Below are 47,327 nucleotides of genomic sequence, written 5' to 3'. Positions count from 1 at the left end.
CGGAATTGGTAGACGCGCTAGCTTCAGGTGTTAGTGTCTTAACGGACGTGAGGGTTCAAGTCCCTCTCTTCGCACCAACGTTGTCATTCCCACTCTATTATCCCTGCATTTTCCTTTCCCTTGCGTTACCCGTTTCACTCCTCGGACAGACTACAGCCCGCTGAATTTGAAGCCTGTTGCCGCAATGCCGCCTGCCAGCGCGAGACAGGAAGGCAGCAATACATAGTGCCGCATGCGCTGATTAAACAACATAAGCAGGGTGAGCAATAACGCGATTAACATCACGATGCGCCACTGCTCAAAGGTAGGCTGCCATGCTGTTATTACCGGTATTGCCGCACATGCCAGCATACTTCCCCATGCACTATCCAGTTTGATACCGCGCATTGCCTTCCCCCTGACCACCTGTGAGCCGTTTTAGTCAATCCGATATGATAACCATTCCCATTAGCATATGATAATAATTCTCAACTTTCAGCTTGTTTTTTTACAGGCGGGCGGGAAGATGACAGCTAAACAAGAAAATGTTAAATTGCAACTGATTACACTTTTTATAACAGCAATATAATGCCTGTCGACCGGCTGAAATCCTGCGCCGGTTTTTGCTTTGTTATTTCAGGGCCGTCACGAGTATGAATAATGAAAATAGAATCTTATGATGAATTGAAACACAGCAAATACCGCCTCTCGTTGATGCTCTTTTTGTTTTTAAACGCATCCGTTTCGCTATTTTGTCTGCTCCCTTTGGCCGAAAATAATGAAACACAAATCACCGTGCCGGTGATGATGGTGGCGTTCATTAGCCTGACCATGCTGAGCACGTGTTTAATAAAAACTAAACTAAAATTACCGCTGTTAAATCCCATCGCGCTCATCCTGGGCGGGCTATGGGCATGGCATATTCAGTATCGCTATCATTCTGTTTTAATTGACGATGGCGGTTTTTTGATTGTCAGTCTGCTGTGCGTTTTTTTTATCAGCGCCATTGCACTGAGCGATTATTTGGTCGCGTTTTGCCTGCACATTACCCCTTCCATGTTAACAGTGCTCATGCTGGATCACGGGCAACATCTGCCGTTGATTTTATTGACGATTGCCTTACCCTTGATTGGCTTTTCATTGCAACATCTGATGCGACGCCGTTCGGAAGACTTTACGCTGCGCTTAATGTATCAATTGTATGAAGAAAAAGAGTCATTCAGCGACCTCAGTATGCTCGATCCCTTAACAGGCTTATATAACCGACGCGGACTGAAAAATCGCCTTGATAACATTCTGGATAATCATGTCGGCAGTCATTATGTGTTGCTGTTAGATATCGACCACTTTAAGGCTTACAACGATAATTATGGTCATGCTATGGGTGATCAGGCGCTGGCACGCGTTTCGGTTGCCATTCGCGATGCGGTACGCTCACGCGATGTGGTAACACGTTACGGCGGAGAAGAGTTTTTAGTATTAATGACCAACGTCAATGCATCAATCGCTATGAAGCTGGCGGAAAGAATTCGCCAATATGTGGTAAATCTGGAAATTCCCCATTTGTTTAATGAGCGCGTTTCGACGCATGTCACCATTAGTGCAGGTATTGCGCCGATTTACGACAATGAATTTGATCAGGCCGTTGCCAATGCTGATCGCGCATTATACGTCGCAAAAAATCAGGGGCGAAATACGATTCTGGCCTGGGAAGATCTGCCCGGTGTTCCCAGCCCCGCGACGAGTGACGTCATATAAGTGCGTGCCGGATAGCCATGTTATCCGGCGGCACTTAGTGAAAACAGGAAGAGATAAAACCGCGTCAGCCCCTTAGCGCCCTCTCGTTTTGCCTCTGCCCTTCCCCAGCCCTCTCGCCGCTATGCATTCTGTTACCTATTCTTTCTCTCTCTCGTTTACACCGCTGCGGGCTTGTGGCAATTTTTACGCCTTCAATTAGCATGGAGAGAAAAATGAGCCTGGAGTCTGTACGCCAGTTTTTTGCCGAGCGTGCGCCGGAAATCGACATCATTGAGATGCCTTACAGTACGGCAACGGTAGAAATGGCGGCTCGCGTTCACGGTGTGGCGCCGGGACAAATCGCCAAAACCCTTTCCCTCAAGGTCAAGAATGAGGTGATCCTGGTGGTGACCCGTGGCGATGCGCGGCTAGACAACCGCAAACTCAAAGCCGTCCTGGGTGCCAAAGCGCGGATGTTAAGCGTGGACGAAGTGATCAACTGGACCGGGCATCCGGTTGGCGGGGTTTGCCCTTTTGGCCTGGAAAATCCGGTTACGGTATATTGTGATATCTCGTTAAAAAGCTTTGATGAAGTGTTGCCCGCCGCGGGCGCGGTTCACAGTGCCGTACGCATTTCGCCGCAGCAGATGGCTGAACTCACTGCGGCAAAATGGGTAGACGTCTGTGAAACGCGTTAATGTGTCTGCTTTGCCATCGCGCCGGAAATTTTAATTCCGCGCGTTTCGCGGCCAAAGGCGACAAAAACACAAATCAATACGGCCACGGTTCCCGCTACGATGGCCATACCGAGCCCGTAGTTGCCACCGTGCGCTTCAGCAATACGTGACTGCAGCGTCGCGTTGACGGACGCAATGAGATTACCTAACTGATAAACAAAGCCGGGCAATACCGCTCTTGCATTCCCCGGCACCAGTTCGTTCAGGTAAGTCGGTATCACGCCCCATGCGCCCTGCACCATAAACTGCATCAAAAAGGCACCAAGACCAATAGCCCATGAACCGCTGGAAAAGGCCCACAGCGGCAGCACCGGCAGCGTCAGCAATGCGGCGATAATAATGGCTTTCTTGCGGCCAATACGTTCAGACAGCGTGCCGAAGAAGATGCCACCCAGCATAGCGGCAATGTTATAGCTGATGGCAATAATACTCACGGTGTGGGCATCAAACTGGTGCTGCACTTTCAGGAAGGTCGGGTAAAGATCCTGCGTACCATGACTAAAGAAGTTAAAGCAGGCCATTAACAGCACCATGTAGATGCAGATTTTCCAGTGCTGGCGCAGTATCGGCATCAGTGCGCTGCTCTCTTTGCGCTCACGTGCCGCCAGCCACACGGGCGATTCAGGGACGTTGAAATAGATAAAGGGTAACAGCAGAATCGGAACAGCCCCGATGAGGAACATGCCGCGCCAGCCCACCGCATCAAAAAATAAACCAAAGACGATGGATGCAAGCAGGTAACCGCACGGATAGCCGGCCTGGAAAAGTCCCGACATCAGACCGCGGGAGCGATCGGGAATGGTTTCCATTGCCAACGAAGAGGCTACGCCCCAAATGCCGCCCATGGCTATACCATAGAAAATGCGGAAAGCCAGAAATGCAGCGAAGGTCGGTGACCAGGCAGACAGCAGTTCGAACACGGAGAAAAAGACAATGTTCAGCATTAAGATCGGCTTACGGCCATATTTCTCCGCCATCCGCCCAAACAGTAGCGCGCCAATCGGGCGCACCGCCAGCGTTAGCATAATGGCGACGGACACATCGGTGACAGAATTGTGGAAGTACTGAGCAAGGTTACTCAGTACAAACACCAGAATAAAAAAATCGAATGCGTCCAACGTCCAACTGGCAAAACAGGCGAAAGCAACGTTGCGCTGGGTCGATGTCCAGTCAAGCATACACGTCTCCTCTGTGAGACACTCTGGCGCATCGCCCATAACGTTCCTGGCCGCTGTCGGAGAGTGATGTAATTGTTAATCAAATGTATACATCATGTTCTAGAGGAGAGCGTACCGCGCAATTGTCAGGCAGTGGATCAGGCTGTAAGAAAGCGTGTCTGACGGCAGAGAATCCAGGCGACGAATCGCCTGGGTTTTACTCGGGGAGGTGGTTAAAGGCCTGCTCAATGATTGACAGCAGGAGCGCGTTATCCACACTGTGCAACACATGCACCAGCGCGCCGGCGTCAGGCGGAATACCCACGTCCAGACGCAGTGGTTGCCGATAGCGCCAGGTTTTACCGCGCGTCGCGCCCGGACGAAGCTCAATATCAACACGGTAGTCCGTTCCCCATGCCACGCGCTGATTAAGCAGCCAGGCGACGACCAGCGCATCATGGATCCAGCATCCGGCCAGGCGACGGGTTTGCATTGAGTAGTCGATCCAGGGCTGCAAGGTGTCATGCACAAAGCGCGTCAGCGGATGTTCGCGACAGGTCATGCGCGTCAGATCGTCCTGAGTCAGCAGCGTTTGCGTGGTGACATCCATGGGGAGCAGCGTAATGGCGGCGCCGCTGTGTAATACCTGATGAGCAGCTTCCGGATCGATGCCGAAATTGGTGTCTTTGATGTAATCATCCAGCGCAAAAACGCCGCCCATAATCACTATCTCTGCCACCGATTCCGCCATGTCCGGAAAACGCTGCATGGCCAGCGCCACATTGGTGAGTGGGCCAATCGCAATCAGCGTGATTTCGCCGGGGTTATCGCAGATGAGTTGCCCCATCGCCTGCGCGGCATCCGTTGCATCGGCCTCTAACATGGCAGGCTGAGGAACGCCCTGCCAGAGTGACAGCAGATTGAGCTGTTCAACCCGCTTGTCCAGCACAGCGCGCCAGGGGCCGGGATCTTCACACAATGCCTGACGGGCCCCCTGCACGACAGGCACGGCACAGCCCAGCCGTGTCACCAAATCTTTGGCGACCCGCGCACCGACATCACTCGGCGTATTCCCTGCTACGGTGGTAATTAATTCTAACGACAGCCCTGGTGAGGCTAATGCCAGAGAAAGTGCAAGGCCGTCATCCGTGTTCGCCCCTGCAATACCATTCCCCGGATCACAATCAATAATCAGTCTTTTCATTATTTGGTTTATTTACTCTGGCCTGTGATGGCCGACAGCCACAAGATTCACCAATTTCAAGATGGTGTGGAAACGATTCAATGCGTGCCTCGCCATTCCACTGTTTCAACATATGGATAGCGCAGCGTGCCATCTCTTTTACCGGCTGACGCACGGTCGTTAATGCCGGAACGTGATAGGCAGACTGTTCTGTGCCATTAAAGCAGACCAGCGCGACATCTTTCGGCACGCGAATGCCGTGCTGACTCAAGGCGCGGATACAGCCAATGGCCTGGCCTTCGTTACTGGCAAACAGCGCGCGGGGCAGCTTCTGGCTGGCTATCATGCGTAGCGTTGCCTGATAACCGCCCTCACGGGTATAGGTAGTGGGGAAAATCAGTGATTCATCAATCTGTACATTGTGCGCCTGCATCGCGTCACGCCAGCCCTGAATACGATCCTGGGCATTGAGCATATCCAGCGGTCCGCTAATCATGCCGACCTGCTGATAACCATGGCTCAGCAAATGTGCGCACACCTGAAAGGCGGCTTGTCGCTCATCCACCCGTAACATGCTGACCCCGGGCTGCGCTTCAACCCGATCAAGCATAACCAGCGGTGTCCCGCTGGCTGTGATGATATCAATGAAAGGATGGCGATCCACGCTGTTATAAAACAGGCCGTCGACCTGACGATTCAGTAGCCCCTGAATCAGCTCCAGCTCCCGTTTGCGATCGTCGCCTGCATCACCAAGCAGCATTACATGCCCGTGATTGAGCGACTCCTGCAGCAGCATGTGCGCCATCGACGCGACAAAGGGGTTGCTGATATTCGGCACCACCAGCCCAAAGGTTTTGGTATGGCCTGACGCCAGGGCGCGGGCGGCGGCATTCGGGCGATAGCCGGTTTGCTCGATGGCGGCAAGCACCCGCTGACGGGTGGCATCCGCGACCGGGCGTGGTCCGTTATTAATGACGTAACTGACCACGGCAACCGAGGTCCCTGCGGCTTTTGCCACGTCGTTGCGCGTGACCGTCGTTTTTACCGGTTTCGCCACTTCGCCCTCCTCATCTAATGCCGCTTGCCATGTAACTTCATCGTATTCAGATGGCGTCCTCTGGCAGATTAAGATCGCGCCCGCGCGTTTCCGGTGCCACAAAGGTGGTCAGGAAACCAATGGAAGCCATCGCTGAGAAATAGATCGCAATGGACCACCAGTGCCCGGTGTACGACAGCATCGCCGCCGCCACCAAAGGTGCAGTGCCACCTGAAATAATCGAGCCCAGCTCTTTGGCCACGGCCATCTTAGTATAACGGTGGTTCACGCCAAACAGTTCCACGCCCCAGGCCGCCTGAACGCCAAAGATGCCCAGAGAAGCCAGCGCCATGCCCACCACGATAACCGGGATAACAATCGCAGGTTCGCGCGTATCCAGCAGCGTAAAGGCTGGCCAGGCATAAATCATCAGCAACAGGCAAAAAATCCGATAAACGACCCGGCGACCGAAGCGGTCTGACAGCCAGCCGGCCAGGGGAATAATCAGGAAGCCGAGCAGCGAGGCAATAAAGACCGCCGTGGTCGGCACGGATTTATCGACCATCAGGACCTTAGCGACATACCCGACGATAAAACCCTGCGCCAGATAAGAGGGACCGTTTTCGCCAATACGTAAGCCGACCATGGTCCAGAAAGCACGGGTACGCTGAAAGAAGGGGCGCGTATCAACCGTCTGATGCTGCGTGGCGATAAGGTTCGCCCGCTCCGCTTCCAGTTGCGCTTTCTTGCGCTCGAACACCGGGGTTTCCCGCAGGTTGCGGCGGATCCACAGTGCCACAAGGGCAATGACGGCGCTGCTCAGGAAGGGAATACGCCATCCCCATTCCAGCAGGCTTTGTTTATCCATCTGCACCACCAGCAGCCAGACAAGCGATGCCAGCAGCGTGCCGCTGTTAGAGCCGAGGGCGATAACGGAAGACACCAGGCCACGCCGCTTAACCGGCGCATATTCTCCCAGCATCACGGTTCCGCCGGAAAGCTCAGCGCCTGCGCCAAACCCCTGACTGAAACGTAGCAGAACCAGACAGGCAGGCGCCCAGATGCCAATGGAGGCGTAGCTGGGAATCAAGCCGATTAGGGTTGTGGATGCGCCCATCAGAATAATGGTGGTTACCATGACGACTTTGCGACCTTTTCGATCGCCCAGCCAGCCAAAAAATAACGCGCCGATGGGGCGGGCAACAAATCCAACCGACCAGGTTGCAAAGCTGGCAAGCAGCGCCATGGCGGGGGTTTGTTCAGGAAAGAAAACATCACCGAAGATAATACCGGCGGCGAGGCCATAGAGTGCGAAATCCGCGTACTCCATTGCCGTCCCTAACCAGCATGAAACCGTCGCGCGCCAAAAATCTTTGCGGCCGGCTGGGGTAGTAAACCGCTCATCAGCGGCGGAGGTGGAAGGCTGTGCTGCCTGCTGCGTAACGGAGTGCTGTGGCGTCATAAACGCTGTCCCTTGAAAATATGCAGATCGATAAATGCCATTCCGAGAGACGGTTCCCTGACTACGAGCAGAACGCCCCGGTGGCGACATTCAGTTGGCTAACCATGATGAAAGGAAAGTTAAAGATTCCCTGGTGTTGGAATCCGCAGTATCGCGAGCTTCGCCGCTGTATATTTCAGCGGTCGTATTAATCTGGCGAATGTAACTTGATCCTCGATCGGCCTACCGTGCATCGAGCACCGTGAGCAATCACTGGAAGCTAGTGTATCTACGCGCGTAGATAAATCAATAGCCTTTGAGAAAATTTGTTAGATTTCCTTCACTATCAAGCTTCATTAATATGCCATTTTAAGCGCAAAATCAGGCGGTTAATCCCGACCCGGCGCACAAAAAAAACAGCATACACCGGAACCAGAGGCACTTTTCTTTTAACATTAAGCCAAACTGGCTGTCTGACCCTTTCATCGCCTGATGTTGTCGCACATTGGTGTGACTGCCTGATGACAGCACAGGAAGCGATTGCCACATACCGCATCCTCAGATATACCTGACTGGCGCATAAACCGGAGAACGCCGTTAAATCATTATGACCATTATCCTGATGCGACATGGTAAACCTGACCACCCTTTTGCCGGACGTTTAAGCGCACAGGGGCTGGCAGACTGGTGTGAAGCCTATGATCTGTCACTGGTGAGCGATGGCCCGCCCGATCGCAGCATCAGCATCGCCAGAAAAGCGGCGGTTGTGGTCTGCAGTCCTCTGCCCCGCGCCCACTCTTCGCTGGAGCGCCTCGGACTGCATCCCCATCACGTTGATGCGCTGTTCAGTGAAGTCGGTATTCCTTTGCTCCGGGCTGATCGCATTCAGTTACCCACCTTTGTCTGGCAGGCCATCCTGCGCGCCATGTGGTTTTGTGGCTATGCCGGGGAGACCGAGTCGCTGCAGCATGCGCGCGCCCGCGCCTCGCGTGCCGCCGATCGCCTGATCGCCCTGTCGCAGCAGGGTACGGTTTTGCTGCTGGGGCACGGCATTATGAACAAGATGATTGCCCGTGAATTGCGTAAGCGCGGCTGGCAGGCGGAAAAACACGCCAGCAGCCGCCACTGGAGTTCGGCCATCTACCATCGCCCCTTTATTTAACCAATTTGAAAGTAGCTCAGCGTTTCGTAGCCAGCCCCCACCTCGGTTGTCGCAAGAACGGTTTTCTGTACCAGATCAATGACGCTCAGCGTCCGGTTATCATCATGGGTGATCAATAGCCGTTTCTTGTCCGGACTGAAACAGCCATCCAGCGGCTGGTGAGTCAGCGCTATATGCCCCAAAGGATTCAGTAATTCATCAAAAAGCGTGACGATGGGTTCCTGGTGCCCGATCGCCATCAGATACTCGCCATCCGGACTAAAGCGAACCTTCTGACAGGGCTGTTGATGGCCAGGAAGCGCCAGCCGCTGGCGGATTCGATGGCTCTGGCGATCGACGACATAGAGCAGCGGCACATCGGCGGCGCTGGCGATGAGATAGGGATGCCTGGGTGATGCAGTAAGGCCTGAAACCGGGCCGGGCATCAGGATGGTATCAATGACTCGCCCTTCCGCTTCGCACAGGTCAACGACGGTAATGGTGGCATCCTGCTCATTGTCGGTAAAGAGCTTGCGGCCGCTGGGCGAAAGCGTCAGGCGATGGGTATTATCAAGCGGAATGGGAATCGTCTTTTCAACGCGGTGGGTAAGGGGATCGATCACCACCACGACAGTAGGATTTTCGCAGCACAGATACACTTTGCCGTCGCGCCCTAACTGACCGCTGTGCGGCGCTTGTGACGGTGAGAGGTCGATATAGTCATTAATCGCCCGCTGTCGTAAATCAATGACCGCCACTTTATGGCCAGGATGAGGCGCATCGCCTTGCATATCGTCACCGTACAGAGGGAGAAAAGCCTTTTCCCAGGGCGCGAGCATCAAAAGCTCGTGCAGTCGCGTTGGGATAACGTCCACGGCCTGGCTGACGTCAAAGGTGTCAGGATCGAGAAACAGCGCCCGTCTGGTTTGCCTGTCAATCGCCAGTAATCCTCGAGATTCAAACGGCATGTCATCTCCTTTTCGTCTGTATAGCTAAAGCGTAGACAATGACTGTCAGGCTGCGCACATCTGTAAATTCATTAATCATGCTGAATATTTCACTTATCTCGATTCCGCACTGATGCTCATACTCGCGCACTGTTTATCGGTTTCATGACAGAAAAACGCCCCCTCTGTCGATATAAAGATATTGCCATAGCGGAATAAAACATTAGCGTAAATAAATATTTATTTTTATTTCAGGCGAAGGCTTATTTCCGTTTTATCCTAAAGTTTCCATCAGGAATAGCGAATTGTTGAATTGTGTTCTATTAAATAAATGAGTCGCGGCCGCTCACGTCACGCTTGTGCACAGAAACTGTCGTGGCTCGCCATTGAACCATCACCAGGGAAATACAATAAAAATTGCGCAGCGCAGCATGTCTGCGTTTATGGCGGTTTATATACGGGATGACAGCTTAAGCCCTTATTTTGCCGACTGGCATAAACACTATAATCAAAATAACAGGTGAAACATGAATTCACACCGCCGTTCCTTGCATCATCTCTGGCGTCAATGGGAAAAACTTGCTTTCACCAGCCGCATGCTGTGGACGATTAAACAACACCGGGCCGTAAGCGCGCCTGAATACGATCCTACTCTGGAACAGGACGTGCTGCTGGAATCCGTACCTAAGACCCTGCCTGCCATTGCTAAAAAAGTCTGGCTGTACTGGCCCGGCGACCGGCTACCTGCTTCCGTTGCCCTTAACGCCAGTAAAATTTGCCGTGATAATCCGGATCATGAGATCCACCTGCTTACCCCTCAGACGCTGGGACAGTGGCTGCCGGATGTGCAATTTGTCTCTTCCGATCTGACTCCGCAGCTAAAAAGCGACATCATCCGGCTGGAGCTATTATTACGCTACGGTGGCATCAGCATCGACTGCAACACGTTGCTGTTCGAGGATCTTGCCTGGGTCCATCAGGCCCAAAGCGACCGCCCCATGGATGTGCTGGGATATTATCGTCAGCAAAACACGGTTAACCCACTCAGACCGATGATTGAAACCGGCTTTATCGCGGCGCCTGCTCAAAACCCCTTTATTCGTGAATGGCTGAAACAACTGGCCCCGGTAAAATACGTGGGGAGACAAAACTATCTGCTGGAGTTAATGAAACGCAGTGATTTCCCTGCAGTGCAACAGAATCTCAGCAACCCCGGTGACGAACTCACGGCGCTGGCACATCAGTTGGCTATGGATGAGCATCGTCGGGTTAATACCAGGTTACGTAAAGCGGAAGCCAGCGTCGGCTATTATCAGCAGGTGCATGCTGGCAGCAACGATGCCTGTGTGCGCTCTGTTCTGTTTCAGCAGCGTCCGCTCACGCCGCCGCCGGTCATCCGGCTCAGTGACAGTGCGCGCGCGCACCTCGATTTTAACCTGCGGTTACGCTTTTACAATCGTGCCAGCCTGGTCGGAGAAGCGATGCACGACAGCCCATCCTCTCCCGCCAGACTTTCAGCGCCGCAGGAACAACGCGCGTAATCCGCCCCCTGCCCGGCCGTTTCATTAGAAATCGCCGGGCACTTCGCCCCTGTTTAACGTCGAATTGACTGTACTGTGAGTCTGCAGCCAAATCTGCGCAGAGATGTTGCAGCCTGATGACAGCCACTATAGATTGAGTCAAAAATCCATGGAATGTCCCCCTGTTGATAAGAGACATATTCATACGATAAGAGGATTTGACGTTGTCTGAATTCGTGTCAGTGATACTTTTTCTGACCGCGATTGCTGTTTATTCCTGTAAAGCAGGCCGAAGCAGAATCTGGTTTTCCCTCACCTTGTGCTTGTTAATGCTGTTCGTGCTGCTCAACGCCACGCTGTTCGCCAGTAATTATTTTACCGGCGACGGCATTACTGACGCTGTAGTGTATACCTTAACGAACAGCCTCACCGGTGCCGGCCTGAGTAAATACGTTGTGCCCGCCCTTGGGCTGGTCATCGTGCTGTTTTTACTGTTTTGTGCCCTGTCATGGCTGCTGCGCCGCCGTGAGCGGCCCTTTCATTCAGGCTGGAGCCTGGTGGCTTTTGCCTGTGCCGCAGGCGCGGTACAAACAACGCCAGCCTTTCAGCAAGTGAGTTCTCTCATTACCTCGCACTCACTGCGCGAAAACTCCGACTTTGCCACCGTCTATAAAGTCCCGAAAAAGCGCATTGCGCAGCCCGCACTTAACGTGGTGTATATTTATGCTGAAAGCCTGGAGCGGACCTATTTCGACCCGATTGCCTTCCCTGGGCTGGCTCCCGAACTCAGCCGGGAAAAAGAGCAAAGCATCGACTTCACCCAGACCGAGCAGCTTCCCGGCACGGATTACACCATTGCCGGTATGGTCGCATCGATGTGCGGTATCCCGCTTTTTGCCCCTTTCGACGGAAATGCTTCCGCCTCCCTTTCCAGTTTTTACCCACAGAACGTTTGCCTGGGCGATATTTTAAAAAATTCCGGTTATGAAAACTGGTTTATTCAGGGCGCTGACCTGCGCTTTGCGGGTAAAGATGTCTTTTTACGTTCTCACGGCTTTGACCCTGCGCGCCTGTACGGTTCACAGGAACTCAAAGACAAGGTTAGCGATCCCACCTACCGCAACAACTGGGGTTATTACGACGATACCGTGTTGGACGAGGTGTTTGAAACCTATGAGGCACTTTCGCGCCAGCAGAAACGTTTTGCGCTGTTTGCGCTCACGGTGGATACGCATCATCCTGATGGGTTTATTTCCCGAAGTTGCCAGCGCAAAAGTTACAGCTATGCGGGCAAGCCAAATCAGTCGTTCAGCGCCGTATCCTGCTCGCAGGAGCATATCGCACGCCTGATTGCCCGTATTAAGGCTTCTCCCTGGTTTAAGAATACCGTGATTGTGGTGGCATCCGATCATCTGGCCATGAACAACACGGCGCATCCCTTTCTGATCAAGCGTCCTCGTCACGATCTGTTTATGGTGATCCGTGGCGATCAACCGCAGGCAGAAGTGATAGATATGAAACGCAGTACGCTGGATAACGGCGCGACGTTACTGGATATTCTGGGCGGCGACAATGCGATAGGTTTGGGACGTAGCAGCCTGTCTGCAGTGTCGTTGTCGAGCCAGTTTGAGGATATGAAAACCAAAGTGTTGAGCTGGAAAGCCGATATCATTCAGCTGTGGAACTTTCCCAAAAAGATCGACAGCATCACGCTGGATCAGACGAAAAATACGCTCAGCTTTTCCGGGGCCAGCTTTGCCTTGCCCATTCTGCTGCGGGTGACGGAGAAGCATGTAGAGCCACTGCCTGAGGGGGAATATTCGGCGCCTTTACGTTATCAGCTGGCCGACTTTACCTCGGCGGAAAAGTTTGTCTGGGTCGATCGCTGCTTTAAAATTGCCCGTATCTGGCAACCGGCGCTGGCCCTGTCCAGCGACTGGTGCCTGGCAATGGGCCAGCTCGCGGGCCATCCCTCCGTCATGCGTATGGATAGCCCCCTGTGGAAAGGAAAGGTGCAGTTCCCGGCAGGCCCCCAGAACGATGCAAACTATCAACATGCCGTGGCGCAGCTGCGCATCGACGATAATGCGATTCGTTATGATGCCGACAGCTTTCTGTTCGCGGTTCCCGGCGCACCCGCAAGCGTGAAGCAGTTCAGCGGCCTTTCCCGTACGGAAAACTGGGGCCGCTGGTCAAACGCCAATCTTGCCCCGGAAGTGACCATAGAATTCGTTAACCCTTTGCCCGCCAGATTTGATCTGGTGATTACCGCTCGCGCCTATGGCCCAAATGCGCACCGACCCACAAGGGTGCAGGTAGGCGACACAAAACAGCCCCTGATGCTGGGAGAAGAAGCATCAACCCAGACGCTGCGTTTTGATAACACCCGCGGAAGCCATCGGTTAACGTTTACCCCACCAGAGCCGCAACTCAGCAATCTTAACAACATCGCAGGTCAGGACCCACGCAAACTCGGCATCGGTCTGATTACGTTAAAGGTTGTCCCCGTTCCCTGATGTTTATTCACGATGACGGTTAGCCCCCACCTTTTACACTGCCTGGTAAGCGGGCTGTGTAAAAGAGGCTAACTGACAACGTTTTTTTTGCGGCCCACCCCGCAAAAAGATGAAAACTACGCGTTTAACTAATTGATATAATGGAATTTATTTCGCAATATGTTTTTTATCTTCTGTGACCAGACCGGCTCTCCTGACATGATATTCAAATAACGTGATGAATCGGGAAGGCTCTTGAATGACACTCACCATGATGAATACACACAAAGCGTTTAAACGTTTACAGCGCGCAGGCATCAACGATCGCCAGGCAGAAGCGATGGTGGATATTTTTTCGGCATTAAAGCAGGACAATGCGCTGTCCCGTGCTGATGTCATGCAGGCTTTTCAGCGTCAGAATCAGCATATCTTTTCGCTAAGCACGCAACTGAAGAAAACGGAGTCGTGCCTCAGAACCGATGTGGATGAACTCAAGGCAGACGTCAGCGTACTCAAAACGGACGTTGCCGTGCTCAAGACCGATGTCAGCGTACTCAAGACCGACGTCGCCGAGCTCAAAACGGATGTCAGCGTACTCAAGACCGACGTCGGGAGTTTAAAAAACGATATGCGTTGGGTACAGCGTCTGCTGATGATCATGACCACCACGTTGCTTATGGCGACCATTAAATATGTGCTTGCCTGAGCCGTTACCCGCGCTTCAGGCCTTAACCTCGCAGAGTTTCCAGCTTTTCACGCTGTCGCCCGTCGGCTGTAAAGTTAGCCTCTGCCAGCCAGCGTTCCAGCCCATTTTTAACAGCTGGCCATTCACTGTCGATGATTGAGAACCAGCTTGTATCGCGCGTGCGGCCTTTATAAACGCGGGCCTGACGAAATTCACCTTCAAAGCGAAATCCCAGCCGAAGCGCGGCCCGACGCGAAGGCAGATTACAGCTGTCACATTTCCATTCATAACGCCGGTAGCCCAGTTGCTCAAAGGCATAACGCATCAGAAGAAAATGCGCTTCGGTCGCCATTCTTGTTTGCTTTAGCAATCGGGAAAAGGTGACATATCCCACTTCCATCACCCCATTTTGCGCATCAACACGCATCAGCGATAGCGTTCCGACGGCCTTACCGGTTTCAACATCAATGACGCTGAAATGCAACGGATCCTGACTCGCCTCCATCGTAGCAGCATGGGTGAGCCAGGCGGCTTCATCATTAAACGGCCCATCAGAAAGATAGGTCCAGTCACGGCCATCTTCTGCCAGCGACCAGGCCTGCCAGAGTGCTTCAGCATGCGAAGCCACGCTAAAGGGCTCCAGACGGCAAACCTGACCTTGAAGCACCTCACGCTGAGGTAAGGGACGTGGCTGCCAGTCGGGCATGGATTGCCCTACAGGTTGACCATACTGATTGACGTGTTGCGACATCATGCCTTCTCCATTGCAGTGAATAAAAACACGTTGCCATGTTGCAAACACGTTGAGAAGTCATCACTGATAAAAAAGACAGAAATAGAAAACGGCCGCTTAACGCGGCCGTTGAAAGAAGAGATAACTAACAAAGCGCCGCAGGACTATCCGCGGAAGAAGATATCGCCGGATTTACCCATAACGATCTTACCGGTGTCGTTAGTAATCAGAATGTAATTGGCATTGATATAAGCCCAGTGGGTATCTGGCTGAGGCGCAGGCAAATTACGTTTCTGCCACTCTGTGATGGTGTAAGTCTTGCTGCGGTACTTATCAGGCACGGTATCACCGATTTTATGCTCTTTATAATCAATGATAATGGTGCTGAGATCGTAATTTGGCTTACCTGGATTGCCTGCTGACTGCGAAGGCGTTGTTGGGGTAATACCGTCGTTAGAGTCAGAACTCATCGGCGCCTGCGGCTGGGCAGGTGCTGCAGCACCGGGCTGCGCGTTGTTATCGCCAGGTTGAGCGGTTGGATTGGCCGGTTGAATCTGCGGCGGCGGTGGCACATTGTCGGTGGTTTCACCCGCAGCCTGAGCGGCGGGGATCAGGCTCAGCGAGCCGAACAGTAAACCAGCTGAAATAAAAGCAATTTGAGTCCTGCGCATAATAATTTCCACATTGAATTGATTTTAATAACAGTAGACTACTCTGAAGACAATCTAAACAGGGCTGCGGTTCCGTCACTCATAAAGGTAAGTGTAAGGAATCACGACTCATTCTGGACCCAACCTACACCTTACCTGTCTTTCTCTGCCAGGTTAAGCAACAATGTGATACCAAGATAGTTGCTCCAGTTAAACGCGTTTTGCAGTACCACGATGGCATTGCCTGCCTGCTTGTCAAAACCGATAAAAGCGGAATAACCACCAATATAGCCGACCTGATAGGTAATGTTCCTTCCTGCCAGCCTGTCTGTAACCCAGGCGATATTCTGCGTCTGTGCGCCCTGCTGATACACGCCTTTATTGATCTCAGCAAAGGCACGATTACGCGCCGGATCGCTGCCCGCAGTGAGATGTGCACGCAGATAGACGCTCAGATCCCGTGCGTTGCTGTAAAGACTGCCCGCCGCGACCATATTACGCTGGAAACGCCAGTCCGGGGTGAGATCACCGCGCGGGATAAGCTTTGGCTGATCGCCAGCATGCCCTAACGCCCGTGTGGAAAAACCGCTTAAACGCTCAGGCACAAAGCTGGTGTTGTTCATTCCCAGCGGTCGGAAAATCCGTTGGTGGGCAAGCGTTTCAATATCACTATGGCAGCGTTCACGCAAAATATAGCCCAGCAGCGCATAGCCAAGGTTAGAGTATTGCGCTCCCCGCTGACGCGGCGCAGAAAAATCCGCCAGGTATTCCAGAACGTCATCACTATCCAGGTTGCCATAAAAGTTCTGACCGCTGCGCAGATAGCCCATAAACTGCATAAACATCGGCAAATCCATATCCTGACGCGGCAAACCCGAGGTATGGGTCACTAACTGTAATAGCGTGATTTGACGTGCATCTTGGCTCAATCTGACGTCAGAGGGCAACAAATCGGCCAGCGTGTCACTCCAGTGCAGTTGGCCTTCGTTAACCAACTCAATAATCACCTCTGCGGTTACGCCTTTACTCAGTGAGCCGAGCGCAAATAAGGTTTCAGGCGTAATCGGATAGCGATGTACGTCATCGGTGACACCCGCGCTGTAAAACAAGGTGGGATTAAGATGATGGATAATTGCAATACTGATGCCGGACACCTGTTTACGCTGCATATAATGGCGCACCAGATCGTCCAGGTTGTCATGAAAATCGCTGTGCGTCAGATAAAGCTTGTCGCCTGCTGGCGCAGAGGTCTGCGACAGCGTGCCGCAGGCAGCCAATAACAGCGCGCTTATCATCAGAACTGCACTGCGTCTAAACAGGTGCCCGCATCCGCTCAACAGGCGGTGTAACCTCTGGGGTGAATACTCTTTTCTGGTCACGTCCTCGCGCCCATTTTATTGTTGTTATCAGGCACTGACGAACGTTCATATCAGCATCATGCCGGGGGATTATTCCGCTGTGCCTATATCGACACAGATTAGCCAAATCTTTATGCTTCTGGTCATCGTTTCCTACTGAAGGATGTCACCCCTGGCAGGACACACGTAAGGGAAACGAAGCAGGTTGGCGCCTGATATAGCCACGATCGTGCAGGAAAACGTATTGCAGGCCGCGAAGAGTAACATAGCAGGCCTGGTAATGCCTCTGCTGAGTCCGCTGCCGTTCAGGGCAACCCGACGACACTGCCATCAGCGCAATAAGCGTGTACACTGCGCGTTTTTACACGCAGTAAATTTTCTGCTGCACCAGACACGTTCGGAGATATCCCATGAAAGAAGGCCCGTTAAGCGAAAAAGAGCTGCAATGGCTCGAAGATATGCTGGAAAAATACGGTAGTGAAGCGTCGATTCTTGATGTTTCAGAACTGGATGGCCTGCTTACTGCCGTGCTTTCAGGTCCGACGACGGTAGAGCCAAGCCGCTGGCTGGTCGCGCTCTGGGGCGGCGAAAAGCATATTCCCAAATGGAGTAATGAGCGCGAAATGACGCGCTTTATGGAACTCAGTTTCCAGCACATGAATGACATTGCTGACCGCCTGTCTGAGTTTCCAGAACAGTTTGAACCCCTGTTTGGCGTGCGCGAAATGGAAGGTCTGGAATTTACCGTCGTTGAAGAGTGGTGCTACGGCTATATGCGCGGCGTGGCCTTAACCGACTGGTCTGCACTCCCTGCTGAACTCCAGGACTCACTGGACGCCATCGCCCTGCACGGCACAGAAGAGAATCTGGAAAAGGTTGATGCGCTCACGCCTGAAGAAATGGAAAGCAGCATTGATGCTATCCGCCCTGCCGCCCTGGCGCTTCATGATTACTGGATCTCACAGCCCGAAGCGATTCCTCAGGTGCAGCAGCCGGTCACTGCGGAAAAACAGCCGGGCCGCAACGATCCCTGCCCCTGCGGCAGCGGAAGAAAATACAAGCAGTGCTGCCTGCATTGATTGAAGAGGGAGCCCGGTCCACTGGCTCCCTTGTTTATTCTGCCACAGTTAACTTCACCACTCACGTCGGAAGAGCCCTATGGCTAACCTGCCGCTTCGCCCTCATTTCTTACAGAATGCTGGATCGCTACGTGCTCATGACCCAGACCAGCGCGTTACTGGCGATAAAACGGACCAGCAGGGCAATGGCAATAAGAAGCCTGTCACGGTGAATCCTGTTTTCCTCAGCCTGCAGAAGGGGTGGCTTTTTTCGCGTTCCCGCAGCGCGAAACAGCCTATTCCCCCTCTTCTTTTTTAATCATATCGATGGCGACCACGTTATGTTTCATCGCCTCATTCAGCACCTGTACCGCCGAGGACGCATCGCGGTTTTTAATCGCCATAAAGACTTTGATGTGCGCCTCAACACTTTCAAGCGTAATGCCCAGTGAGCGATTCAGTTCTTCAAGATAATAGTAATAAATATCTTTGATTGACTTCATCACGTTGTAAAACACGCTGTTATGAGAGGCGCGGATAATCGCCAGATGAAATTCGTAATCCGCTTCCGAATATTTCTTATAATCGCCTTTATTAATAAGCATGTTATTGAGCGCCTGCTCCAGCAGGCCAATATCCTCTTCTGTGGCATGTTCCACTGCCAGCTCAACACATTTAAACTCGACGGTCTGGCGAAAAACCATCATGTCGTTAAAGGCTTCCCGGCTCAGATGCATTAACGGTCTGGCATTGTGATTAAGCATCTGTGGCGAAAAGTCTTCACACACGTAACTGCCGCTGCCCTGACGGGTAATCACGATACCCAGATCGCGCAGGCGCTGCACCGCGCTGCGTATACTGACCCTGCTGACATTAAAAGAGTGCGTCAGCTCCGCTTCAGAAGGTAAACGCGTGCCTGCGGACCAGCTACCGTCCAGTAGCTTCGCCTTAATTTGCTCGAACACTTCGTTAACGACGTTCTGTTTCTGAATGGATTTTATGCTCACAACACCTTCTCATATGATGTCCTACATGACGCCATTCTATCTTATCCTTTCCAGCAAAGTCCTGCGCTAACGCAGTGACAGACAGGGTTCAACCTTGCCTTACTCGCCGCTTCCTGCCCGGATCGAGGGGGCAACAGGATGACAACCATCCGGCACGCCGCCCGAGGCATCGGCCTCTGCGGTAAGATCCCGATCCACCACCTCTGGCATTATCAGTGAAGCCAGCAGGCCGATACAGGAATAGCCGATCAGCATGATCGCAATCGGATACCAGGTGCCCGTGAGCTGGCAGAAAATACCGGCCAGGAGCGGCCCTAAGCCAGTGGCAAACAGCCCACCGATCTCCTTAGAGATGGCCATTTGCGCGAAACGGTTTCTGGAACCAAACATCTCTGCCATGGTGATCCCTTCAATCGCCGCCTGGCCCAACACTGCGATATTGTGAATGACGATCAGGCAAACCATGATGGTACTCACCGCCTGCGCGTTATCGACGATGAGTGAAATCATCGGATAAGCCAGAATAATCGAGCCCAGCGTCAGAATGCGGTAAGGAATACGGCGCCCTATCCGGTCTGAGAGCCAGCCGATAAGAGGAATTGTCATAAATCCTATTACCGAGCTCACCATGATGGCATCGGTGGGAACCGCCTTATTGAACAACAGCGTCTGAACCATATAACCCGCCAGAAAGGTCTGGATGATGCCCGAGTTACCCGCCTGACCAAATCGCAGCCCGGTAGCAATCCAGAAGGCTTTGCCTTTGATTAACTGGAAAACAGACTGTGCCGGCTGATCGTGGGGCTTGACGGTGGCAGACTCGGCAACGTTTTCAAACACCGGACTTTCTTTCAGGTTGAAACGCAGCCAGATAGCAAATCCCATCACGACGAAACTGGCCAGGAAAGGAATACGCCATGCCCAGGCAATGACTTCGTCATTGGTGAAGAAAAAGAACATAGCCGCCCAGATGGCGGTTGCGCTTAACGTGCCGCAGTTGGTGCCCATGGCAACCAGCGAGGCAATAATGCCCTTTTTCCCTTTGGGCGCATATTCAGCCAGCATAGTGCTGGCACCCGATATTTCTGCACCGGCGCCTAATCCCTGAATAATACGCAGCGCCACCAGCAGCAAGGGCGCTAAAATACCCACCTGCTGGTAAGTGGGTAATACGCCAATTAAGGTGGTACAAACGCCCATTAAGGCGATAGTGATAAACAGGACTTTTTTTCGGCCAACACGGTCGCCCATTTTCCCAAAAAAAACGGCGCCGACGATTCGCGCGATATAACCTGCACCGTAGGTTCCCATTGCCAGAATCAGCGCCATCGCACCCGACTGTTCGGGAAAAAAGACTTCATGAAAAACTAACGCCGCACCAAGAGAATAGAGCTGGAAATCCATAAATTCTAACGTTGTACCCAGCCATCCTGATACGGATGCCCGGACCAGATCAGAGGTATTACGTTCTGTGGTGTTGGTATTTAAATGACTCATGTTTTCACCCTGAGGTCGACGATGCGTTAACAGGCGACTAAATGACAGGCGAGTGCCGCTTACGCGGAGCGTGAGGATCTCTTCACCCGCGACAATCACCGATGTTTTAAGCCAGAGTAATAACTACAGGTTCTGAGATATTTTATGAAAACTGAACTAATACTTTTGAATGTTGTGTTTTATCACTGGCCGCCTTTAATGCCGCCTCAATATCGTGATAGGCATAATTGCCGGAAAGAATCGGACGCGGATCGATAATGCCCTTTTCCAGCCATTTCACCGCCACATCAAATTCATCGATAAAACGGAAGGAGCCTTTCCAGCTAATTTCTTTTACCAGCATCTGCGCTACCGGGAAATTAAGCGGACTTTTTCCCATCCCAATTTGAACCACAACGCCGCCAGGCCGCGTAACCAAAATACTGGATTCAATCGCTGCTTCGGCTCCGCTGGCTTCCAGCGTAACGTCGAAATATCCCCGATTTTCACCGTAGCGGGCAACGGCGGCACGATCGCTCGCATCCACTGCCGAGTCAGCCCCCATTTCTACCGCGATGCGGCGGCAGCGCTCGCTCGGATCGAACGCCACGATCTCTGCCGCGCCGGAAGCGCTTGCGGCGGCAATCGCTAAGGCGCCGATGGGGCCCGCGCCCATCACCAGCACCCTTTTCCCGACGATGCTGCCTGCCACGTTGAGCGCATGGATCACGACGGCGGTAGGCTCAGCAACGGCCATGACGCTGGCCGGAACCTGCTCATCATAAGTCACGCACTGCTTCGCAGGCACCACGACATATTGTGCAAATCCACCATTCACGTGCGGAGTGAACTGGGCGCTCCCCATAAAGCGCATGGTGGCGCAGGCATTCTGTTTACCTGCCCGACAATACTCACACTGACCACATGGCTGTGATGGATTAATCGCGACTTTTTGTCCCGGTTCTAACCCTGATGCTGCCGGCGCCTGGAAAATCCGCCCCACAAATTCGTGACCTATCACCAGCGGTTGCTTAATCACGGATAATCCGGCACGTCCTTCATGGTAATAATGAATATCCGAGCCGCAGATGCCGCCGCATTCCACTTGAACAACGACATCATCATCCGAATACTTCAGTTCGCGCTGCTCAACCGCGATCTCTTTTTTGCCCTTTGCCACGCAGGCATGCGTCATTATGCTGTGCACATGTTTTTCCTCTTCCGGGTCAATAACGCTTACAGCACGGCCAGCCAGCCGCCATCCACGTAGATAATCTGACCATTGATATAATCTGAGGCAGACGATGAAAGAAAAACGGCCGTACCGGCCACTTCTTCTGGCCGTCCCCAGCGCTGCGAAGGGTTACTGCTTTTCACCCAGCTGTCGAACCGGGCATCGTCCACCAGCGCACTGTTCATGTCCGTCAGGATATATCCCGGCCCAATCGCATTGGTCTGGATATTAAACTGCGCCCATTCGGCCGCCATTGAGCAGGTCAGCATCTTAATGCCGCCCTTGGCAGCGGTATAAGGTGCAACGGTTGGCCTGGCCGCCTGGCTGGTCAACGAACCGACATTGATGATTTTGCCGCCCCGATCGCGGGCAATCATGCGTTTGGCTGCCGCGCGCGAAACCAGAAAGGCGCTGGTGAGGTTGGTATCAATCACCTTTTGCCAGTTTTCCAGTTCCAGCTCCAGCATGGGTTTGCGGTACTGGATCCCGGCATTATTTATTACGATATCGACTGCGATGCCCTGCTCATCCAGACTGGCGAACACCTGCTCTATCGCGCTTTCACAGGTCACATCAAACACCCGGCCGGAGACGCGATAGCCTTTATTTTTAAGCTGTTCAACGGCCTCGTTCAGCACCGCTTCACGCGTGCCGTTCAAAATAACCGCTGCCCCGGCAGCGGCTAATGCTTCGGCGTAGGCAAACCCCAGGCCGCGGGAGGACCCCGTTATCAAAGCCGTTTTACCAGTCAGATCGAACATTGCAGTCATAATCCACCTTTAAATATGTATGACAACTATCTTATTAAGGTGAATTTGCCGACAGATTAAATCAATACACAAAGCGTATTTATGAGGCACATATCACAAATGCTTAACAGAAAAATACATCAAATCATTGTATTTAATAGACATAAAAACAATACATTTAGCCTGAGACGTTTCATTAGATCGCCGTCACAAAAATAGCAGTGCAGAATTCAAGCCGGATAAATTTATGATAGAAAGGCAATGTTGTATGACAACATACCATTAAACCCTGCGTAGCAGAGATGAGTACGGTGCGGTTAATGTTCTGAATAATAAGGAGCTAGTGTGAGCAATCTGTTCATCACCAATGTAAAAACAATTTTGACTGCGCCGGGCGGCATCGATCTGGTGGTGGTTAAAATTGAAACGAATGAGCCCGGACTGTACGGTTTGGGTTGCGCCACCTTTACCCAGCGCATTTACGCCGTACAAAGTGCCATTGATGAGTACCTTGCCCCGTTTCTGATTGGCAAAGATCCCGCCAGAATAGAAGATATCTGGCAGTCCGCCGCAGTGAGTGGCTACTGGCGCAATGGTCCGGTAATGAATAATGCCCTTTCCGGCATTGATATGGCGCTATGGGATATCAAAGGTAAACAGGCTGGCCTGCCGGTTTATGAACTGTTGGGTGGGAAATGTCGCGACGGTATTGCGCTCTATGTGCACACCGATGGCGCCGATGAAGTTGAAGTGGAAGACAGCGCTCGCGCCAAAATGGAAGAAGGCTACCAGTATATTCGCTGCCAGATGGGCATGTACGGCGGTGCCGGTACTGATGACCTGCGACTGATTGCCAATCGCATGGTGAAAGCGAAAAATATTCAACCCAAGCGCTCGCCTCGCACCAAAGCCCCGGGGATCTATTTTGATCCGGAAGCCTATGCGAAAAGCATTCCGCGTCTGTTTGATCATCTGCGCAATAAACTGGGTTTCAGCGTGGAGCTACTCCATGATGCCCATGAACGTATTACGCCGATTAATGCCATTCATATGGCTAAAGCGCTGGAGCCTTATCAGCTTTTCTTCCTTGAAGATCCGGTTGCTCCCGAGAATACGGAGTGGCTGAAAATGTTGCGCCAGCAGTCTTCCACGCCGATCGCAATGGGCGAGCTGTTCGTTAACGTGAATGAGTGGAAGCCGTTGATCGACAATAAGCTGATTGATTATATCCGCTGTCATATCAGCTCGATTGGCGGTATCACACCGGCGAAAAAAATCGCCATCTACAGTGAATTAAACGGTGTTCGCACCGCCTGGCACAGCCCTGGGGATATCTCCCCGATTGGGGTTTGCGCAAACATGCATCTGGATCTGAGCTCGCCTAATTTCGGCATTCAGGAATACACGCCAATGAATGATGCGCTACGTGAAGTCTTCCCGGGCTGTCCTGAAGTGGATCAGGGCTATGCTTACGTCAATGACAAGCCGGGGTTAGGGATTGATATCAACGAAGCGCTGGCGGCGAAATTCCCCTGCGAGGGCGGCAATCCGACCTGGACGATGGCCAGGACTCCGGATGGCACAGTCTGGCGTCCCTGAGTCATCAGGTCTTTTTGCAGAGGCTCAGCAATGGGCCTTTTTGCTTTTCCCTGGCATTGTTGGCCTGGCCGGCCTGGACCACAACAGGCCGTTCAGGTCGGCTTTACTGTGTTCAGGGACAGATAAATAACCAACAAGAACACGCTTCTCTGCTTTTTTAAGCCTGGTCTGCGCGCTGTATAAACCTCCCGTCCCCTCGCGAACATTCCCTCTGTTATGGCGATTATTCTTCGGGTTTATTCACGATATTATTGTCCTCATCCATCTGGTAAGGCATATCCGCTTCTATTCCTCCCTTTCCGGTTTTAGCGACCACGTTAGTGTAGCGCTTTCCATCCCAGCAGCGAAAAATCAGAACTGAGTTTTCCCCGGCGGTCAGGGTTGAACCATTGCTTCCTATCAGCTTGCTACGGCATCCGGCGGTGAGAATGCTGTTGATGCCCGCCGTCAGCTTGCTTCGATCTCCCGCCATGAGGATGCAGTCATTGCCTGCCGTGAGTTTGCTGCGATCGCCAGCGGTGAGATAGCTGTTGTTGCCTGCCAGAAGCTTGCTGCGATCCCCGGCGGTTTGGGTGCTGTCCGCTCCGGCAATCAGCTTGCCGCGCTCTCCGGCCATTTGCACACTGTCTGCCCCGGAGATCAATGTGCTGCGATAACCCGCCGTTTGTGAGCTGCCCTTTCCCGCAATCAGCATGCTGCGGTTGCCGGTGATCTGGGTGCTTTCCGGGCCAGCAATCAACGAGCTTCGGTGGCTGGCGATCTGATTACTGCCATATCCCGCCGTCAGACTACTGCGTCTGCCCGAAATCAGGCTGCTTCCGTAACCGGCGGTGAGTACGCTGCGAAGTCCGCTGATCAACGTACTGCCATAACCCGCCGTCAGGAAGCTGCGAATACCGCTGGTCAGCGAACTGCCGTAGCCTGCGATCAGGGAGCTGTCGGCGCCCGCCGTTGCGGTACTGCCGTAACCTGCCGTTAGCGTACTACTGTGCTCGGCCGTTTGCGTGCTGCCGTAACCGGCTGTCAGCGTACTTTGATAACCCGCCGTCTGGGTACTACCGTAACCGGCAATCAATGAGCTGTCATAACCGGCCATTGAGGTACTGCCGTATCCGGCAGTCAACGAACTCTGTTCTCTGGCAGTCTGCGAACTCCCGTAACCAGCCATCAACGTACTTTTAAAACTGGCGGTCTGGGTGCTGCCGTAGCCTGCGATCAGTGAACTCTCATAACCTGCCGTAGAAGTACTGCCGTAGCCGGTCGTCAGATCGCTATTCTCCTGCGCCGTCTGGGTGCTGCCGTAACCGGCCGTCAGAATACTGTTGTAACCGGCGGTCTGCGTGCTGCCGTAGCCCGCGATCAGGGAACTGTCGGGGCCTGCCGTCGAGGTACTGCCGTAGCCCGTGGTCAGATCGCTGCGCTCCTGCGCCGTCTGGGTGCTGCCGTAACCGGCCGTCAGAATACTGTGATAACCGGCGGTCTGCGTGCTGCCGTAGCCTGCAATCAACGAACTGTCGTAACCCGCCGTCGAGGTACTGCCGTAGCCCGTGGTCAGATCGCTATTCTCCTGCGCCGTCTGGGTGCTGCCGTAACCGGCCGTCAGGATGCTGTTGTAACCCGCTGTCTGCGTGCTGCCATAGCCCGCGATCAGAGAACTGTCGGCGCCGGCGGTTGAGGTGCTGCCGTAGCCGGTCGTCAGCACACTCTGTTCGCGCGCCGTCTGCGTACTGCCGTAACCCGCCGTCAGGCTACTGTGATAGCTGGCGGTCTGGGTGCTGCCGTAGCCCGCAATCAGGGAGCTGTCGGCACCGGCGGTTGAGGTACTGCCATAACCTGCGGTGAGATCGCTGCCCTCCTGCGCCGTCTGGGTGCTGCCGTAACCGGCCGTCAGAATACTGTTGTAACCGGCGGTCTGCGTGCTGCCATAGCCTGCAATCAGGGAACTGTCGGCGCCGGCGGTTGAGGTGCGCCGTAGCCGGTTGTCAGCACACTCTGTTCGCGCGCCGTCTGCGTACTGCCGTAGCCCGCCGTCAGGCTACTGTGATAACTGGCGGTCTGGGTGCTGCCGTAACCTGCAATGATTGAGCTGTCCGAGCCTGCCGTGCCGGTGCTGCCGTACCCGGCAGTGAGGTCACTGCCTTCTCTCGCCGTCTGGGTACTGCCGTAGCCCGCCGTTAGCACACTGTTGTAGCTGGCTGTCTGCGTGCTGCCATAGCCTGCGATCAGTGAACTATTTGCCCCGGCTGTAGACGTACTGCCATAGCCGGTGATGAGATCGCTTTCGTTCTGCGCGGTCTGCGTACTGCCGTAACCCGCTGTCAGCGTGCTACCGTAACCCGCTGTCTGGGTACTGCCATAGCCCGCGATCAATGAACTTTCATAGCCTGCCGTAGAGGTACTGCCATAACCGGCCGTAAGATCGCTGCCCTTCTGCGCGGTCTGGGTACTGCCGTAACCGGCTGTCAGCGAGCTGTCTTCGCCTGCCGTCTGGGTACTGCCGTAACCGGCGATCAGGGAGCTGTCGTCACCCGCCGTACCGGTACTGCCGTAACCGGCCGTAAGGTCGCTGCCCTTCTGCGCGGTCTGGGTGCTGCCATAACCGGCTGTCTGGGTGCTCTCTTCCCCGGCCGTCTGGGTGCTGCCGTAGCCCGCGATTAATGAACTGTCGGCACCCGCCGTGCCGGTACTGCCATAACCCGCGGTAAGATCGCTGCCCTTCTGCGCGGTCTGCGTGCTGCCGTAACCGGCTGTCAGCGAGCTGTCTTCTCCCGCCGTCTGGGTACTGCCGTAACCGGCGATCAGGGAGCTGTCGGCGCCCGCCGTGCCGGTACTGCCGTAACCGGCGGTGAGATCGCTGCCTTTCATGCCGGTCTGCGTGCTGCCATAACCGGCTGTCTGGGTGCTCTCTTCCCCGGCCGTCTGGGTGCTGCCGTAGCCCGCGATTAATGAACTGTCGGCACCCGCCGTGCCGGTACTGCCATAACCGGCCGTAAGATCGCTGCCCTTCTGCGCGGTCTGGGTACTGCCGTAACCGGCTGTCAGCGAGCTGTCTTCGCCCGCCGTCTGGGTACTGCCGTAACCGGCGATCAGGGAGCTGTCGGCGCCCGCCGTGCCGGTACTGCCGTAACCGGCGGTGAGATCGCTGCCTTTCATGCCGGTCTGCGTGCTGCCGTAACCCGCCATCTGGCTGCTCTCTTCACCTGCGGTTTGGGTACTGCCGTAGCCCGCGACTAATGTGCTGTCTGATCCCGCTGTACCGGTGCTACCGTAACCGGCAATTAATGTGCTGCTATCACCCGCCGTCTCAGTACTGCCATATCCGGCAATCAGCTGACTCTGATGCGTGCCGCTGAGCGTACTGCCATAGGTTGCGATTTCAATCGTTTGTGTCGGCTGCGTACTGCCTGATTCGATGGTCGCATCAATATCATCTGTTACAGGCAGCGATCGATTGCCTGCCTTTACCTCTGAAGTGACATCAGGCGCTCCAGGCCCGGCCTGCATTTCCGTACAGGCAACGTAATCAGCCCGATGGTGCAGGATAAATTGCATCGCACTGGTTTTCGTTCCAACGTGAAGAACCTCAGCACGGGGAAATTTAATCCAGCCATGAGTTTCAATAGCGATACACTCATCGGCAGCCACTTCAGCGACAACCCACCTGGCATCAGCGTGCAGGCTCAGCGGTGAATCCGATCCTTTTCCCCAGATTAGCCCCGTTAGTCCGTTCTCAAAGCCTTTAACCGGCTTCCAGTATTTACACTCTACGATACCGCTTAACGGCCAGATGATTCCGCCGTGATCGGCCATATTATTAGCACAGGTACGTAATATTAAAACCTTGTCTTCTTTCATGTCTAAACCTTCATTTCATTAGGGCATGAAAACAGTCTTACTCCTCTGGTTCTAAAAGAACCTAATCCTAATTGTTTAACCATCGCCCAACTCACAAACATTAATGAGATCACGAAATATTAATAAATAATAAATTACCGCCACTTAATTTTCAGAAACCATAAAATTAATAAATAAAACAGAATTAAATATTCACCAATAATCAATTCACCCCAAAATAATAAGAGAAAAAAACACGAACAAGCCAGTTAAACAACTGGCTTTCAATGTGCAGGCAATGAATTATAGTCATCAAATACCACAATAAACCATTTACCTCTGCGGAATAAGAACAGTGTAAACCGCGTTTATTTATCTTTCAGAAAGGATTATTGCCTTGAGAATCTTTCAGGCACCATCCCGTGCAGAGTAACGGGATGGTGTAAGGGATAGCGCAACGTTTTGCTGAGCGAGCAGAATTAAAACTCAACGTCTTCCAGACTAAAATATTCGGTCTGATCGTTATAAGAGAAGATCTCTGCATAGCGGCCCCAGTTGATCACGCTGTCCAGCGTCTCTTTGGCGGCGCTGTCAGCCAGTGAGTCTTCCAGCTCCTGCTCGAAACGCATGCGTGGCGCACGATGACCGGGACGTTCATCCAGCACGGTTTTAATCAAGGCGGCCAGCGGCACATAGCGCAGCAGATGATCGGCAAACATGACTTTGCGCTGCTGGGTATCCGATTCGGCAAAAACCCGGGCAGGTGGCGTCAGGAAAATATCCCCTTCCCTGACGTCGGCAAAGCCCAGTGACTGTAGCACTTCGGCTATCGGGAACAGCTCATCGACCTCCAGATGCAGCGAACGCGCAACATCCGGCATGTCTGCACGACCGTGATAGGGCGCGGCCGCCAGGGTTTCAATCAGGCCGGCCATCAGGTTAGTTGATACCTGCGGCAGGTGCGTGCCCAGCCTGAGGCTCTTTTTCACATTATCGCTGGTTGGCCTGGCGGTCATCTGCGTGTACACATCATCAACCAGACGACGGAATGCGGGATCAAGGCGATTGCGGGGATGGCCAAAGGGCACTTTGATTTCAGCCACCACGCGTCCGGGATTCGACGACAGCACCAGAATGCGGTCGCACATAAACACGGCTTCTTCGATATTGTGAGTGACAATCAGCACCGACTTCATCGGCATCTGCCCTTCGTTCCACAAATCGAGTAAATCCGTACGCAGCGTTTCGGCGGTTAATACATCCAGTGCAGAGAAAGGCTCATCCATTAATAAGAGAGTGGGATCAACCACCAGCGCGCGAGCAAAACCGACACGCTGACGCATTCCGCCTGACAGCTCGCGTGGGTAGGCGTTTTCAAAACCGTCCAGGCCGATCAGGTCGATGGCTGCCAGGGCGCGTTTTCTGCGCTCCGCTTTTTCCACGCCCAGCGCCTCCAGGCCAGCTTCCACGTTTTGCAGTACCGTCAGCCAGGGAAACAGCGCAAAGGTCTGGAACACCATCGCCACGCCTTTGGCCGGCCCGTTAAGCGGCTTGCCCAGATACTCAACCGCGCCCGAACCTGGCGTGATCAGGCCAGAAATGATGCGTAACAACGTGGATTTCCCTGAGCCTGAGCGGCCCAGCAGACCGACAATTTCCCCTTCCTGCAGGGTGAGATTAACGTCATCCAGAATCAGTACTTCACCATGCGTTTTATCATAACCGTGCTTAATGTCTTTCACCGTCAGGACCGCTTTGCGCCCTTCTGGTTTCCTGTTCGACACGTCTGGGTTCAGTGTGGGTGGATTATTTAACATCAGGTGTCCCTTAATTGGCACGGAATTTTGATTCGGCGTACACGTACAGCGGTCGCCACAACAGACGGTTGAACAGGGTGACAAACAGCGACATCACCGCGATACCGAGAATGATTTTGGGGAAATCCCCGGCGGCGGTGGTTTGTGCGATGTAGGCACCTAAACCGTGCGCCGTGACCTGCGTATTCCCCCACTGCACAAATTCAGACACGATGCTGGCGTTCCACGCGCCTCCGGAAGCGGTAATCGCGCCCGTAATGTAATAAGGAAAAATGCCGGGCAACATCACCTGGCGCCACCATTGCCAGCCGCGGATATGAAAGTTCGCTGCGGCCTCTTTGTAGTCATTCGGAAACGCAGTAGTCCCTGCCACAACGTTAAACAGAATGTACCACTGGGTGCCAAGCACAATGAGCGGTGACAGCCAGATATCGGGATTGAGATGAAAATGCACAATCATAATCACGAAAACCGGGAACATCAGGTTTGCCGGGAAGGCTGCCAGAAACTGAGCCACGGGCTGAATCTTGCCCGCCAGAGCAGGCCGCAGGCCAATCATTACGCCTAACGGCACCCATATCAGCGACGAAATCAGAATCAGCACCGTCACGCGCAATAAGGTAATCAGCCCCAGCGTGAAAACGTGTTTCACCTCATCCAGCGTCACGCCGATCTGAACGTAAGTAATGACCCGGTAAACCACATAGAGGGTCAGTAAAATGACGAACGCGCCCCAGACAATGTCACCCAGCCTTGAAGCGCGGCGAGTATTGTTCTCGAAACGCACGGGTGCCGCTGTCGGCCAGCGCCATGAGATACGCGCCAGCGCGGACAGCAGCAGCCGTAACGGCGTGAAGATCTGATGAATCAGACGGGTTCGACGCATTAAATCGCGCACCCAGGAGGTTGGCGCATTTCCTGAGCGGGTGTTTTCCATGCGGAACTTATCTGCCCAGGCGACCAGCGGTCTGAACAGCAACTGGTCGTAAGCCAGAATCACAATCACCATGGTGAGTAACACCCAGCCTACCGCGTGGATATCTTTATGCAGAATAGCCTGCGCCAGATAGCCACCGACACCGGGCAAGGTAAAGGTGTTATTGCCGACCGTGATCGCTTCAGAGGCGACAATAAAGAACCAGCCGCCTGACATCGACATCATCATGTTCCATACCAGCCCCGGCACAGCAAAAGGCGCATCCAGCTTCCAGAAACGTTGCCATCCGGTCAGATGAAATCCGCGCGAGACTTCTACCAAATCGGCTGGCACGGTGCGCAACGACTGATAGAAGCTAAAGGTCATGTTCCACGCCTGGCTGGTGAACAGGGCAAAGATGGCCGCCAGTTCTACGCCCAGCACCTGCCCCGGAAAAAGCGCAATAAAGAAGGTGACGGTAAAGGAGATGTATCCCAGCACCGGCACAGACTGCAGGATATCCAGAATTGGCACCAGCACCTTTTCAGCACGGCGGCTTTTGGCGGCCAGCGTGCCGTAAATCAGGCTGAACACCAGGGAAGCCAGCATTGCCACCAGCATGCGCAGCGTGGTGCGCATGGCATATTCCGGCAGATTAGTGGGATCGAGCGAGATAGCTTGGGTTTTTAAACTGTCTATCGGCATCAACGTTTGATGAAAGCCGACCGCGACCATAGCAATCAGACAAATGATCAAGGGAAAAGCCACGGCATCCCAGACGTTAGGCAATAACCGTCTGTTGGCCGCCAGCATGGTGAATCGGAAGTTCATGAACCCTCTCTTCTTTTCATCACGGGAGCGACTGAATTATTTCAGGTGAGGGATTATCAGGCAGGATTGTTAAACGTATGCTCACCTGATGACCGGGTTTTTATTAATTTTTTGTGAAAGCAATACTGGGCGCTTATCGCCCATCCTGAAATGCATTAATTTCCCATGAAAAACCGGATCCTAATGTCGTCAGGACGCTTCAAACCCCAGATGGTTAGTGAATCACAGATTAGCTTTATCACTATGATTAACCCGTTACAAGAGTGTTAATGACCCCCGAGGATTCATCATATCCTGCTACATCACCCCTGATGGATGAATGCCGCGTCAGGCCTTATTCAGGTGATAACAATCAGGGAGGTGCCGACATAAAATATTAGAAAAATTGAAGCAGAGATTGCTTGCCTGCGTGTTGATAAATATGGCGCTAAATCAGGCTTAAAATCTTACCTCAAAAAATGAGGCCTGTTCACTTTTGTAAGATCCACGCCTTGCGACGGGATGACAATACTGGAGGCCATAAACTTCCCGCTCAAGTAATGCAGGCGATTTCCACATTGATGTTCAAATGAAGACCGAGTCTTAAACGTTACGATGTGTAAACCTGATGAAAAGAACCCGCTTTAAAGGCAGGACGCAACGAGATAAAGGCTTTCTTGAAATAACGCTGGATATAAAACGGATATTCCCTGTCCGACGGACAGACAGGGAAACGCTTTTTAGTTATGTACTTTGACGGGTGTACATTTTGGCACGGTAACAACGGGTTCCTGCCCCAGGATCCCGGGGATCATCTGAGACTGACAGTCAAAAATGCGACCTTTATCTGTAGTGGCGCGATAAGAGAGCATTTGAGAGCCCAAGGTATCTGGTTTAGTCGCGGATACATTAGTTACAGTGATTTCATCGGAAGAGCTCAGACCCAGCATTTTTGCTGTCTCAGCCTGAAGGGGAGGAATGGCTTCATTAGATGACATCGTGCTACAGCCACTCAGCGCAAGCAGAGAAAAAGCAACAAGTACCCTGTTTTTCATGATTTTGTTTATCCCAAACATAGTAAAAGGAGAGGTTAAAAAAACTCAAGCATTTGATTAATTCCTGCACGATAGTTTTAAACCTTTCTGCCACATTAAAGCAACATATTATGTAGGCCGGGTTTGACCCGTTTGGCTGAAAAAAGGCGTTTAACCGAGCGCCCTGTAAACAAGTCGCCGCCTGGACATGCTGGATTGTCATGAAATGTAAAGCCGGATTAATCACTTGATAAGCAACAGACTTCTGACAGAGGGATGACTGACAAGGACGGGGGCAGTAACACATTGATGGCTCTAATGGATCATTAAGACTATTCTTAATTAATTCGTTTCCGCTGCGCTTTACCCTTGACGCTTCGCAATCCGGTTTTCATCAGCAAGGAGTGAGCTAATGGCCTTACCAGGACAGTCTTCAAACAATCTTCCTGACTACAATATCGCGCGACGACTGGGCATGGTGTCCGCAGATGACATTGATTTCACCGCTTTGGCCAATCGTCTGGATTGCACGCGGGATTTCAGTCAGGTGGGCATCATCTATTCCGATGGCCGCGAACAATGGCTTGTTCGCCCTTCGCGTCGCTACGCTTCGTCGAACCAAAGTAATGTAAGTCATGTGGTGATTACGAAGGTTCCGACTGTGACATCTCAGACGGCAGCCAAATCCATCACCGACACATTGAGCAAGCCCTCTCTTGCGAATGAAATAACGTCCACTGCGTTTTCATGCGGGGCTGCTGTAGCTACTGCATTTCTCGCGATCGCAGCAGGAAGTACGGTGCCATTGACAGCAGGCGCAACAGGCGTTGTTGCTGGGATAATCGCAGCCGGAACATTTGCGACTGTAGGTCAGTGCATCAATGGCGGCGCCCGATTACTGTTAATCAGTGCAGGCCATGAAGAAAGCGTCAACTGGATAGATAGTCAGGGTTGGTACACAGCGACCTGTACCGCTTTGGATCTTATTTCTTTGGCAGGCGCAGGTGCAGGACTCAAAGGCATATTTGATACTTACAAACTGATGCGAGGCGCTTCTTCCGCGCGCGCAATTGAGTGGTTAAAAACGTTGAGCAGAGCAGAAAGGAAGCGGATCACTCAAGAGATCATTCGAATTCAAAACCCAGGTATCTCAAATTCCGGCATAAAAGCGATTATGCATATGGGTGGCTATCCAAAGCGCTTTCCAACAGAGGCGTTGCAGAAATCACTACAAAAAGAGCTAGCTAACGCAATTATTAACACCTCTGCATTCGCTGGCAGTGCTTTGACGGGTACTATTCGTAATCCACAGACTGTATCACAATCAGGAAAGTATATTATAGGATTACTCCAGTCATTTAACGCTACAGGAATTAATTGATATACATGCTAAAAAAACTAAAAAAAACACTTACCTTAAGTAAAAGTTATAGCAAAAAAATTGATACATTTGACATTGCCAAACTGGAAAAGGTAAAGGATGAAATGATTGATGAAATGGAAGAACCTGTCGGTTGGCATACCATGGGACTTCCGCTTGTCGCAAGCTGTTTTCTGGCTATATTCAGTTTTGTCATTCCTCAGACGTCTTTATGGCAAGGCATATATACGCTAATGGGCTGGCCAAAATATGCCTTAATGATTGGCATTATGGTTGCCGCTTTTTTTTATGCTTTCCTTGTTGTCCTGTCATTGTTATTTATCTCGAAAGGCAGTTATGTTTTTTTAAGATTTCATCTACTTGTCCTTGCGATAACAACTTTATTCTCTTTGTTCTTTGTCTGTTACTGTTTCTTTTCATGGCTGACAGGCTCAGGCGTGCATGCGTTACTGTTTGGACTTTCATTTCCGGGACTGTTTGCTGCCTGTCTTTCCTGGAAGTGTCTGGATACTGACATGTTTTATCGCATGATTGCTTACTGCTTGCATAATCGTGCATGGCGTAAGCAAATTGAAGGACAAAGAAAAAATCACGCCTCGTAAAATAAGGAATTTTCAGAACTGGAAATTCAATATTTATGGCCTCGTTTCGGGGCTATTTAATTAAAAATCAGTTACAATACTACCGCATATTGACCTGATATTAGTGGATGAAATCAGCACTAAATTTTTTAATAAAAACGCGCATGGCAGGCTCATTATCATGTTTAAACATCTAAAAAATGCATTAGCGCTCAGCGAAAAATTTAGTGCGAAAATCGTAAAGGGGAATGATGAACAACTTGAATCCGTTAAGGATGAGATGATGAATGAGATGGATGCTTCTATTGGATGGCATACTATGGGCATTCCTCTAATAATAAGCGCAATACTCACAGTAGTTAGTTTCTCTCTGCCTCAAATTTCTATTTGGCATGGAATTTCAAAATGGATGGACTGGTCAAAAAACGCTTTTTTCATCGGCGCTATGATCACGGACTTAGTGGGTTGCATTATTATCATTCCATTAATGGCGGTCGTTGGTAAAGGGCAATATCTTGCGCTAAAAAGCTATGTTTACATAGCCTTTAGCACTGCTACATTAGCAATATCCTTCCTAATATATACGATATTAGGAACATTACTTGGTGCAGACATAAAAACCACACACTTAATAGTTTCAATCATTGGCGTCATTCTGATAATACTAAGTTTTATGTGTATTAATAGTTTAGTTTTTTATCGTATGATTGCTTACTGCTTGCATAATCGCGCTTGGCGTAAACAAATTGAAATGCAAAGAGAAAAACCACATCTCTAAAAGAGAGGAATTTATAGCCTCGCTTCGAGGCTTTTCCGTTGAAGCATACTTAAAAATTAAAAACATGGTGACCCTATTTTATTAAATAAACACATCCTGTATTGATAAAAAACCAAGGAAGTTTTTGATAATCATGTTTTATAATCTGAAAAGTTCATTAGCGCTTAGCAAAAAGGTCACTGCACAAATTAGTAAAGCTAATGATGAACAACTTGAATCCATTAAAGATGAGATGACAGATAAGATGGAAGTGCCAATTGGATGGCATATTATGGGTATCCCTTTAAGCTCAAGTCTAATATGCTCACTGTTTTCTTGTGCGATGTCTCTGATGCCATTAGGCATTAAAATGATCGATAACTTCAATTGGCCTAAATATCCTACATTGACAGGCGTATTTATCACTTCGATTATTTATTGCCTGTTCGTCTACATCTCTGCATTTTCCATAGTCAGGGGCTTCTATCACGCTATAAAGATATACCTTGCTATTTATGTTTTTACAACAACACTGGCAAGCCTCAATTTTATATTTGATATAGTCGCAATTTATCAGGCCCGAATGCACAGCGCATGGCTAATTAGCTCTTCTGTTATCAGCATGCTCCTCATTATTTTTTGCATTAGATCCCTTAATAGCAGGATGTTTTACAAATCTGTTGCATATTATTTGTTTGCACGCGCCTGGCGTAAAAAGCTGTATCGGCAAAAGTATAAACCCTGAGCATTAAATATATTTTCTGACTATAAAATCTTTACCTAATACTATTTATAACGAACGTGTTATTAAGATTATAAATTCTTTCAAAATTTGGTAAATCAATGTCACTTTAAAAGTATCAAGAAAATCCTCAAGAAGTATTAACAAAAACAAATCAACATTAACAACCATCTAATAATATAAATATTAAAACAACTGATAAAAATCACAAATTAATAAAGCTCACATGCATTTCACTTTATAATTAACAAATTAAATTACATGAACACCTCACATCCCATAAAAAAAACCAGAGCCATCTCACCAATTCAATTTAAAAATAAAACATTGTTTCAATTTTAATTGAAAAGAGATTTTTTGCCGAATAGGATGCACAAAAATGAATTCATGCTGCTTTAATTCATTACTGAATAAATTTACTTGCACCACTAACGGGAGGTTAACGTGGAAGTCAGACAAAGCATTCATAGCGCCCACGCCAACGCGCTGGATACACAAGGATTACGCGATGAATTCTTGATTGAGAAGATCTTTGTGCCCGATGAGTTCACCATGGTGTACAGCCATATCGACCGTATCATTGTTGGCGGCGTGATGCCGGTCGGCCAGGCTGTCGCGATAGGTAACGATGTGGGTAAGCAACTTGGCGTCAGCTATTTTCTGGAGCGTCGCGAACTCGGCATGATTAATATCGGCGGGCCCGGTCAGGTCACCATTGATGGCGAAGACTATGAGATCGGTCATCGTGAAGCGCTGTATATCGGCAAAGGTGCCCGAGAAGTCCTGTTCAGCAGCCTGGCCCCCCATCGCCCCGCGAAGTTTTATTACAACTGCGCACCGGCGCATAAAACATTGCCCATCCGCAAAGTGACGGCTGGCGATGCCGCTGCCGTCACGCTCGGCGATAACCTCACGAGCAATCGCCGAACGATCAACAAGTATCTGGTTCCTGACGTCCTGGAAACCTGCCAGCTCAGTATGGGGTTAACGCAGCTTGAACCCGGCAACCTCTGGAATACCATGCCGTGTCATACCCATGAACGCCGTATGGAAGTCTATCTCTATTTCGATATGGATGATGACGCCTGCGTTTTTCATATGATGGGTGAGCCACAGGAAACGCGTCATCTTCTGGTTCACAACGAGCAGGCCGTCATTTCACCGGCCTGGTCGATCCATTCAGGTGTCGGTACGAAAGCCTATACCTTTATCTGGGGAACAGTCGGTGAAAACCAGGTGTTTGATGATATGGACCACGTATCGGTCAAGGATCTGTGCTAATCCTCACCAATGCGCCGCCTGTCAGAAGCAGGTAGCGCGTGAATAAGGAGTCCACATGATACTGAATGCGTTTTCTCTTCAAGACAAAATCGCGGTGGTTTCGGGCTGCAATACCGGCCTGGGTCAGGCTATGGCATTGGGACTGGCTGAAGCCGGTTGCAATATTGTTGGTATTAATCAGGTTGAACCCGACGAAACGATTAAACAGGTGACCGCGCTGGGACGTCGATTCCTTAGCCTGAAAGCTGATTTGCGTAACATTGATGCTATTCCTGCCCTGCTGGACAGCGCCATCGCCTACTTTGACCGCATTGATATTCTGGTGAATAACGCGGGCATGATTCGCCGTGAGGATGCCATCAACTTCAGCGAACAGGACTGGGATGATGTGATGGATCTGAATATCAAGAGCCTGTTCTTTATGTCGCAGGCCGCCGCCCGACATTTTATTGCCCAAGGGAATGGGGGCAAGATCATCAACATCGCCTCAATGCTCTCTTTTCAGGGCGGGATCCGCGTGCCTTCTTACACCGCGTCTAAAAGTGGCGTAATGGGCATAACCCGCTTGCTGGCCAACGAGTGGGCGAAGCACCGTATTAATGTCAACGCAATTGCCCCGGGCTATATGGCAACCGATAACACGCAGCAACTGCGCGCTGATGCACAGCGAAGTGCCGAAATCCTCGATCGCATTCCCGCCGGTCGCTGGGGAAAACCAGAGGACCTGATGGGGCCGGTGGTATTTCTTGCCTCACGAGCTTCTGACTATATGAATGGCTATACGATTGCCGTCGATGGCGGCTGGCTCGCGCGTTAAGGCTGAGCATTAAGCCTTTACGTCTGCCCGGGCGAGCCTGTCGTTATGCGTGAATAATGATGGCAGGCAGCCCGATTAATCAGGCAGGCAATCGCATCATTAAAGCCGGTTTTACTCTCTTATGAGAAAGAATAATGATTGAGGCCAGAATAGTGACCCTGAACGCCAACCGTATGAATAAGTCAATATATCTGGTTAATGTAAAACTGGCTTCTTAAGGCCAGCCGATAATGATGACGTCATGGGATTTCATTTCCCAGAGAAACCTATGGATAACCGTTATTCCCGCCTGTCGAGGCGAATAAGGACGTCAAGGTTACAGTGAATAATCACAGAAATATAAAAAACGAGTAAGGATTTATACAGCATTGAGGGAAACATAATGGAATTATTATCAACAGCCCGCCAACTTGATCTGTTACTTAATGGATTTACACAGCTAAAAGACGAAGGCAAATTTAACGAACCCAATATGGATGGCACAGCGGGGGATTACATCTCATTTGCTAACTGGGAATGGCCGCAGGGCGTTGGCCTGTTCGGTCTGGTGAGATTATGGGAGTTGACCCGTCGCGACGATATTTACCAAATCATTGAAAACTGGTTTCAGCAAAATATTCAAAAAGGCCTGCCCCCGTTAAATATTAATACCACCGCCCCCATGCTGCCGTTATCCCTGTTGTGGACACATAACCGGGCACCACATTATCAAGCGGTGCTGGATAGCTGGGCCGACAGGGTGATGACAGAGCTGCCGCGTACCCCGGAACAAGGCTTCCAGCACGTGGTGTCCGACGGCATTAACCCCATGGAGATATGGGATGACACACTGTTTATGGTGGTGCTGTTTCTCGGCCATTACGGTGTAGCTTCCGGACGACAGGCGCTGGTCGATGAGGCCGTACGCCAGTTTTTACTGCATGCCCGTTATCTTAACGATCCGCAGACCGGTTTATGGTTTCACGGCTGGAGCTTTGCCGAGAAGAGCCATTTTGCTCAGGCCCGCTGGGCGCGGGGAAATGCCTGGATAACCGTCGGCATTATTGAGTTTCTGGAACTGACCCAGCTTCGCGGCGGGGTCCGTGACTATTTACTCGAATGCCTGAAAACGCAAATTAATACATTAATCACGCTGCAATCTGAGAGCGGTGCATGGCACACGCTGCTCGACCATCCAGACAGCTATGAAGAAATATCGGCTACCGCCGGATTTGGCTATGGCTTATTAAAAGGCGTTCGTCTTGGCTATGGCGATGAACGTTGGTTGCAGGCAGGTTTACAAGCCCTGGGCGCGGTACAGCGAAATATTGACAGCAGCGGCACAGTCCACAACGTCTCTTATGGCACCCGCATGGGAAGAGCCCTGCAGTTCTATAAAGACATTCCGCTACAGCCAACCGGTTATGGCCAGGCGCTGGCTATTTTATGCCTGACCGAAGGGTTAAGACATTTAAAAAAATAACAGGACGTCGACACCAGGAGAATATCATCATGGACCAGAACCATTATTGTTACTTCCCCCTTAACCAGAATGAAGCCGTTCGCTACTGGCAGTTATCCGCGATTTCTTCACAGCGCTATGATGTGCCCAATGCGCCGATGTCCGGTGAAATGGATCCGTTTTTCTTTCTGAGCCAACATAAAAACTTTATTCCCCATACCTATCCCTGTCGTACGCAGTTTCAGCAACACTATGCCGGAAAAAAGCCCACTCCTTTCGGCGATACTACCCTGAAAAACTGGTGGTTCCCTTTTGGTTCCGATCGGGTCGATTTATCAGGTTTCTGGTTCCGGGCCACGCGCATCGGCGCTCAGGCAGAAACCTACCTTGTTGCGGAACAACGTGGCCTGTACCGTTTTCGGCTGACCACCTGCGGTGCCGCCTGTATTACGCTGAACGGCGGTGATGTGGCATGGCAGGCAGACTATCAGCGTAATCTGGAAAGCACCGTTGAGTTCGCGCTCATGCTGGATGCCGGGGTGAACGCTATCGCGGTCTGGTTCGATGACCTGGCCGAACGCGATGTGCGCTTCTTTTTTCAACTGGACTATGTTGAAGGTGCGCCGCTGCAGGTGGCACTGGCAACACCGATTGAGGCAGATCGGGTGCGGCAAATGGAAGCCCTGCTCGAAGGCATGGCGTTTGAACAGCCGACCTACACAGGCGGCACCGTTCGCCTGTGCTTCCCAATCCCAGCCCCGGAAACGCTGAACCTGAATATCCGCGTGCAGGGCGACTTTATTTCGCTAGACCAGCCCGTGCTTCTCAACGCGGTTTTACATCAAGGCGAAACGGTGGCTGAGATTGCCGAAAGCGACGCGTTGCCGGCTGATTTTCGTCATTTCGTTATCAGCATGGAAAAAGACAACTTTCATATCAGGCGCACCCTGGGCGTTGAGATCTGCCATGCAGAGCAACAGGCGCAGGTGCCGAAAACGGCAGACGCGCGTGCAGACGAAGCGCTGATGCATGTTGCCCTGCACGGCGAATACAGCAGCGTAAAAGCGCTGGCCCGGCTAGCCTGCGGGAGGGATGACACCGAAACCCAGAACATGCTGGAAGGCGTTTTAACACCGGTTGAAGAGTGCCATGACTGCGCCGACTTTACGCTTGTGCCGCTGCTGTGGTGTCGGATCCAGTGGGCGGATCGCATTGCCGCTCCCGTTCGCGAGAAAATGGATCGGGCGATTTTAGCCTTTCGTTACTGGATGGATGAGCCGGGAAATGACGTGCAGTGGTATTTTTCTGAAAACCATGCGCTGTTGTTTCATACCGCCGCCTACCTGGCGGGAAGCACCTTTCCGGATAAAACCTTTGTACGATCCGGCCGCCTGGGCGGCGATCAGGCAGAGGCAGGCCGTCAGCGCGTGCTGGCATGGCTGGATCACTTTGAACAATGCGAGATGGCCGAATGGAATTCCGCGCCTTACTTCCCTATCGATCTCAAGGGATTAACCGCCCTCGCCGCCCTGGCACCGGATGCCGAAATCGTTGCCCGCAGCCAGCGCGCTATCCTCCGCCTGCTGGAGCAGATTGCACGATCCAGCCATCAGGGCATGCTCACCGCATCGCAAGGTCGTTCATACGAGCACACGCTGCGCGCAGGTCGCTCGCTGGAGCTGTCCGCAATTTCGCGCCTGTTGTGGGGCAAAGGCAACGTTGGCTGTCGCTTTCATGCCTTACCGCAGCTGGCACTACTGTTAAAGCAGGGCAAACTGACGCACTCACCTGAACTGGCAAAGGTGGCGGTATGGCGAGGTGACAGCGCGCTGGAATGGTATTTCGCTCAGGGGCTTAACCGCATTGCGCGCCTTTACCACTATAAAACCCGCGACGTGGCAATGGGTTCCCTTGCCGGATACCGCTGGGGCGAATGGGGCTATCAGGAAACCCCGATTCATCTGAGGATCGGCGAGACGCCTGAGGCGCAGATCTGGATCAACCATCCAGGTGAACGCCTGCACAGTGGCTTCGGGCGGCCTTCCTACTGGGGAGGATGTGGCACGCTACCGCGCGTGCAGCAGTATCGCGGCCTGGCGATCGTTCTGTTTCGTGTTCATGAAGGGCAGCCTGATTTTTCTCACGCCTGGCTGCCGCAGCGCTATTTTGATGACGTGCGTTGCTACGATAAACGCATTCTGCTGCGCAGTGGTAAAGGTATGGTACAGATCTCCGGCAACCGCGCGTTCCAGCGGATCGCTCATGGCCCGACACAGCACTGTGAAGTCCGCTTGCCGGGGCAGGAAACCTGCTGGCTGATTCGCCTGAATGACGATCCGCGGCTGGATAACCTGGCGGATTTTGAGGCGCGATTTGCACAGCTCACCGTTGAGCGGCGCGAAGACGGCACCTTTTACGTCAACGATCCGCAATATGGCGAGGTGTTTTTCCAGCCAAACGGCTGTGTTTTCGGGCAGGGGAGGTTACTGGATCCTGACAGCTGGACAATTTCCGGCGACAGCCACGAACTCCCCTTGTAATTCTGCCGTGCCAATCCCTGGCATCAGGTTTTACGGATATCGCCAGCCCGGCTGACGTCGGGCTTTATCCGTGCAGTGATGACGGGCGTTATGCGACGCGTGCAGCATTCAGCAAAATCATCCCGTTACCGCCCTGTCCTGTGCCCGGCAGCGGCCTATCCCTGCAGTTTTTTCAGGCAGCGATCCATCGCGCTGACTACCCAGTCGATATCATGCGTCTGGAAGCACAGCGGCGGCCGAATCTTCAGCACGTTGCCGTAAGGTCCGGCGACAGACGTCAGCACACACTCTTCGCGCAGCGCCTCGACCAAATCGAGCGCCAGCCGTTTGTCAGGCTGCTTCGTCTCTCTGTCCGTGACCAGCTCAAAGCCAATAAACAGGCCAGCGCCGCGCACGTCGCCTACGCAGGCATAGGTATCCTGAAGGGACTGCAGGGCCGCTAACAAAGCTTGCCCGGTTTTCAGGCTGTGCGCCTGAAGCGATTCCTGCTCGATCACATCCATCACCGCGTGCGCCGCCGCCATCGACACCGGATTGCCACCAAAGGTATTAAAATACGGGAGCGAGTCACTGAAGGCTGCCATAACCGGGGCTTTCGCCATCAGACCGGATACGGGAATACCGTTGCCCATCGGTTTACCCGTGGTCACCACGTCGGGCACCACGCCGTGGCGCGCAAATCCCCAGAATGATTCCCCTGTACGGGCAAAGCCGGGCTGAACTTCATCGGCAATAAAAATTCCGCCGTTTTGATGGACGACGTCGATAGCCTGCTTTAAAAAGCCCGGCTGGCCGGGCAATACGCCGTCCGAAGAGAAAATGGAATCCGCCAGAAAGCCCGCAAACTTAATGCCGTGCGCGGCCATATCATCGATCTGTTTCTGAATTTCGTGGGCAAACCAGGCCCCCTGATCGGCGGGCTGAATGCGGTAAAAATCTGGCGATGCCACCAGCCGGGTATGCGATGACAGCGGCTGGCCGCTGCCCAGTGCCGGTGATACGCCGGACGTCAGCGCGCTGGTGCCGTGATAGGCCTCTTTCGAAACGATAATGCCCGTGCCGCCGCTCCACGCATGCGCCATACGAATCGCCAGATCGTTTGCCTCGGACCCTGTGCACATGTACATGGCCCGATCGATGGCCGCCGGCATCGTTGCTAAAATGCGTTCGCTGTAGTCCAGAATAGACTCATGCAGATAACGGGTGTGCGTATTCAGCCGCATCATCTGCTGGTGCACGGCTTCCACGACCGCCGGATGACAGTGGCCGATGCTGGCGACGTTGTTATACATATCCAGGTACTGTTTGCCCGCCTGGTCCCAGAGATACTGCCCCTGCCCGCGCACCAGATGCACGGGGTTACGGTAAAACAGCCGATATGACTCGCCCAGCACCTTGCTGCGTTTGTCGGTTAACTGGCGAATCGCCGGGGCCAGCGCTTCCGCGTTTTCTGCACGAAAGCTGTTGGTATCCATAATGGTTGAACGTACCGTCATCATCACTCCTCGGATTCAATACTGTCGCTGCCGTACATCAGTGCGCGGCAGCGTCTGTCTGCGTTAGTCGATCTCCGCCGCGACAGAGGTTTGCGCGATCGTGCCGCGCCGGGACTGGGTCGTCAGGAAATAGAGGTAACCCACGACCATAAAGGCCATAAACAGCGCGCCAATCTCCGGGTTAAACCACAGCATCGCCGCCAGGCAGATCAGCGATCCGCACAGGGCAATGGCAGGGATCACCGGATAACCCGGCGCACGGTAACTGCGCTCCAGCGTGGGAGCGGTACGACGCAGCTTAAACAGGCTCAGCATGCTCATGATGTACATCACAATGGCGCCAAACACCGACATCGTGATCATGGCGGCGGTCAGGCTCATGCCCTGAAAGCTGATCCCGTCAGAGAAAATGGCCAGAATGCCCACTACACCACCGGCCAGAATGGCGCGGTGCGGTGTGTTAAAGCGTGAAAGCTTCGCCAGGGCGGGCGGCAGATACCCTTCGCGGGCCAGCGCAAAGAACTGGCGGGAATAGCCCATGATGATGCCATGAAAACTGGCGATCAGGCCGAATAAGCCAATCCACACCAGCATGTGCATCCAGCGCGAGTCATTCCCGACCAGCATTTTCATCGCCTGAGGCAGCGGATCGTTAATGCCCGATAACGTACGCCAGTCGCCTGCTCCACCGGCAAACACCATCACGCCAATCGCCAGCACCACCAGCGTTAAAATACCGCTGATATAGGCGCGGGGAATGGTGCGGCGGGGATCTTTTGCCTCTTCTGCCGCCATCGCGACGCCTTCAATCGCCAGAAAAAACCAGATGGCAAAGGGGATCGCAGCGAACATACCGGACACGGAAGCCAGCGAGAAGGTTCCCTGGCCCGCCCAGCCGTTCGCGACGAAATTCGCCAGGCTAAAGCCGGGCGCCACAACGCCCATAAACACCAGTAACTCAATCACGGCAAGCAGCGTAACCAGCAGTTCAAAGGTCGCGGCGATGCTCACGCCGATGATATTCAGCCCCATAAACACCAGATAGGCGCACACGGCGATAAGCTTGGGATTAATTTCAGGAAACTGCACGTTGAGATAGGCGCCAATGGCCATCGCGATAGCGGGAGGCGCAAACACAAACTCAATCAGCGTGGCGATTCCGGCAATCAGCCCGCCGGTGTCGCCGAACGCCCGGCGGCTATAGGCGAACGGGCCGCCCGCCTGAGGAATAGCCGTTGTCAGTTCGGTAAAGCTGAAGATAAAACAGGTATACATGACGGCAACAAAAAACGTCGTGACCAGAAAGCCCAGCGTGCCCGCTGCGCCCCAGCCGTAGCTCCAGCCGAAATACTCACCCGATATCACCAGCCCCACGGCAATGCCCCAAAGTCGCAGGGTGCCCAGGGTGGGTTTCAGTTTCTCTTTCATCACTGCGTTCCCCGTCTGTTTTAATTGAAAAATGCTGCACAAAAGCTGTCGGGTAGATGATGGACACAGTGGGAAGGGAAAAACTTGACCGCAGAAAACAGAACGCCGTGATTTAAGGTCAACTTGCCCCTGGCCTGGCTGCCAGGTGCCTGCCAAAGTCAATTTTCCCCTGCTTTCAGGTCAAGCGTGCAGGCAGGGTTCAGCGCCATGCTGGCCCTACACGCAGAAACCCGGGAGCCGGACATGAGCCATAAACAGTACGATACGCTGAGTAACGACACCATCCTTCAGCTTGCCCACCGGGCATTAGTGAACTATCCCGCCTGTGCACAGGCTGAGGTCAGGCTGCTGTGTCGCTCAGAAAACGCGACGTTATCTGTCAGCACGCCGCAGGGCCGATACGCGCTGCGCATTCACCGGGGCGATTACCACGCGAAGCAGGATATTGAAAGTGAGCTGCTCTGGCTGGACGCGCTTCAGGCGGCGGACATCAGCGTCCCCGCTGCCGTAGAAGATCGTCAGGGTGAACGCATTCAGGTCCTGCCGCTGCCCGATGGCGGCGAACGCTATGCGGTGCTGTTTCACTGGATAGAGGGCGATATGCTGACCGACAGCGTCGATCCGGCTGCGTTTCGTCAGCTCGGTGCCATTACTGCCCGTCTGCACCATCACAGCCGGAAATGGCAGAAGCCGCAGGGGTTTCGCCGCATCATCTGGGATCATCATACGATGGTGTCTCCGGCAGGCCACTGGGGCGACTGGCGGGACGTTGCGGGGTTACCCACCGCTGAACACGCGGTGGTAGAAGAAACGCTGGAACACGTGCGCCGCCAGATGCTGGACTTCGGACAGTCACCTGAACGCTATGGGCTGATTCATGCCGACCTGCGCCTGACCAACCTGCTGGTGCATAAAGGCGAAACCCGGGTGATCGACTTTGATGACTGCGGCATGGGCTGGTACCTGCACGATCTTGCCGCAGCCATCAGTTTTGTTGAGCATCATCCGAGTGCGCCGCAGTGGGTGGAAAACTGGTTACGCGGTTACGAACAGGTCGCACACATCAGCGATCGGGAACTGGCTATGATCCCCGCCATGCTGATCCAGCGGCGTATCCAGTTGACGGCCTGGGTGGCTTCCCACCGCGAGACCGAGATGGCGCGCAGCCTAGGCGATCGCTGGGCCAGCCACACCGTCCGGCTGTGTCAGCGCTATCTTGAAGGTGCCGCGCTGCCGATTGGCGTTTAACGCACCGCCGCAGTGCCTGATCGCGGTGCAACACGGAAAGCGAATCGGGTAAGCGATTGTTATCGCGTGGTTTCCAGCTGGTACGTTTTTTGCAGAACCTTGAGATGTTCACTTTTTGCGGAAAACAAGATGACCAGCAGAGTTCCAGAGGCCGCGTTAACGGCCATCTCCGGCGCAGGCGGCCATCGCGGTGTGTTGTCTGCCGCCGCAACGGGCTTAGGCGAATTTATCAATGCACAGGGCGGCGATGTCGATCGCATTTTCGGGATCAGCGGGATCGATCCCGATATGCTCGCCTGCCCAACGCTGAGCCTGGACCTGGTCAGCTATTGCCGGGTGCTGGAGGAAGCCGCAAGCCAGGCAGGCGTGGACAACTTTGGTCTGCAATACGGTCATCAGTTCCGACCCCAGTCACTGGGGCTGATCGGCTATATTGGCTTGTGTTCAGCCACGCTGGAACAGGCGCTGCGGAACGTCGTCAATGCCTTTCCCTTTCATCAACACAACACCTGCATCCGGCTGACCGAACGCGGCGACTGCTGGCAACTGGATTATCAGGTTCGCCATGGCGTGATCCTGATGCGCCGCCAGGATGCCGAGTTAACGCTGGGCATGTTCCTCAACCTGATCCGCCATGCCGCAGGTCGGCTCTGGGCGCCGCGGGAAGTGCATTTTGAGCATCCGCGCCCTGAGCACTGGCACGAACACTGTAAGGTGTTTGATGCCCCGGTTTACTTCGATCAACCCTTTAACTCGATGATCATCGCGAAAGCAGATCTGAACCGGAAAATGCCGGATCATGATCCGATGCTGCTGCTGGTTATGCAGGATGCCATCCGTCGGCTCAGCCCGCCCGTGGTGCGTCAGGACACCGTTAACCAAACCCGAACGGACATTCATCTGCAACTGCTGAACGGCGAACCTTCACTGGAAATCATCGCGGAAAAACAGGGGTTATCCGCCTGGTCATTGCAACGGCGCTTACGTGATGAGCAAACCAGCTTCTCGGCGCTGGTGGACAGCGTACGCAAAGAAATGGCCACGCATTATCTCAAACAGCATCATCTTTCTGTTTCCGAGATGGCGCTGCTGCTGGGCTACTCTGAAGTCAGCGCTTTTTCACGCGCCTTTCGCCGCTGGTTCGGCTGCAGCCCGCGCGATTGCCGTAAATCACAGGAGGGGCTGTTCTTGTAGTTAAGCTATCCAGCCAGAACAGCATTCGTTACGCTGCGTGCTTCAACAACCGGCTGTAGGCTTTAACCCTCTCAGCCAGTAATAAGAC

At 52.7% G+C, this 47,327-nt stretch carries 37 protein-coding genes and 1 pseudogene; 20 read left to right on the top strand and 18 right to left on the bottom strand.

Features of this window, described 5'->3' with window-relative positions; translation table 11 throughout:
* Window positions 1–150 precede the first annotated feature (150 nt).
* Complete coding sequence (locus QLG08_RS17820) at window positions 151–387, bottom strand: DUF1435 family protein (RefSeq protein WP_014606649.1); 237 nt, start codon at window positions 385–387, stop codon at window positions 151–153.
* 252 nt (window positions 388–639) lie between these two features.
* Between QLG08_RS17820 and QLG08_RS17815 the strand changes: the two genes are divergently transcribed.
* Both QLG08_RS17815 and QLG08_RS17810 read left to right on the top strand, forming a co-directional pair.
* The gene (locus QLG08_RS17815) at window positions 640–1,737 is read left to right on the top strand and encodes a diguanylate cyclase (RefSeq protein ID WP_015701008.1); all 1,098 of its coding nucleotides are present in this window, start codon (window positions 640–642) and stop codon (window positions 1,735–1,737) included.
* 212 nt (window positions 1,738–1,949) lie between these two features.
* Window positions 1,950–2,414 (top strand): YbaK/EbsC family protein, encoded by a 465-nt coding sequence (locus tag QLG08_RS17810; RefSeq protein ID WP_014606651.1) that lies wholly within the window; start codon window positions 1,950–1,952, stop codon window positions 2,412–2,414.
* Here QLG08_RS17810 and QLG08_RS17805 read toward each other — a convergent pair.
* The 4 genes from QLG08_RS17805 to QLG08_RS17790 all read right to left on the bottom strand — a co-directional run bounded on the left by QLG08_RS17805 (window position 2,411) and on the right by QLG08_RS17790 (window position 7,291).
* The gene (locus tag QLG08_RS17805; protein ID WP_014606652.1) at window positions 2,411–3,631 is read right to left on the bottom strand and encodes an MFS transporter; all 1,221 of its coding nucleotides are present in this window, start codon (window positions 3,629–3,631) and stop codon (window positions 2,411–2,413) included. The genes QLG08_RS17810 and QLG08_RS17805 overlap by 4 nt on opposite strands.
* A 196-nt stretch (window positions 3,632–3,827) precedes the next feature.
* Window positions 3,828–4,814 carry a nucleoside hydrolase gene (locus QLG08_RS17800; protein ID WP_015701009.1) on the bottom strand — a complete coding sequence of 329 codons (987 nt, stop codon included), beginning with the start codon at window positions 4,812–4,814 and terminating at the stop codon, window positions 3,828–3,830.
* Window positions 4,795–5,850 carry a LacI family DNA-binding transcriptional regulator gene (locus QLG08_RS17795; protein ID WP_014595275.1) on the bottom strand — a complete coding sequence of 352 codons (1,056 nt, stop codon included), beginning with the start codon at window positions 5,848–5,850 and terminating at the stop codon, window positions 4,795–4,797. The genes QLG08_RS17800 and QLG08_RS17795 overlap by 20 nt, the downstream gene beginning before the upstream one ends.
* A 46-nt stretch (window positions 5,851–5,896) precedes the next feature.
* On the bottom strand, window positions 5,897–7,291 hold the full coding sequence (locus QLG08_RS17790; RefSeq protein ID WP_014606653.1) for an MFS transporter: 1,395 nt from the start codon (window positions 7,289–7,291) through the stop codon (window positions 5,897–5,899).
* A 586-nt stretch (window positions 7,292–7,877) separates the two neighbouring features.
* On the opposite strand from QLG08_RS17790, the gene QLG08_RS17785 reads away from it, so the two are divergent.
* Window positions 7,878–8,432 (top strand): histidine phosphatase family protein, encoded by a 555-nt coding sequence (locus QLG08_RS17785; protein WP_014595273.1) that lies wholly within the window; start codon window positions 7,878–7,880, stop codon window positions 8,430–8,432.
* Here the strand turns inward: QLG08_RS17785 and QLG08_RS17780 are convergent.
* On the bottom strand, window positions 8,429–9,379 hold the full coding sequence (locus QLG08_RS17780) for a hypothetical protein (RefSeq protein WP_014595272.1): 951 nt from the start codon (window positions 9,377–9,379) through the stop codon (window positions 8,429–8,431). The genes QLG08_RS17785 and QLG08_RS17780 overlap by 4 nt on opposite strands.
* A gap of 506 nt (window positions 9,380–9,885) precedes the next feature.
* Between QLG08_RS17780 and QLG08_RS17775 the strand changes: the two genes are divergently transcribed.
* The 3 genes from QLG08_RS17775 (at window position 9,886) to QLG08_RS17765 (ending at window position 14,079) form a co-directional block, all read left to right on the top strand.
* The gene (locus QLG08_RS17775) at window positions 9,886–10,899 is read left to right on the top strand and encodes a capsular polysaccharide synthesis protein (protein WP_013024498.1); all 1,014 of its coding nucleotides are present in this window, start codon (window positions 9,886–9,888) and stop codon (window positions 10,897–10,899) included.
* A 203-nt stretch (window positions 10,900–11,102) separates the two neighbouring features.
* A complete protein-coding gene (gene opgB, locus QLG08_RS17770; RefSeq protein ID WP_019106378.1) occupies window positions 11,103–13,394 on the top strand; it encodes a phosphatidylglycerol--membrane-oligosaccharide glycerophosphotransferase in 2,292 nt (763 codons plus the stop codon).
* Window positions 13,395–13,644: 250 nt separating this feature from the next.
* A complete protein-coding gene (locus QLG08_RS17765) occupies window positions 13,645–14,079 on the top strand; it encodes a coiled-coil domain-containing protein (RefSeq protein WP_230957789.1) in 435 nt (144 codons plus the stop codon).
* A gap of 22 nt (window positions 14,080–14,101) precedes the next feature.
* Here the strand turns inward: QLG08_RS17765 and QLG08_RS17760 are convergent, their stop codons facing one another.
* From QLG08_RS17760 to QLG08_RS17750, 3 genes are all read right to left on the bottom strand, one after another.
* Entirely contained in the window at window positions 14,102–14,809 is a 708-nt protein-coding gene (locus QLG08_RS17760) for a GNAT family protein (protein WP_024472367.1), read from the bottom strand.
* Window positions 14,810–14,955: 146 nt separating this feature from the next.
* Window positions 14,956–15,462 carry an RcnB family protein gene (locus tag QLG08_RS17755; protein WP_014595268.1) on the bottom strand — a complete coding sequence of 169 codons (507 nt, stop codon included), beginning with the start codon at window positions 15,460–15,462 and terminating at the stop codon, window positions 14,956–14,958.
* Between the two features lie 131 nt (window positions 15,463–15,593).
* Entirely contained in the window at window positions 15,594–16,736 is a 1,143-nt protein-coding gene (locus QLG08_RS17750; protein ID WP_024472366.1) for a serine hydrolase domain-containing protein, read from the bottom strand.
* Window positions 16,737–17,209: 473 nt separating this feature from the next.
* Here QLG08_RS17750 and QLG08_RS17745 point away from each other — a divergent pair, with 473 nt between their 5' ends.
* Together QLG08_RS17745 and QLG08_RS17740 are read left to right on the top strand one after the other, a co-directional pair.
* Window positions 17,210–17,878: a YecA family protein gene (locus QLG08_RS17745; protein WP_014606658.1), complete on the top strand. Its 669-nt coding sequence runs from the start codon at window positions 17,210–17,212 to the stop codon at window positions 17,876–17,878.
* A 79-nt stretch (window positions 17,879–17,957) separates the two neighbouring features.
* Window positions 17,958–18,176, top strand: a complete 219-nt coding sequence (locus tag QLG08_RS17740; protein WP_146109178.1) for a hypothetical protein — start codon at window positions 17,958–17,960, stop codon at window positions 18,174–18,176.
* On the opposite strand, the gene QLG08_RS17735 is transcribed toward QLG08_RS17740, so the two are convergent.
* The 4 genes from QLG08_RS17735 to QLG08_RS17720 all read right to left on the bottom strand — a co-directional run bounded on the left by QLG08_RS17735 (window position 18,154) and on the right by QLG08_RS17720 (window position 22,344).
* Complete coding sequence (locus QLG08_RS17735) at window positions 18,154–18,864, bottom strand: FadR/GntR family transcriptional regulator (RefSeq protein WP_013024491.1); 711 nt, start codon at window positions 18,862–18,864, stop codon at window positions 18,154–18,156. The two genes, QLG08_RS17740 and QLG08_RS17735, sit on opposite strands and share 23 nt — an antisense overlap.
* A 99-nt stretch (window positions 18,865–18,963) precedes the next feature.
* Window positions 18,964–20,361, bottom strand: coding sequence for an MFS transporter (locus QLG08_RS17730; RefSeq protein ID WP_014595264.1), 1,398 nt, complete (start codon window positions 20,359–20,361; stop codon window positions 18,964–18,966).
* 142 nt (window positions 20,362–20,503) lie between these two features.
* Window positions 20,504–21,535: an L-idonate 5-dehydrogenase gene (gene idnD / locus QLG08_RS17725; protein ID WP_028714786.1), complete on the bottom strand. Its 1,032-nt coding sequence runs from the start codon at window positions 21,533–21,535 to the stop codon at window positions 20,504–20,506.
* Between the two features lie 41 nt (window positions 21,536–21,576).
* Window positions 21,577–22,344: an SDR family oxidoreductase gene (locus QLG08_RS17720; RefSeq protein ID WP_072138541.1), complete on the bottom strand. Its 768-nt coding sequence runs from the start codon at window positions 22,342–22,344 to the stop codon at window positions 21,577–21,579.
* 324 nt (window positions 22,345–22,668) lie between these two features.
* Here QLG08_RS17720 and QLG08_RS17715 point away from each other — a divergent pair, with 324 nt between their 5' ends.
* On the top strand, window positions 22,669–23,922 hold the full coding sequence (locus tag QLG08_RS17715) for an enolase C-terminal domain-like protein (protein ID WP_013024487.1): 1,254 nt from the start codon (window positions 22,669–22,671) through the stop codon (window positions 23,920–23,922).
* A 223-nt stretch (window positions 23,923–24,145) separates the two neighbouring features.
* Here the strand turns inward: QLG08_RS17715 and QLG08_RS17710 are convergent.
* From QLG08_RS17710 to QLG08_RS17700, 3 genes and pseudogenes are all read right to left on the bottom strand, one after another.
* Window positions 24,146–27,777: pseudogene (locus tag QLG08_RS17710) on the bottom strand (Ice nucleation protein).
* A 458-nt stretch (window positions 27,778–28,235) separates the two neighbouring features.
* Window positions 28,236–29,573: a nitrate/sulfonate/bicarbonate ABC transporter ATP-binding protein gene (locus QLG08_RS17705; protein WP_014595259.1), complete on the bottom strand. Its 1,338-nt coding sequence runs from the start codon at window positions 29,571–29,573 to the stop codon at window positions 28,236–28,238.
* 10 nt (window positions 29,574–29,583) lie between these two features.
* Complete coding sequence (locus QLG08_RS17700) at window positions 29,584–31,320, bottom strand: ABC transporter permease subunit (protein ID WP_014595258.1); 1,737 nt, start codon at window positions 31,318–31,320, stop codon at window positions 29,584–29,586.
* 957 nt (window positions 31,321–32,277) lie between these two features.
* Here QLG08_RS17700 and QLG08_RS17695 point away from each other — a divergent pair.
* From QLG08_RS17695 to QLG08_RS17655, 9 genes are all read left to right on the top strand, one after another.
* A complete protein-coding gene (locus QLG08_RS17695) occupies window positions 32,278–32,415 on the top strand; it encodes a hypothetical protein (RefSeq protein ID WP_019105056.1) in 138 nt (45 codons plus the stop codon).
* 330 nt (window positions 32,416–32,745) lie between these two features.
* Complete coding sequence (locus QLG08_RS17690; protein WP_013024482.1) at window positions 32,746–33,714, top strand: hypothetical protein; 969 nt, start codon at window positions 32,746–32,748, stop codon at window positions 33,712–33,714.
* Between the two features lie 5 nt (window positions 33,715–33,719).
* Window positions 33,720–34,316: a hypothetical protein gene (locus QLG08_RS17685; RefSeq protein ID WP_064373173.1), complete on the top strand. Its 597-nt coding sequence runs from the start codon at window positions 33,720–33,722 to the stop codon at window positions 34,314–34,316.
* Window positions 34,317–34,476: 160 nt separating this feature from the next.
* Window positions 34,477–35,073: a hypothetical protein gene (locus QLG08_RS17680; protein ID WP_217268067.1), complete on the top strand. Its 597-nt coding sequence runs from the start codon at window positions 34,477–34,479 to the stop codon at window positions 35,071–35,073.
* Window positions 35,074–35,206: 133 nt separating this feature from the next.
* Complete coding sequence (locus QLG08_RS17675; RefSeq protein WP_049791778.1) at window positions 35,207–35,797, top strand: hypothetical protein; 591 nt, start codon at window positions 35,207–35,209, stop codon at window positions 35,795–35,797.
* Between the two features lie 441 nt (window positions 35,798–36,238).
* On the top strand, window positions 36,239–37,075 hold the full coding sequence (kduI, locus tag QLG08_RS17670) for a 5-dehydro-4-deoxy-D-glucuronate isomerase (protein ID WP_014606663.1): 837 nt from the start codon (window positions 36,239–36,241) through the stop codon (window positions 37,073–37,075).
* Window positions 37,076–37,130: 55 nt separating this feature from the next.
* Window positions 37,131–37,892: a 2-dehydro-3-deoxy-D-gluconate 5-dehydrogenase KduD gene (kduD, locus tag QLG08_RS17665; protein WP_042677839.1), complete on the top strand. Its 762-nt coding sequence runs from the start codon at window positions 37,131–37,133 to the stop codon at window positions 37,890–37,892.
* A 382-nt stretch (window positions 37,893–38,274) separates the two neighbouring features.
* Window positions 38,275–39,354, top strand: a complete 1,080-nt coding sequence (locus QLG08_RS17660) for a glycoside hydrolase family 88 protein (RefSeq protein WP_064352885.1) — start codon at window positions 38,275–38,277, stop codon at window positions 39,352–39,354.
* A gap of 29 nt (window positions 39,355–39,383) precedes the next feature.
* Window positions 39,384–41,873 (top strand): hypothetical protein, encoded by a 2,490-nt coding sequence (locus QLG08_RS17655; RefSeq protein WP_064352886.1) that lies wholly within the window; start codon window positions 39,384–39,386, stop codon window positions 41,871–41,873.
* 155 nt (window positions 41,874–42,028) lie between these two features.
* Here the strand turns inward: QLG08_RS17655 and QLG08_RS17650 are convergent, their stop codons facing one another.
* Both QLG08_RS17650 and eat read right to left on the bottom strand, forming a co-directional pair.
* On the bottom strand, window positions 42,029–43,369 hold the full coding sequence (locus QLG08_RS17650; protein ID WP_014606667.1) for an aspartate aminotransferase family protein: 1,341 nt from the start codon (window positions 43,367–43,369) through the stop codon (window positions 42,029–42,031).
* Window positions 43,370–43,432: 63 nt separating this feature from the next.
* Window positions 43,433–44,797, bottom strand: coding sequence for an ethanolamine permease (gene eat, locus QLG08_RS17645; RefSeq protein ID WP_014595250.1), 1,365 nt, complete (start codon window positions 44,795–44,797; stop codon window positions 43,433–43,435).
* A 243-nt stretch (window positions 44,798–45,040) separates the two neighbouring features.
* Between eat and QLG08_RS17640 the strand changes: the two genes are divergently transcribed.
* Window positions 45,041–46,045: a phosphotransferase gene (locus QLG08_RS17640; RefSeq protein WP_014606668.1), complete on the top strand. Its 1,005-nt coding sequence runs from the start codon at window positions 45,041–45,043 to the stop codon at window positions 46,043–46,045.
* A gap of 129 nt (window positions 46,046–46,174) precedes the next feature.
* Window positions 46,175–47,239, top strand: coding sequence for an AraC family transcriptional regulator (locus QLG08_RS17635; protein ID WP_112900249.1), 1,065 nt, complete (start codon window positions 46,175–46,177; stop codon window positions 47,237–47,239).
* Window positions 47,240–47,327: the final 88 nt, after the last annotated feature.

It is taken from the genome of Pantoea sp. V106_11 (genome assembly GCF_029967885.1).
Classification (GTDB): domain Bacteria; phylum Pseudomonadota; class Gammaproteobacteria; order Enterobacterales; family Enterobacteriaceae; genus Pantoea; species Pantoea ananatis.
The sequence above is the reverse complement of the archived record's forward strand: the minus strand, read 5'-3'. Positions and strand labels throughout refer to the sequence as shown.

Excerpts from the sequence above, each read along its gene's own strand:
- QLG08_RS17820 (WP_014606649.1), bottom strand. The coding sequence starts at position 387 with ATGCGCGGTATCAAACTGGATAGTGCATGGGGAAGTATGCTGGCATGT.
- QLG08_RS17815 (WP_015701008.1), top strand. The coding sequence starts at position 640 with ATGAAAATAGAATCTTATGATGAATTGAAACACAGCAAATACCGCCTC.
- QLG08_RS17810 (WP_014606651.1), top strand. The coding sequence starts at position 1,950 with ATGAGCCTGGAGTCTGTACGCCAGTTTTTTGCCGAGCGTGCGCCGGAA.
- QLG08_RS17805 (WP_014606652.1), bottom strand. The coding sequence starts at position 3,631 with ATGCTTGACTGGACATCGACCCAGCGCAACGTTGCTTTCGCCTGTTTT.
- QLG08_RS17800 (WP_015701009.1), bottom strand. The coding sequence starts at position 4,814 with ATGAAAAGACTGATTATTGATTGTGATCCGGGGAATGGTATTGCAGGG.
- QLG08_RS17790 (WP_014606653.1), bottom strand. The coding sequence starts at position 7,291 with ATGACGCCACAGCACTCCGTTACGCAGCAGGCAGCACAGCCTTCCACC.
- QLG08_RS17785 (WP_014595273.1), top strand. The coding sequence starts at position 7,878 with ATGACCATTATCCTGATGCGACATGGTAAACCTGACCACCCTTTTGCC.
- QLG08_RS17780 (WP_014595272.1), bottom strand. The coding sequence starts at position 9,379 with ATGCCGTTTGAATCTCGAGGATTACTGGCGATTGACAGGCAAACCAGA.
- QLG08_RS17775 (WP_013024498.1), top strand. The coding sequence starts at position 9,886 with ATGAATTCACACCGCCGTTCCTTGCATCATCTCTGGCGTCAATGGGAA.
- QLG08_RS17765 (WP_230957789.1), top strand. The coding sequence starts at position 13,645 with ATGATGAATACACACAAAGCGTTTAAACGTTTACAGCGCGCAGGCATC.
- QLG08_RS17760 (WP_024472367.1), bottom strand. The coding sequence starts at position 14,809 with ATGTCGCAACACGTCAATCAGTATGGTCAACCTGTAGGGCAATCCATG.
- QLG08_RS17755 (WP_014595268.1), bottom strand. The coding sequence starts at position 15,462 with ATGCGCAGGACTCAAATTGCTTTTATTTCAGCTGGTTTACTGTTCGGC.
- QLG08_RS17750 (WP_024472366.1), bottom strand. The coding sequence starts at position 16,736 with ATGATAAGCGCGCTGTTATTGGCTGCCTGCGGCACGCTGTCGCAGACC.
- QLG08_RS17745 (WP_014606658.1), top strand. The coding sequence starts at position 17,210 with ATGAAAGAAGGCCCGTTAAGCGAAAAAGAGCTGCAATGGCTCGAAGAT.
- QLG08_RS17740 (WP_146109178.1), top strand. The coding sequence starts at position 17,958 with ATGGCTAACCTGCCGCTTCGCCCTCATTTCTTACAGAATGCTGGATCG.
- QLG08_RS17730 (WP_014595264.1), bottom strand. The coding sequence starts at position 20,361 with ATGAGTCATTTAAATACCAACACCACAGAACGTAATACCTCTGATCTG.
- idnD (WP_028714786.1), bottom strand. The coding sequence starts at position 21,535 with ATGACGCATGCCTGCGTGGCAAAGGGCAAAAAAGAGATCGCGGTTGAG.
- QLG08_RS17720 (WP_072138541.1), bottom strand. The coding sequence starts at position 22,344 with ATGACTGCAATGTTCGATCTGACTGGTAAAACGGCTTTGATAACGGGG.
- QLG08_RS17705 (WP_014595259.1), bottom strand. The coding sequence starts at position 29,573 with ATGTTAAATAATCCACCCACACTGAACCCAGACGTGTCGAACAGGAAA.
- QLG08_RS17700 (WP_014595258.1), bottom strand. The coding sequence starts at position 31,320 with ATGAACTTCCGATTCACCATGCTGGCGGCCAACAGACGGTTATTGCCT.
- QLG08_RS17695 (WP_019105056.1), top strand. The coding sequence starts at position 32,278 with ATGGCTTCATTAGATGACATCGTGCTACAGCCACTCAGCGCAAGCAGA.
- QLG08_RS17690 (WP_013024482.1), top strand. The coding sequence starts at position 32,746 with ATGGCCTTACCAGGACAGTCTTCAAACAATCTTCCTGACTACAATATC.
- QLG08_RS17685 (WP_064373173.1), top strand. The coding sequence starts at position 33,720 with ATGCTAAAAAAACTAAAAAAAACACTTACCTTAAGTAAAAGTTATAGC.
- QLG08_RS17680 (WP_217268067.1), top strand. The coding sequence starts at position 34,477 with ATGTTTAAACATCTAAAAAATGCATTAGCGCTCAGCGAAAAATTTAGT.
- QLG08_RS17675 (WP_049791778.1), top strand. The coding sequence starts at position 35,207 with ATGTTTTATAATCTGAAAAGTTCATTAGCGCTTAGCAAAAAGGTCACT.
- kduD (WP_042677839.1), top strand. The coding sequence starts at position 37,131 with ATGATACTGAATGCGTTTTCTCTTCAAGACAAAATCGCGGTGGTTTCG.
- QLG08_RS17660 (WP_064352885.1), top strand. The coding sequence starts at position 38,275 with ATGGAATTATTATCAACAGCCCGCCAACTTGATCTGTTACTTAATGGA.
- QLG08_RS17655 (WP_064352886.1), top strand. The coding sequence starts at position 39,384 with ATGGACCAGAACCATTATTGTTACTTCCCCCTTAACCAGAATGAAGCC.
- QLG08_RS17650 (WP_014606667.1), bottom strand. The coding sequence starts at position 43,369 with ATGACGGTACGTTCAACCATTATGGATACCAACAGCTTTCGTGCAGAA.
- eat (WP_014595250.1), bottom strand. The coding sequence starts at position 44,797 with ATGAAAGAGAAACTGAAACCCACCCTGGGCACCCTGCGACTTTGGGGC.
- QLG08_RS17640 (WP_014606668.1), top strand. The coding sequence starts at position 45,041 with ATGAGCCATAAACAGTACGATACGCTGAGTAACGACACCATCCTTCAG.
- QLG08_RS17635 (WP_112900249.1), top strand. The coding sequence starts at position 46,175 with ATGACCAGCAGAGTTCCAGAGGCCGCGTTAACGGCCATCTCCGGCGCA.